The sequence below is a fragment of the Stenotrophomonas sp. GQ19 genome (genome assembly GCF_059758695.1).
The window spans coordinates 458,896-516,566 of the sequence record NZ_JCAXES010000001.1 but is presented as its reverse complement, the minus strand read 5'-3'; the positions used below and the strand labels follow the sequence as shown (position 1 = coordinate 516,566).

Genomic DNA, 57,671 nt, shown 5'->3' with positions numbered 1-57,671 from the left:
CCGGGTCGTCGCGGGTGGGGGCACCGGTGCCGACGCGACCGGCAATGCGGATCAACGGGCGGCCGTCGCGGTAGTCGCGGTTCACCGCGAACATCAGGCTGGCTTCGGTCTGCTTCAGTGCCGCCATGTCCAACAGCCCGGGCACGCGCTCCTCCGGCGGCGCCGGCGGGTAGTCGTCGGCATTGGACGACAGCGCCGAGAACGGCGGTGCGTCGAGGTGCGCCTGGATCATCGCCGGGTACGTCTCCACGATGCTCTCGGTTTCCAGGCGCTGCAGCGGGTCCAGGTCCATCCGCGCCAGGTACATCCGCTGCTCGGTGGCAGGCAGGTCGTCGCGGGGTGCCAGCGTCAGGTGCATCCGCGCTTCGATCGGCATGCCGTCGGCACGCTGCAGCACCTGCCGGCCGTGGCCCTGCACGCCGGTACCGGCCAGCTCCACGCTGACCACTACTTCGGCCGGGGTCAGCGACTGCACCTGCATCTGTGAAGTCAGCTCGCCGAAGTCCCGGGTCTGGGCGCGACGCGTGATGCGCTGGCCAACGTCCAGCTGGGCAGGCAGGGCCAATGGCTGCAGGCCGCCCAGCTGCTGCTCGGCGTTGATCAGGCGCGCGGCCTGCGGCTGCAGGGTCACGGTGTCGCGCCAAGCCTCCTGGTCGACGGCGCGCATGCCCGTGCTGGTGCCGTCAGCGGCCACGGTGAGCTCGAAGCCGCCGTCCAGCAGTGCCAGCATCGCGCGCTCGTCGCCCACCTCCGGATCCAGATCCAGCACCGTCTGTCTGTCGCCGGGGGCCTGCTGCTCGGACCACAGGATGCGCGTGCGCAGCCGAGTGCTGCCATCGCCTGCGGTGTCGATCGCCAGGCTGCTGAGGCTGCGCTGCCGGAAGGTGCCGCGGTCCTGACCGGCCAGGCGGATATCCAGGCCGACGTAGTACACGTTCTCGGCTGCCAGCAGCGGCGCGGCGCCGCACAGCAAGGCAGCGCCCAGCAGCAGGGTGGGGAGGGGTTTCATCGGGACATCCTTTTCGTGGTGCAACACCGGGTGACGGCGCGCGATCACGACGCGCGCGTCAACCGGTGCCAGGCAGCCGAACAGGATACCAGTGCAGGCCAGGGCAGGATCAGCGCCGCGCGGACCGGCCTGACACGTGCGCATGCCCAGGCACGTGCCAGCGCCACGGGAAATCCACCGCCTTGCTGATGCCGATACGCGGACCAACCATCGGTTCGATGGGCGGCGCCATCGCGTCGGACACGATCCGCACGCCGCGGTCGTTGCGCACCAGGTCCGCGCCGTCCAGCGCCTTGGTGATGCCCATCGCCTGCGACAGCCGGCCCGGTCCACTGGCCAGATCGCGGTCGTGGCGGATTGCAGGGCGCGCCTCGCGTATCAGCTCCAGGCCCTGCACCGGCTCCAGCGCCCGCAGCAAGACACCCCAGCCTTGACCTACTTCGCCGCAGACCGCGTTCGATCCCCAATGCATGCCGTAACTGAAGTACACATACAGGTGGCCGGCTTCCCCGAACATGGTGGCCGTACGCGGCGTCTGGCCGCGGAACGAATGCGCCGCCGGATCTTCGCTGCCCGCATAGGCTTCCACCTCGACGATGCGGCCCGCACGGCCATCGTCGCGCACCAGCAGCTTGTTGAGCAGCGCCGGTGCCACCTCGGTGGGGTGGCGTTGGTAGAACGATTGCGGCAGTGTTGCCCAGTCGTGCATGCAGAGACCTCATCAAAGGGGCGCCCGTGGCGCGCGCCGTCGCCTTGGATGGTGAGCCTTGATGCGTGGTGGCGACATCAACGGGCCCGCAGCTACGCCGCTAGTGCGTCCAGTGCACCGCAGCGAGCATGGACGCCAGCGCCGCCTTGGCCTGCTCCGCGGTAAACGGTGGCGTGCGCGGCGGGTCGTACACCTCCGGGCGGGTGCCGGCGATGATCAGGTCGATGGCATAACAGGCGCCGCCCTGGACGACGCGATAGCTGTCGGCCGACAGGTAGTGACTCATCGCCGCGTCGCTGCTGCTGAAGTGGGTGGTACGCACACCGTCTACATCCGCCGTATCCGCCCTGCCTGCCGCATCGGGCGGGGGCGTGGTGCACGCCTTCACGTCTGCGGCGCCGTCGCTGCGCCCGATCCGCATTTCTGCCGATGTGATCTCGTTGGAGCCATCCAGCACCAGCGCCACAAGCGGCCGGCCGGTGCTGCCTTCGGCGGGGTACAGCGTCCACGCATCCATCGCCAGGTAGCTGCGCTTGAAGTCCCGGTGCACGGTGGTGCCTGCCACCGGTCGGACCGCGATGCCCGGCGCAGGTTCGGCGAAGGCATCCGCTGCCTGCGCGGGTGGTGCGGCGCGGCCCGCCACCGACGCGACCGTGTCCGGTGCCGTGGCCGTGGGCGGCACCGAGGCTGCTGGCGCCTGGCGTGCCGCATCGGTATCGGACGCGGTGCAGGCCGTGGCCAACGCCACCATGGCAGCGCCGGCCAGAACGGTTCGAAAGGTGGGGTGCATTGGTGGTCCTGCTTCGCTCAACGTGGTTGCGAGCGTGCACCGCACCCCGTTAACGCTGTGCCATGGACCGACGATGCAGCGCAGCGCCGCGTCGCCCGATGCCTCGGTGTTGCTACTGCATCCGACCGCTTCAGGCGCGGACAGGACCTGCGATGCGGTCGGCGAAGGCGTCGGTGGCCCGTACCAGCGCGTCAGCGGTGGCCGGTTCGGTTGCGCCATGGCCCGACAGCACCATCTCCAGCTGCGCCTCCGGCCAGGCAGACGCGAGGTCCCAGGCGCTGCGCGCGGGGCAGATGATGTCGTAGCGGCCCTGCACGATCACCGCCGGCAGGTGGCGGATGCGATCGACGCCCTGCAGCAGCTGGCTGTGCTCGAGGAATGCGTGATGGCGGAAGTAATGTGCTTCGATGCGCGCCTTGGCCAGCGTCGCCAGGGGATCGGCGTGCGAACGCGCCTCCACGTCATGCACCAGCGTGGCCGCGTGGTCTTCCCAGCCCAGCCATGCTTGCGCCGCGGCGATGGCCACGTCCTGGTCGGGACTGTCGAGGCGCTGCCAGTAAGCGGCGATCAGTTCGCCGCGTTCGGCCTCGGGAATGTGCGCTTCATAGCGCGCCCACCGTTCCGGGAAAATCCAGCGGGCGCCGCCGTCGGCCTCGTTGAACCAGCGGTTCTCTTCGGCACGGCCCAGGTAGACGCCGCGCACGATCACGCCGGTGGCGCGCTCCGGGTGTGCCTGCGCGTAGGCCAGCGCCAGCGTGGACCCCCACGAGCCGCCGAAGACCAGCCAGCGCTCGATGCCCAGATGCGCGCGCACGGCCTCGATGTCGGCCACCAGGTGCGCGGTGGTGTTGTCACGCAACTCGCCGAACGGGGTAGAGCGACCGCTGCCGCGCTGGTCGATCAAAACGATGCGGTAGCGTGCGGGATCGAAGAAACGACGGTGCGTGGGTGACACGCCCGCGCCGGGGCCGCCGTGCAGGAACACCACGGGAATGCCGTCCGCTGCGCCACATTCCTCGACATGCAGCGTGTGCACGGCATCCACCGCCAGACGATGCTCGCGGTAAGGTTCGATGGTGGGATACAACGTGCGCATGGCGGCTGCTCGTGGACGGAGAACACAAGCATAGCCAGCTTGGTCTGAATCCGCAGTATTGCCGCGTGCAAGGCAGTGCTGCGCTGGCGGGCCGCCATTGCCGGTAACATGCCGGCCTACTGAACGCCGAGACACGCATGATGCTTCGCGCCAACTGCCTGTGTGGATGCACCACCCTCACCCTGAAGGGCGCGCCGGTTGCGCGCGCCATCTGCCACTGCAGTACCTGCCGGGATTTCTACGCCACGGCCATGCTCTCGGCCACGGCCTGGAACCCAGACGCGGTCGAGGTGGAACAGGCCACGACCACGGTCTTCCAGCATCCGCACAAGCAGCTGTCAAAAACGTTCTGCAGCGGCTGTGGAGACGTTCTGTTCGGCACCAATCGGCTGGGCATGCGCGTGGTGCCCAATGCGCTGGTGGCCCGCGCCCTGGGCGGCATGCTGACCGAGTCCTTCGCGCCCACCATGCACCTGTTCTACCGTGACCGCATTGTCGACGTCACCGACGCCCTGCCCAAATTCCTGGACGGGTGGGACGGCCCTACCTACGACGCCGCATCGGCCTGACGCACGCCGCCGGCCAACACAGACAGGACCGCGTGGCGGCCCTGTCTGCGTCACCCACTACGGCGCCTGGCGCCTCCCTCAGGGCACCACCAGCACCGCCGCGTCCAAGACCGGGAACGCTTCGGCGGCCTGTCCGGTGGAGGCCATCAGCCTGAACTCCAGCGCTGTGCTGCCGCTGGCGTCGGCCGCGCCCGCCTTGAGCAGGTTGAGCCGTTGCGGCAGCGGTACGGCGAACGTGGTGGGGTGCGTATGGTCCATCCCGGTCATCGGCGGACCGAAGAACGACACCGTGCCCACGTAGTAGGGGCTGTTCGCATCCACCGTCTCAACCCCTGCCGGCGCGTTCACCAGCACGTCGAACTCGCGCGTGTTGTGCAGGCCGCGCGGCCGCTCCACGGTAACTTCGGCGATCAGCGCGGGTGGCACAGTGGCGCCCAGCTGACCCCGGACCGTGCCCGGCAGCGACACGGACACGGCGGCACCGCGGCGCTTGCCGCGCACCAGTGTGGCCGGTCCGGCAGCCTTCACCGCCAGCGCCGCACTCTGCAGCGCGCCAGCCCCTTCGCCCACGTAGTCATAGTCGAAGGCCTGGGTGTTGAAGAAGTCCGCGGCGCGCTTGGTCCCGGCGAACTCCCCGTCGGCCTGGACGAAGAACCGGAACGGCTCGGTCATGAACGCGTCACGGGCTTCCCCCGGCGGCGGCATGATCTGCAGCCCCTGATCCAACTGCTTGCGTGTCCATACGTCCCACAGCCGGTCCATGTTGGCGTGGTGCAGGTAGAAGATCGGGTCCAGCGGCGACAGGAAGTTGGTCATGTTGCCGTAGGGGCCCGGATCGATCGCACCGACGCCCCCGATGCAGTTGTGCACCTTGTTGTGCGGGAAGCCCTCCAGCACCGAGAACTGGGTGTTCTTGTCCGGGGAGTCCACGTGCGAAGCCGTACGCGAGCTGGTGAAGCTGCGGCTGACGTCGCTGTTGTAGAACTCCACCGGCGACAAGCCGGCGTGGATGGTGTCGGGTGATACCGCAGCGGCGGTCTTGGGATCGAGGCGGGCATTCTGGCGCCAGAGGTAGCGCGCCCCACAGGTGATGGCATAGCCCGCGTTGCCGGAAATGCCGGTTTTCGCGTCGGCGTTGTAACCGGTGACATCGTTCCACAAGGCACCGAAGTCCGCATAGCCGCGCGCGGCCAGTTGCTGGCGTTGTTGGGTGTCCAGGCTGTCCCAGTACTCTTCCAACGCAGGCTGGATGAAACTCGTGAACCGTGCGAGGTTGCCAGTGAACGGCGCGTACGCCGGGTCGGTGGGTGAGAGTACGCCGTCGAACATGGTGGCCGGAATCTCCGGCTGCGATGTCCAGTCCCAGTACGGCATGGCGAACTGCGGATCGCCGCTGAGCATCCGGATGGTCTGCTCGAAGTAGCCCACATAGCCGCGATGCCAGACGTAGAACCACCAGTTGCCGTGCGGGCAGTCCATCAGGTGCACGAAGGCGTTGCGGAACCAGTTGTGCGGGTGATCCGCCGGCAGCGCCAACATCTTCTGGATGCCGCGCGCGTAGCTGGCCAGCATGCGCTGGCCCTGCGGCGTGTTGACGTTGTAGCGATGGAAGGTGGCCGCGGCGGCCGCGTCGGTGCCGGTAGCGCCCCCGGCGAATGCAGTACTCGCTGCCCAGGAGGCGACCGAGGCACTGGCGGCGGTGGCAAGGAAATCACGGCGTGTGTAGCGCATGGTGGTACTCCCTGGTGATCGATGGAACCGCATGGGTTACGAATCACTGCGCGGACATGCCACTACACAAAGCCATGCCCGACGGGGCCTCCAGGCCCCGTGCCAACACGCGTCTACGGTCGAAATCCCCGCCTCCGGCGCGGGATGGCGGGGCAGTAGTAGCACGCCGCGCGCACCGGGCGCTGGGAAATCACCGCCCGGTGCTGGGATCAATCTTCGGTTATGAGAAGCGCCGCACATATCCATGGGGAACGGCGGCGCTTCGGCGCGACTCGCTCAGCCCGTGTCGCGCTGCACCCGTGACCGGTACGCCCCGACGTTGTTGCCGGCGATGCTGGTGGTCTGGGTGCCGGTGATTGTGTCGATCTTGCGGTCCGATCCGGTCACCGGCTTGGCCTCGATGGTGGTTTCACGTTCGAACGCATGCGACTTGTCGGTATTCCGGTAGTACCGGTACAACGCCCAGTACAACGCCGACGCACCGGCGGGGCCGGCGGCCAGCAACCACAGTCCACTGTCATCGCTCATGAGGACGCTACCAGGAAGAGAAGCACGAGGGCTTCGATAATAGTGCCGGTGGTCAGCGCGGCCAGCAGCATTTTCCACTGCTGCACCGGCACGCTGCCCATGGTTTCGCCGGTGCGGCCATTGACCGCGATGTAATGCAGCATGCCGCCGTTCTTTCCGGGCTGGTGGTACGAGTACAGCCACACCGGCAGGTACATCGATACCCAGCGCGTGCCATGCACGTCCAGGCGCTCCTGCTCCCAGCGGACGCCGCGGGTGTAACGGCGCACGGAGTCTTCGACCTCGGCGCGGGCGATCGACAACAGCTGGTCTTCAAGCCGTGGGCGCAGCTTCTCGACGTCGAGGTTGCGCTTTTCCGAGGTAAAGCCGGTCAGGAACGAGGCGTTCCACTTCAGCGCATTCTTGGTGTCGAACGGCAGGATGGTATTGATGATGTTGTTGGTGTTGGCCCGAGCATCCAGGTTGCCACGCTCGGCCGAGGATTCGAGCGTCAGGTCATCCACGGTGAAGTCGACATGCCGCTCCACCTGGTAGACGTCGGCATCGTAGTAGGTCTGCTTTTTGTCGCCGGTGCCGCGGGTGTACTCGCGCGTCTTGATTTCACCCCTGCCGGCGACGCTCGCGCTGACATTGCTGTCCACGATCATGTAGGGCAGGTACACGCCGACGACGTTCTCGGGCGTGAACTGGTCCTTGAACGCCTTCAACGCAAACAGCCGGCGCTTGTCCACGAACTGGCGGATACGCGCGACCGCATCGTCCTTGGTAATGCGGAACGGCAGCACCGCATCGGGCACGGCGCCGTTGGCCACCTGCTCATTGACCCCGAATACGTGACGGCACCAGTGGCAGCGGGCCGTCATCGTGCTTTCGGTATTGATCGTGACCTCGGCACCGCAGCCGGTGCATTTGAAACTCATCAGGCTGGCGGTGTCGGCCTGGATGTCCTGTGCTCCGGAGGCGACGACGGTGCCGCGCAACTGGTCCAGGCCGTCACCCAGCCCGAAGGCCTCCTCGGCGCGGGTGCCGTGCCATTCGTTGCGGCAGAACTGGCAGACCAGGACGTCGGTGCCGAGCTTGAGCCGGACATCGGTGCTGCCGCATTTGGGGCAGCGGTTGAGGCCGTCCTTCAGCTCGGCGGCGCGGGTGTCCAGGGCCACCGGATCCGGCGCCTCGATCTCGTCACGGATGGGCTGTGGCAGCGTGGCCGGGTCGACCGGGAAGCTTCCGGGCAGGGGCGGAACCTCCTGCGGCGAGCCGGGGCCGGTCACCGGCTGCGCAGGCAGCGGTGGCGGCGCCGACGGCAGGGGCGGCGGAGTGCGGGAATCGGACATGGTCGTTGGGCGCCTTGCCTGTTACAGGCCCAGCGCCTTGGCCTTCAGGGCGTCATAGTCGTCCTGGGTGATCAGCCCCAGATCCAGCATTTCCTTGGCCTTCTTCAGCTTGGCCACCGGGTCATCGGCGACCGGCGCGGCCGGGGCGACCGGTTGCTGCAGGCTGCCGGCACCGAACATGCCCGAGGCCATGCCCACGCCCACCAGACCGGCCGCGCCGCCGTTCTCACCGGCCGACTGGATGCCCTGGGCAACGCTGGCCTGCAGGTTGGAATTGCCCCGCGCACCGGCCAGCGCGTCGGCGCGCTGCACGGTCTTGAGCAGTTCGCGGGTGTTGGCGTCGTACTCGATGGAGACGATGGCGGTCTTGACGATGGCCAGGCCGCGGTCGGACTTCCACTGGTAGGCCTGCTCGACGGCGTCGGACAGGCTCTTGGCGAAGCCCAGCGAGTCCTGCTGCAGCTTGGTGATGCGGTTGCCCTTGCCGGCATCGTTGGTATACAGGCTGAAGGCCGGCGCCAGGGAGCCCACCACTTCGTTGAACAGCTGGCTGGCCGCGGCGTTGTCCAGGTCGGTGAAGTCGAACACCTGGCCCGGCTGCAGGTAGCTGGCCGGCACGAAGTTCTTCACGAACAGGATGGGATCGACGATCTTCAGCGTGTACGAGCCGCGCGTGACCGCGCCCACCTGCGTGCCCAGGAAACCGTCGTCCCAGTAGATCTCGGACTGGGTGCCGAAGCGGTTGTCGGGCAGCTCCTTGAGCGAGACGAAGTACGCCGCCTGCTGCGCGCCGGGCTGGCCGCCGAACTTGAAGCGCTCCCAGCTCTGCTTGATCAGCGGGGTAACCACGCCATCGCCGGCGAAGATCGACTGCGAATTCAGGTCATCGGAGCGCCATTCGTAGCCACCCGGCTCGGCAACGAAGCCGGTGATGGCCCCGTCCTGGAACAGCAGCAGGCCGTACCCTTCGGGGACGACGATCTTCGACCCGTTGCTGATGATGTTGGACGAGGCGCTGGTGTTGGACCCGCGCCCGGCATTGGTGCCCCGCGGGACCGCCGCAAACAGCGCCGCCGTGGACGGCAGGCCGGCGGGCACGGTGAAGAAATCCTTCCACTGGTCCGCCAGAACGCCGCCAACTGCACCCTTCACCGCCTGTACCAGACCCATGGCCAACTCCGTGTCGTTCGTGGACGGGCAGGGTGCCCGCCGTACCTGCTGGACTATATCAGGCACCGGGAAGAGGGCCACAGGAGCGGGCAACGGCAGGCCAGGGCGGGCTTCGGCATCGGCTCGGCGCCGATCGGTTCGGGCGCGACAGGCGCACCCGGCATGCAAGGCATTGCGAAGCCGACGACGCCGATGCCACGATGGCCGGCCATCAGCAGGGCAGGGGCGGCGCACGGCGCGGCGCGTCTGCGGCACGGAGGCAGCACCGAATGAGTGGCGTGGACATCATCAAGCAGTTCGTCGAAGGCCGGCTCGCACCGCGCGCGTTCGAGCAGTGCCTCCACACCGACGCGGCGCTGCAGGCGCTGCTTGAGGGTGAACGGAACCTGCCGGCCTACGTGGCAGAGCCCGATCTGTACCTGTACCTGATCAGCCAGGATTACCAGAGCCTGGCGTGCATCTACAACGTCCAGACCCTGCTCTCCGAACGGCTCGACAGCCAGGGCATTGCGCATGCCGTGGACGACAGCCACGAGCGCCGCTTCACGCTGGCCCTCAACGCCCAACCGAAATGGCTGTCACTGCCGCCGGCGTACATCGCCCGCTTCATGGCAGATCACGATGCGCTGGATCCGAAGGCCCTGCAGACGGCGTTGAAGGCGGCGATCACGCGTGACTTTCGCTACCTGAAAGCGCCGCCCAAGTGGCTGCAGGAGCCGGAATGGCCGCTGGCCGACGACGTGCCGATGGTGTTCGTCGGGCAACTGGACATCCGCGGGCTGGGCCACGATATCGGCCAGGCCTATCTGTTCTTCGACGCGCAGCAGCAGCGGTTCCATACCGTCAGCCAGCGCTGCTGAGCGGGCCTACCAGTTCCAGCGCATGCCCACCTTGCCGTTCCACGCGGTCTCGTCGCCATCGAAGCTCCAGCTGTAGTCGATGTCGGCGTACAGGTACCCGGTCTGGGTCAGTTGCCATGTCCCGCCGATGCCGATCTCTGCCCAGGAGCCGCCCATGTCGACGGCGAACGGCACGGTGCCGCTGTTGCTGGCGAAGGTGGCCCGGGGCGTGCCGCGGAATTCGTGCCACACGTTGCCACGCAGCCACCCCGTACTGCTCCGCGCTTCGCCTTGTTCCGTGACGCGCAGGTCGTTGCGGCTCAAGCGTGCTCCGACGCGGCCCACCAGCGAATCGCCGTCGCTGAAGCGCACCTGCGCCGTGGCGTCATGCAGGCTGTCCACGTCGACCTGCTGCCAGATCACCTGTGCCTGCGGTTCCAGCCGCCAACGCCCGTCCTCACTGCGGGCGCCATCGCCCTCGTTGAGGATGACCGGCCATCCGCCTTCCAACGACAGCGCCAGACCGTTGGCGTCGAGGAAGCTGTCGGGCATGCGCGGCGACTGCAGGCGCATGTCATACCAGGTGTGCTGCGCCACCGCATCCAGGTAGGCACCCTTGGCGGAGAACGCCGTCCAGTAGGCGCCCACCGACCCGGCCTTGAAGCGATTGGTGCCGGCATGGAACCGGTAGTCCAGGAAGTTGTGCCGCACCTCGCCCTTGCCCTTGCCGTAGGCGAGGTAGAAACCGCCGTGACGCCGGCTGAGATCGTCGGCATCGATGCGGCGGTAGAGATCGGCGCCGATCTGCAGCGCATCGAAACGGTAGTCGAAGTCCGGGCCGCGATCGCCATAGATGCCACGGCGGCCGCCATCGTGCTCGCCATCGTGGCCTACGTAGCGCATCCAGGCGCCATTGAAGCCGCTGCGCGCGGTATCCAGGTCGTCGCGCTGGCGTAGCAGCTGCTCGTCGCCGACGCGCTCGTGCAGGGTGTCGAGCAGGCTGCGACTGTAAGCCTGCGCCATCGCGGGCAGGGCGACCACCAACGACACCTCCTGGCGGTAGGCCGGGGTGGGCGGTGGCGCTGGCATCGGCGGATCCGGTGGCGGGGGATCAGGCGGGGGCGGTGCCGGCGGCGGTGCAGGGCAGGGCGGCGTGGGCGCACCGGGCGCGGCGCAGTCGATCACCGAGCGCAGGTACCAGCTGTTCTCCACGTCGGCGCCGGAAGCGGTCGCGGCACCGCCGCGATACAGGAAGTACTCGTAGGGTCCGGCCACGACGGGTGCGGCCAGCCTGAAGTTGTCTGCCGTGCTGGTGGCGTTGAGGGTCTGTATCACGCGGATGCCGTCGGACACGGTGAGGTCACCGAGGCCGCCACTGCGGTGGATGTCCAGCAGGCCGGGGCCGCTGCTGCTGCCATCCACCACCACCAGCTGGTCCGACGGAGACGCATCGTCGGCAAGCCAGGTGTTCAACGCCAGCGTGCCGTCGCCGCCATAGCGCGACACCGTGAGCGTCTTGTAGCTCGCCGCCAGCGCAGGGTCGCCGCCCGGTGGCGAGAACACGATCCGGCTCGCACCGTTGACCAGCGTGGTGAGGGTCGATGTGCCGGTCAGGTTCCACAGGGTGTCCTGGAGTATCACGTTGGACACGCTGCCGGGCAGGGTGACGGCCGCACCGGTCAGTGTGCTGCCGGTGGCGGTGATAGCCGCGACCGTCGGCGCTTCTGCGGCCGGCAATGGCGCTGCCAGCGCCTGTGGCAGCGGTACCGGCGGGTCGTCGGGGGGCAGGTCGGGCGGCACCACGGGTACAACCGCGTCGAGACCGTCGAAATCGGCGATGGCGCCGACCTTCAACCACAGATCGCGGCCTTGTACCGTGCTGCCGAGCAGGTCGACCTGCGCTGCGCCGATCGCGCCCACGCCGGGGCCGTCTGCACTGACCAGCGACGATCGGCTGATTAGTGCAGACGCCGCCGCCGGATCGCCGCGCACCAGCAATGCCGCCGCGCCGATGCCGGTTGTGGCCAGCACGGAATCGTCGACCTCCACGCGGCCACCGTTCCAGGCCACGGCAGCATGCGCCAGCGCGCCGCCGGTACTCACCCGGCTGCCACCGCCCAGCAGCAGCCGCCCGTTGTCGGCCCAGGCGATCAGGCCGTGCGCCTGCACGCCGCTGGTAGTGATGGCGCTGGCCTGCGCCGTCAGCAGGCTGTCGGCATAGGCCGCCAGCCCATAGCCATGCAGGCCGCGGGTGGTGACGGTCAGGCCGGTGCCGCGGATTTCACCGGCCCCGGCGGCACGCGCACCGATGGAATCGAAGCCGCGTGTGGCAACAGTGACGTTGGCAACCGTTGCCACCGCACCAACGCCCTGGATGTTGAATCCCTCGCTGGTGTCGCCCAGGGTCGTGATGCTGTTGCGCGCGCCAGTGGCCTGGCCGGTTGCCGGATCGACATTCATCCAGACCCGGCCACCGGCCGTGCCGACGTACACGCCGTGACCGGCGATGCCCGAGGCGACGAACGCGGTGGGATCGGTGATGGCGGTGCCGCTGGTGTCCACCGGCCGGCCGAAGGTGGGCAGGGCCAGATCGGTGCCGAGCAGCACGCCGGTGTGGATCGTGTCGCCGCTGGATATCAGGGTGCCGGCGGTGCCGCCGCCGGCATTGAGTGTCATTGCCGGGCGCCCGGCGTTGATGATGGTCAGGCCGGCACTGTCGATGGTGCCGCCCGTGGCGTTCAAGCCGATGCCGCCCGACCCGCCGCCGCCGATGTACAGGTTGCGCGCGGTGATCCGGGTGGCTGCGCCATCGGCACGGATGCCACCCCCACTTCCCGACGTGGTGAGCGCACTGTCGCGGATGTTCACCTGCGCGCCCGCCTGGCCGTATACCCCGTTCGAATTAAGGGCGGTGGTGCGCACGTCCAGTTGCGTGAGCGTGGCCTGCGGCCCGGCGACACCGGCTACGCCCTGCACCAGCACGCCATTGGCGTTGATGCCGTGCGTGACGATCTGGGTGTTGGCCGCCCGCAGCCGCGAAGTGGCCGCCGCCGACTGCGCCACCAGCACGCCGGTACTGTTGTTGCCAAACGTCTCGATCCGCGTTGCCGTGGCCAGGGGCGTGCCGTCGGCCGCCACGTCCAGCCACAGCGTGCCGCCACTGGCGGACACCTGCGCACCGTTCGCGCCGGTGGTGCCAGTGGCGATGTAGGCAGCAGGATCGGTGGTCACGTTGCCACCGGCATCCACCGGCAGACCGTAACTGGCCGACGCAGGGTCGGTGCCGAGCTGGACGCCGGTCAGGATGGCGTTGCCCTGGCTGATCAGGCTGCCGCCGCTGGCCACCTGCAGGCCGACCGCCGCATTGCCCCCTGCGATGCCGGACGTGAATACCTGGCTGCCGCGGAGCGTCAGCGTGCCCGTGTCCAGCGCATGCGCCCCGATTGCGCCGTTGAGCAGGGTGGAGATGCGCAGGCCGTCCGCGGTGAGCGTGCTGCCGGCGCCCTCGGCGCGCAATGCATGGCCGGTTTGTCCGGCGGCGATGACCACGCCGGGCGTGCCGCCCAGCACTACGGTGCTGCCGCCGCTGGCCATCACGCCATGCGCGTTCTGGCCGGCCACGCGCACATCCAGCCCATCGATCTGCAGCTGTGACGCGGCCGTGGCCGACACCCCGTGCGCGGCGATACCGGTCGCGTTGATGGTCAAGCCACTCACCGTGCCCTGCGCATCCGCAAAGGCCAACCCGACCGCACCGGTACCGCTGGTGTCGATGGACAGCTGCGAGGCCTGCAGCTGCGCGCCACCGGCAAAACGCCCGCCGCTGTTGTAATTGCCGCGGGTAATGACATTCACCCCGTGCACGGTGAAGCGGGCCCCGCTGGTGCCATTCAACCCGTGGCTGCCGCTGGCCGCGCCCGCGCCGGTACCGAGGATGTAGATCGAGGTGGTGCCGGCGGTGGGGTTTCCTGCGCCGTCCACGTTCAACCGGACCGTGCCATCGCTGGCGCTGATGCCATGCGCCGCCGTGGCGGCCTTGCCGACGTAGGCGCTGGGATCGGTGACCAGCGCGCCGCCCGCATCGACCGGCAGGCCGTAGGTGGCGGGATTGCCGGATTGCGTGCCCAGCACGATGCCGGTGGCAATGACATCGCCCGTGCCGATGAAACTGCCGCCGGCCACCTGGATACCCTCGCTGTTGGCCAGCGACGTATACAGGCGCGTACCGTTGGAGGTCAGCGTGGTGCCCGCTTCAACGCGCGCCGCCGGGCCGCCGGCACCGAGCCGGCTGACCGTTGAACCGGCCGCCAGGAAGTTGATCGCGCCGCCATTGGTCGAGCAGACCGTGGCGGTGTTGGCGGCACTGGTGATCAGGGCCGCCGCACCGCTGGCGTTGATCACGCCGCCGTTGGCTGCATAGAACGCCGGTGCGCCCGCCACCGTGGGGGCATAGGTGCCACCGGCAACGGCCACGGTGCCGCCGTCTGCGCGCACCTGCTGGGGCGGCACGGTGGCCGGCACCGTGATGCAGGTGGCCGCGTCCACGCTCTGCGCCAGGGCCGTCACCGGGGCGGTCGCCAGCACGCCGAGCAGGATCAATCCTGTCGGTGACGTGCCGTGGAGGTGGCAGGTTTTCACGCGGGGAAAGTGCGCCGCCCGTTGCGTGGGCGTCTGTTCTTTCCTGCCCATGGTCTTTCCCCGCTCAACTGGACCGACCGTGGCATTTACCCACCGGCAACGCGGGCGCGCCACCGTACTAGTTGGGCAATGGCACCAGTATTTCTACCAGTTGCCTGGGCGACGGCGCAGGTGGCGGAAGTCCAGGCACCGCACGGCGGGGGCCTTCACGCCGCCGCATAAATATCCCCTGCGATGGATAATGCGCACTTTCTACTTTTGCGACGTTGAGCACGTAATTCCAAAGAGTTAAGTCCATACTCCGATCCAACTGCAGGAGCGGATGCAACGTCCGCCTACTGGCCCGGATTCGATTATCAGGCACGCTGCAGATGTGGGAAATGTGATTGAAACGGGGTGTGATTTTCAGGCTCATACGAACGTCCACATGCAAGGGGGCAGGGGATGCGTACGCGAACCGTTGGGTTGCTTCTCATCGGCATGATTGCCTTGCTGGGTGCTGCAGGCACGGCCGTGGCGGAGTTGCCGAAAAACATGATCTTCTTCATGTCGGGCACTGCCTGCCCGGCGGGCAGCAGCCGGCTGGTCAATGCAAATGGCCGCATGCTGCTGGTGGCGAACGATCCCGGTGCGATCGGCTCGACCTCGGGCAAGGCCCTCGCAGACCGCGAAGATCGCAAACACAAACACAAGGCGAAGGTGTCGGCCACGCTGAACGAGCACTCGATCTCGGCCGCCAGCAGTTGCTGCAACAGTCAATCGACAGGCAAGGGCGCGCATTCGGCGGATGTGGAAACCGATGAATCCGCCTCGGCGCTTCCCTTCGTCCAGCTGCTGGCCTGCAAGGTCGACTGACCGGCAACGGCATCGCCCGCTTCACCATCCACGTGTTGCCCGGGTGCGTCATGCCCGGCAGGCGCGTGGCTCCGGCTGCATTCGGCTCGCTCTCACTTCACAGGTGCGACATGGCTATCACGCGTCGGTTCCATCGGCCTCTCCTGGCCCCGTTTTCCATCGCGCTTCTCCTGTCCGCGCTGGCTCCGCAGATCGCCGCGGCGGCTGACGCCATGCCATTCTTCACCGAGGCGTACTTCGCCGGCGCCTGTCCGGAAGGCTGGACATCGGTCGACGGGGCCAAGGGCCGCTTCGTGGTGCCCGCGCCGCTGGGGGCCGGCGTTGGCGGCTTCGCAGGCGATGCGCTGGACGGCAAGAACGCCCCCAAGCACCTGCACGAGCGCATCAGCGGCAAGGTGTCGCTGCCATCGAAGAATTTCGTGCTGATCGGCGGCTGCTGCAACGGCAACCTGGGCGACTCCGGTGAGTACCCGGTCAGCGGGGCATCGGAGGCGGCCAGCGGCGATCTGCCCTACGCGCAGTACGGGCTCTGCATCAAAACCTCGAATCCGGATGGGTCAACGGTGCCCTCGGGCGTGATGACCTTCATGGCGCAGACCCTGTGCCCGGCAACATGGGAAGCGGAGAACTCGGTGGCCGGGCGTTACATCGTGGCGCTTCCCGACAACGGCACGCCTTACTACCAGTTCGGCGGCAAGCCGCTGGAGCCCAGCGAAGTCCGCAACCACGTGCACGGCGTGCAGGGAAAAATCGCGTTCAGCGGTCACGACATCGCAGGCGCCAGCGGATGCTGCGCCAGCGGCTATGCGTCCAAGGGCGACTTCAGCATCGTGGACGGCAAGACCGTTCCCGTGGCCACGCAGCCGTCCGACAGCGCCGTCCAGGCGCCGTACTACACGGCGCTGATGTGCAAAAAGCAGTGATGCCCATCCACCAGGCGCAGGGAGAGCAGCATGACCAGGGGATACCAAGGCACGGGCGATGAAGAGGCGCTGCCCGACCCGGCGCTTCGTGCCGCAGGGTGCGCACTCTGGCGCCGCATGCGCGGCCGCGTCTGTCATGGCATGGTCTGCGCCGTCACCGCGATCTGCCTGGCTGCCACCGCCAGCGCCGAGGTGCGCCCCGGTGAAGTGGATCCGATCGACAACCCGAAGAAGCTGACGCTGTTCCCGGTGGCTACCCTGGGGCTGCTGGCCAGCCAGAACTCCTCGTTCTACAGCGATCTGTTCGACTACGCCGCCGCCGACGCGCAGCTCACACAATGGACGGTGTCGGCGCAGAAGCTCCAATCCGGGGATTCCTGCCAGCAGTCGCAGCGCCGGCGTCTTGGCCATGGCCGTGTGTCGACGCCGGATTTCGAGCAGGCGGTGTGCATGACCAACTTCGGCATCACCGTGTACACCAGCCCGCTCAACATCAACAACGGGAGCCGTGCAACGCTGGCCTTCCCCAACCCGTCCACCAGCACGGTCGGCCGCAATTTTGATCTTGCCGTCGGGGAACTGCTGCGCCGGCCCAGCCAGGACGAACAGCCGCACCAGGCCATCGTCGCGGCCTACGCCAACCTGCAGCATCGGCTGCAGATCGACGTGATCATCTGGGTGCCCAAGGAAGGTACGGGCACGTCGAAGGAGGGCGCGGCGGGGGAGCTGAAGGTCGCCGCCTCCTATATCGGCCCGGCCGATGAAGCGCCTACGGGCGACGTCGCCGTCACCCTCGGCGACTTCATGGGCGACGGCACGCTGCAGATCATCAGTGCCGCCGATGCCGCGGCCGGTACCGGCGCCGGGCGCATCCGCCTGGCGGCCTATCGCTATGCCAGTAACGGCACCACGCACACGCTGAAGCGCGTGGGCACGTCCTACGCGCTTGACGTGGCCAATGGCCGGTCGACGTCACTGGCGCTGGCCTCGGCCGATTTCGTGGGCCGTGGCCACGAGCAGTTCATCATGAGCTACCTGGTGCCGCAGGATGCCGGCGCCGACCAGATGGCGCTGGCGTACTTCGACCCGGCAACACTGGAGCAGATCGGCCCACCCAGGGCGAAGACCACGATCGGGCCGGTGGCGAAAAACACCTACGTCGATATGGCCACCGGCCTGTTCAAGTTCGATCCGAAGGCAACCCCCGTGCCAAGTGATCCGTTCTTCCGGCGGCAGCTGACGATCGTTCATACCTCGCCAGACGCACGGGTGATGGGCCGCGTGCTGCAGGTGCGTGATGGCGATCCGCCGGTCATCCAGGCAGGCCCGGCGGCACAGCTTTCGTCGGACCGATCGCCGGTTGTCACCACGGCGCTGGGGCCCTCGGTGGCCGCGGGGAACTTCATCGGTTTCAAGAATGACGGCGTTGATCCGCGTCACCAGGTGGCCGTGGCGCTGCCCGGGCGCGGCGACCAGGCCGGCCGCACCGTGCCGGAGATCGTGGTCGCCCGCGTCAACGGCGACACCCTGGCGCTTGACCCGGTATACCGCCACCGCATGCCCAACTATGAGGCCGGCGGGCTGGTGTTCGGGGTGCCGATCGTGGCCTATGATCGCGGCGGCGAGTCCTTGTATCTCGGCAATCCTGCGCACATCACCATCCAGGACATGATCGACCCGCAGTACGTGGTGGGCATGCCGCCGCGCCACGTCGACGCACTGCCTACGCCCGGGCAGGACCCGCCGTACGAGATCGTCAACCTGCTCGGCGTCTCCGGGCCGTCCGCCTTCAACGTCACCCTGCGCGACAGTACCGACAGTACGCTCACCGAGACCTCGACCAATGCCAGCTCCGCCCGCTTCGGCGGCGGCCTGACGCAGACCGTGGGCAGCACGGTCGGTGGCGGCTTCATGAACATCGCCACCTTCGAGACATCGCTCTCGGTCAGAACGGCGGTCTCGTACGAGACCAACAGCATGGAACGCAGCCTCAACAACGCCTACCAATCGGTCACCACGCAGAAGGCGGCGACCACCACCCAGGACGACCACCTGGTGTTCAACATGCGCCTGGTGGATATCTGGCGCTATCCGGTCTACGGGGTGAACCGGGAGCGGTCCAGCCGGTTTCCGTTCTACGACATCGTCATTCCCGGGCAGCTGATGGAGTACAGCGGCGGCGGGCTGAACTACGACTGGTACAACCCCTCGCACCAGAACTACAACGCCACCAGTTATCCCGAGATCCCGGCGCAGGGCCTGTTTGCCAAGGATATCGGCTCCTTCAGCTATCAGAATGAGGCCGGCAAGACCGTTGAGGTGGCGGGCAAGCCGCTCAACAGCCCGATCGAGCGTGCCTTCGATGGCAACGCCCAGACCTTCAGCCTGGAATACACCAAGGAGTCGGGATCCAGCAGCGAGAAGTCTTATTCCTACACGCTCAGCAACAGCGTGGACATCACCGCCGGCTTCCGGGCCTCGGCGGACGTGCGCATGTTCAACGGCAGCGCGAACTACGAAGGCGCCGTCAACCTGTCCGATGCGTCCAACTGGGAAAGCAGCGTGGTCGCGCAGCGCACCATGCGCAACTCGCGCGGCATCACCCTCGATCAGCCGGATGTGTCTGGCATCGCATCCAAGGCCTACCACTACGAAACGCTGGTCTATGTCACCGGGAACGGCGGCATCAAGGTCGCGCACGGCACCGACTTCCTGCGCTCCACCGGCGGCGCCACGTGGTGGAAGAAGATGTATGGCGGTCGGCCCGACCCGGCGCTCAACCTGCCGTGGCGCATTGTCTTCGATGCGATGCAGGGCACCTGGACACTGGCCCCGGAGGACACGTACTTCCGGCTGCGCGGCCTGAAGCTCACCGAGGCCGTACCCAACGAGGTGACGGGCGAGTACGCGCCGTTGTTGGGCGGGGTGGAGGAGGGCACCAAGGTCAGGGTGGTGGTACCGGTGCACAACTACTCGATCGACACCGCCGCCCGGAATGTCGTGGTCGCCTTCGCCTATCACGCACGTGGCCCGGAGGCCGACAGCGTGGCTCGCGGTAATGGGGCGCGGCCGCGCGAGGACACCTTCATCGAGTTCGCGCGTTCCAAACCCATCACCATCGCGCCGCGCGGCCAGGCCGATGTCGATGTGCTCTGGGACACCGCGAACCTGGGCGGCAGTGACGCGGGCACTGCCTACGACCTCAAGGTCACGGTGGATCCGGACGATGCGATTCCAGACAAGCTGCACGGATCGGACCCGGCAGCCGGGGCACAGACCATCGGACGCTGGCCGTGGAGCGGGGGTTTCTGGGTGTTCAACAGGCGCAGATCCACCGTGGCCAATGCCGGTAACGACGGGCAGGGCGCTGCGCAGGCGGTGGGATTGTCGTTGCGCCTTCCCGTGGGCAAGGCGACGACACAGCCCCCTGGCGTTGTCACGGTCACGATCGACATGCCGGCAGCAGACCGCTCGTTACGCCGATTGATCATCAGCGGTGTCGATGCCGACGGCAAGCGCGTCGCGCTGGCGTCGCGTTCGCTGTATGGGCTGGGGCCGGGCCAGCATCGTCTGGACATCCGGCTGGGTACGCCCGATGCCCTCGTGGGGCTGACATCGGTGCAGGCATGGATCGCATCGGGTGCATTGCGCGGCGAGCCCCGCGGCGGCATCACCACGGGGCGCATAGGCGCTACCGGCGCCAGTGCAAGCAACTCCACTCCAACACAGGGGAACGAGGCAGGGCGGGGCGCAGACGTCGCCCCCGGCAGTCCATGAAGGCCGGTTGCCGCACGCAGCGGCGTCACCGGACATCCGACATCAACGCATAGCGAGGTGTATCCATGAAAACGACCCTTCTGGTCGCGGCCCTCCTGGTGGGCGCAATCCCGGCGGCGCACGCCGCGCAGTGTTACCAGGGCAAGGCAACAGTGAAACAGTCTGCGCCGGCGGCCATGTGCACGCAGGCGGAAAAGGGCTACGCGAACACGGGGAAAGGTCCGCAAACGCACCCGGGCTGCACGGCCGCCAAGGCGCAAGCCGCCAACAAACTCAGGCCACGCCTGCAGCAGTCGTGCCGGGCCTATGTGCAGACCAACGACCCGTGTACCAAGATCGAACTTCCGGCGTGCAACTGACGCGGGGCGGGCTGGTTCGGCGCGTTGCATGGAGCGCCTTCCCTCGAAGGCGCTCCTCATCCATCCACGAAAGATAAGGAGAGCGTGATGACGGACTGCAGGACGTTCAACGGTGTCACCGAGGCGATCTTCACCTGCGTCAAGAAGAAGAGCCTGGAAGAGCACGGCACGGTCTACGACCCGCCGGGGGCGCACCAGGGCAAGGCCACCACAAAGGTGCCCGTTGTTGGCACGGTGGTGGTCAGCTTCAACTTCGATCCCGGGTCCGGCACGATCCAGTACTGCATCCTGTCCAAGCCCTGGATTGTGACATCCGGACAGGTCTTCGATGGGATCGGCGACACCATCAACTCCTGTCGGAGGCAGTAGCCGCCTTGGAGAGGGCGCGCATCCAGAGCGGGCGGCATCGCACCGCCATCTGCGTCAAACCGCCCGGAAGTACGCCCTGTATGTGCAAGCCAGCCAAAGGAGGCTGCAGGCAGCTTCGACCGTGACAAACACCAGCAGGCTCCGATGCACCCATGGACCTCACCGTCCTACCGCGGGATGCCGTCTCTTCGACGGGTGTGCACAGCACCGGGGGTATAGTCGTCCCACACGACGCTCTTCCCCATGGCACAGAACTCTCTGTAGTTCATCACCGCAAGGATCGAAGCAATGCCCAAGGGCTCAGACCTCCTGGTCGCCGCACTCGAAAACGAGGGCGTAGACCGTATCTTCGGGGTTCCAGGCGAGGAAAACCTCGATTTCCTGGAATCCCTGCGAAATTCCAGCATCGAACTGGTCCTCACCCGTCATGAACAAGCGGCCGCCTTCATGGCCGCCACCCACGGCCGTCTCACCGGCAAGCCCGGGGTTTGCCTGGCCACCCTCGGGCCGGGGGCGCTGAACTTCTCCACCGGCGCGGCCTATGCCCATCTCGGGGCATGGCCGATGATCCTGATCACCGGCCAGAAGGCCGTGATGAGCGCTAGGCAGGCGCGCTTCCAGATCGTGGACATCGTGGCCTCGATGAAGCCGCTCACGAAAATGACGCGCCAGATCGTCAGCCCCGCGGCCATACCGGCCATGGTGCGCGATGCCTTCCGCGTGGCCATGGAGGAGCGTCCAGGCCCGGTACATCTGGAGCTTCCGGAGGATATCGCCGGGGAAGAGGTGGACGCGGTGCCGGTGATTCCGGTGCATCCCCTGGACCGGCCCGTTGCCCCGGTCGCCGCGCTCGACCGGGCCGCCGCTGCGATCCTGGCCGCCAAACGCCCCCTGGTGATGATCGGTGCGGCCTGCAGCCGTCCCTCGTTGACCGAGGCGCTCTCCTCATTCGTGGCGCGCACGCGCCTGCCGTTCTTCAATACCCAGATGGGCAAGGGCGCCGTTACCGGCGGTTCCAACCTGTACATGGGCACGGCCGCGCTCTCCGAAGGCGACTACGTGCACGAAGCCGTAGCACGTGCCGACCTCATCATTGCCATCGGCCATGACACGATCGAAAAGCCGCCATTCCTGATGAAGGACAACGGCGGGCCCAAGGTCATCCATGTGGGCTTCCAGTCCGCCACGGTTGAACAGGTCTACCACCCCGATATCGAAGTGATCGGCGACATCGGCGCCAGCGCCACCGCGCTTGCCGAACGGCTGGAGGGCAGGGTGGTCGAAGACGCGGGCACCAGTGAGCTGCGCCAGAAGATCCTGTCCCGCCTCAACGACCGCGCCGAGGAAGACCGCTTCCCGGTGACGCCCCAGCGCCTGGTCCATGACGTGCGGCAGGCGATGCCCGAAGACGGCATCGTCTGCCTCGACAACGGCATGTACAAGATCTGGTTTGCCCGCAACTACCGCACGCATGTGGCCAACACACTGCTGCTCGACAACGCGCTGGCCACGATGGGCGCCGGCCTGCCGTCGGCCATGATGGCGTCGATGCTGTTTCCGCAGCGACGCGTGCTGGCCGTGTGCGGCGACGGCGGCTTCATGATGAACTCGCAGGAGATGGAGACCGCCGTCAGGCTGGGTCTGAACCTGGTCGTCATCGTCCTCAACGACAGCGCCTACGGCATGATCCGCTGGAAGCAGGCGGTGGACGGCTTCGAGGATTTCGGCATGCGCTTTGGCAACCCTGATTTCGTGCGCTACGCCGAAGCCTATGGCGCGAAAGGCAGCCGGATCACGGCGGTGGAGCAGCTGGTGCCCGCGATCGAGGCCGCCTTTGCTGGCGGTGGCGTCCACCTGCTGGATGTGCCCATCGACTACTCCGAGAACACCCGCGTCCTGGTCGACGAACTGCGCAACCGTACGCCCGACGTGGGCTGTGCGTAGCCGGTCGCGTTGACGCCCAATACAAGGAATCCCCGATGTTGACCGTCGTACAAGCCTTCGACCGCGCGCCCATCGCCGACATCCCGTTCGACGACGCGGCAGCACTGGAACGCAAACTCAGCGCCGCGCAGCGGGCGTTCAAGAACCGCGACGGCTGGCTGCAGCCGCACCAGCGCATCGCGATCCTGCGCAAGCTGGCCGCGCTGATGGAGGCCAAACGTGACCATCTGGCCCTGCAGATCGCGCGCGAGGGCGGCAAGCCACTGCCCGACGCCATCGTCGAGACCACCCGTGCCATCGATGGCGTCCACAATGCTGCCGATGAGCTGCGCAACTTTGCCGGCCGGGAAATACCGATGGGTCTTTCAGCCGCGGCCGAGAACCGTTGGGCGTTCACCACCCGCGAGCCGATCGGCGTCGTCGCGGCGATCTCGGCGTTCAATCACCCGTTGAACCTGATCGTCCACCAGGTGGCGCCGGCCATCGCGGTGGGCTGCCCGGTCATCATCAAACCGGCCTCCACCACACCGTTGTCCTGCCTGGAATTCGTGGCGATGGTCCACGAAGCGGGCCTGCCGGAGCCGTGGTGCCAGAGCTTCCTGCCAGATGGCAACGCGCTGGCCGAGGCGCTTGTCACCGACCCGCGCGTCGCCTTCCTCAGTTTCATCGGCTCGGCCCGGGTCGGCTGGTCGTTGCATGCCAAGCTGGCACACGGGGCGCGCTCGGCGCTGGAGCATGGCGGCGCCGCGCCGGCCATCGTGGATCGAAGCGCGGATCTGGCCAAGATCATCGAACCCATCGTCAAGGGCGGCTATTACCACGCCGGCCAGGTCTGCGTATCCACCCAGCGCATCTTCGTACACAACGCCATCGCCGACGACTTCACCCAGGCGCTGATCGCGCGCGTCAAGACACTGCGTACCGGCGACCCTACGTTGAAAGACACCGAGGTGGGCCCGCTGATCCAGCCCCGCGAGGCCGACCGGGTGGCTGAGTGGATCGAGGAGGCAGTGAAGGGCGGGGCGCAGTGTGCAACCGGCGGCAAACGCCTTTCCGAGACGACACTGCAGCCCACCGTGCTGCTCGATCCCGCCAGCGATGCCCGGGTGACCACGCAGGAAGTCTTCGGCCCGGTGGTGGCGGTGTACCGCTATGGGGAACTTGACGAGGCCATCGCGCGGGCCAACTCCCTGCCTACCGCATTCCAGGCAAGCGTCTTCGCGCAGGACATCGACATCGCGATGCGCGCGGCCAACCGGCTGGATGCCTCGGCCGTGATGATCAACGACCCCACCGCGTTCCGCACCGACTGGATGCCGTTTGCAGGGCGAAGGGAGTCCGGTTATGGCACTGGGGGTATTCCTTACACGATGCGGGATATGTCGCAGGAGAAGATGATTCTGATGCGGAGGAGTTGAGCGGGGAGGGTGGGGCCGGGGCCTCGCCGTGATGCGTCACATTAATGCCCTCTGCAGCGCAAGGTCGTTTCGCCTGCAGCGCCGTTTCGCATGTCAGCATTGAGCGTATATCAGCACCGCATGGAGGCGAACGAGTGAAGCGCGTACAGAAGGAACTGTCCCTCGCCGACGTGGCGGGCTGGGGATCGGCATGTGTGACCTTTGGTCTGATTCAAGGCGCGCTGTATCTGCAGGCGTATTGGAGTCAATTTGGGGGCTGGGTGGAGGGCAAGCTTACGGGCATCAACACAGCGCGCAATCGGTTTACCTGGCTCGCGCCGGTCCTTTTCTTCACTGGTTTGGGCGCGATCATCTGGTGGGCCAGCGCGTGGGTTCTGCTGATTGGCATGCTGTTGACGGTTGCGTGCCTGCTTGTGTTGACGCTGTCGCCGGTCGTGCCCGGCGTCGTCAAGGAGTCACCGTGGCTGGCGTACATCGTAGCGATGCTGGTTTACGTCTCGATCGCGTCGCATTGGCTAGGAAGCGAGCGTGCGCGGGCCATCATCGATGGCAATGGCAAACACCTGGCAACCGTGATCATCGAGACTGAGACTCTCAGTGATCTCAATCTGGTTGGCCGCCTGGGTGATACGTATGCGCTTTGGGACCCCGCGCGGAAGACCACCGTTCTGGTACCGGCTGGCGACGTCAGAAAGTTGGAGACAGCGCGGAAGCAGTCGGCGGCGACATCAAGAGCGCGCTAGCTGGCACAGCCTCGGATCATGCAGGCGACCGTCGTGCACAAGCTGGTGCATGGGTTCTCTGCGAATTCTGACGCTCTCAAGGTCCTATACGGCAGTGAAATCAACCAGCTCACGGCCGTTGCCATGACTGTCCTTGAATCAATGGGCTGACGGGCTGCAATCTGGTCTTTATGCGGCGGTCGGGAGGGGAAGCGAGAGCCGATCCAGAGCTTGCGCCTGCGCCGGCCGGTGCCCGCGAACCGGGAGACGGACAGATAAGCCAGTTCGCATAATGTATATTATGTTAAATGCTGGCCGGTACTACCTGGGCCTGCTCAAGCTGGTGCTGGCATCGATCTTGCCTCTCCGTGGTTCCAAGGACAAAGCGAGCATTGATGCATGTCTCAGTACCTAAGCGGCCCCTTCGCAGGCTGGAGCATCCGCGGCAACTACCTAGTAAGCCCTGACGGCGACCGGATGACCCCGGAGCGCCTTGTCGGCCTCGCATGGCGGGACAAGATGGAACTTAGGCTGGCCGGTTACGCGTCTAGACGCAAGGCGGAGGCCGGTAAGGCAATCGCGGGTCGGCGTCAGATGGTCAAGGTCGTCGTCGTGGACCTGGGCGATTTCCGGGAACGTCACTTCGGGAAGTCGGCCGGCTGAGAGCGCCACCGTAGGGGCGCAGCCCCTACACCCCCGCTAGAATGCGCGCAGGACGATCACAGGGGCGCACATGGACAAGGGTGGATGGCAGGTGGCGAGCGGCATACTGGCAATGGCGCTGATAGGCTCAGGGTTCGCTCTGATGGCTACTCGCGGCGTACTGGCCCAAGAACGAAACGATCGCGTTCCGTGTGCAGCAGTCGAACCCGAAACCGTGGTGATCCGCGAATCCGCGGAACCTGTGCCTGTACACCGAGCAGGCATGCCGGTGCCCGACAGTGTCAGCTGCCGGGGCGGCGTGTACCTGATCCGGACCGAGCAGGGTATCGAATCATTGACTCAGAATGGCCGCGCCATAGCCTGCAAAGAACGATAGCAGCGCCAGCGCGCCGAGCGAAGGATGCCACTAGCCCGCTCACCGTTGCACCAACGCCCCTTGCACAGCAACGGTGGCCCCGGGCTGCGGCAGGTGGCCACCCTGCCCCTCCCCGCTATGCTCGGCGGGCTTTGAATTGGACTGAGCATAGACGGCCTGCTGCGGCTCCTTGAAAGGGTTGTAAGACTCACCCCAGCGCGCAATGTCGCGGCAAACATCATCACGAACGGGCACCACCGGGCGCGTATTTTGCTCCGTCACACACCTGCAGCTGTTCTCCGTCGACATGCAGAAGAGGTGCGGATCGCTGCGGAACTCACGCCCCGAATACCCCGGTGCAGACCACATCACGTCGGACACCTGCGGAGTGATGGCCTGGACGTATTCTTCTGCGGTTCGGCTCTCGGACCTGCCACCGGCGTTACGCGACGGCCGACCGGCCGAGTCAGTCGGCGGCGCCGCAGCCGCCGCCTCCTTCAACCCGGCCGCTTCGTCCTTCTTTTTCAGCCCCGTGTAGGCCATGTAGCCGAACGGCACTGCGAATAGGACCAGCGCAATCGGGGCGATGATGAGTGCCTTTTTCAGCAGCGCAGGCATTCGGTATTTGACCGTGTGTATCTCCGCGCTCTTGTAGTACTGGAAGTACCTCGCCGGAAGCGTCCACATCTCGTGGTCATACAGGGCTTTGATGCGCTTAAGGCCCTGACGGACCTCATCCATCACCTGATGATTCCGGAAAATGAAGGTCTTTTCCTTGCCCGACTGCCGCAGCAGATGCTCATGAAAGCCAACGAGGCCGCGCAAGTGCGTGTCCAGGTAGTTGGGCTGCTGAGTCGCCAGCACTAACCGAACGCCGCTATGCCGGATGGTTTCCATGGCACTGATGCACTCGGGCGGATCACCGCCCCGGCGGGCGCGAAAATACTGCTGCGCCTCATCAACAAAAAGCACAGCTCCAGCAGGCAGGGAGCGCCAATCAGTCGGGTCAGCCCACGGCGTGATTCCCGGCACGCTGATACCGTTGATGTTGGTCGTGAATACGTGCTGCCCCTGCTCCACCAAGTCGGCAATGCGCTGGACCATGCGCAGAGATTTACCGGAACCCGGCAGGCCCGTAAGCAAAGAGATGGAGGCAGTATCACCAATCATGTCGGGCTCTCATACTTGCGCGAAAGGAAGATGCGAGACGCTCCTTGGATGCCATATGCACTCAGGCACAGCGAAATGAACACATCGATCCCAAGGGCATGTATCCAGTTTGCGATGTAGCCGGGAACGGAATTCCACGCCGTTATGGCCTGCTGGATGATCGGCTCATAGATAAATTCCTGCGCCGCAAAGCCCAAGCCCAGCGTGGACAGTATTTTGGCGACCCACAGCCCAGCACGAAGCTTGATGAGCTTGTTGAGCATCCCGGCCAAGCCGCCGAGCATGGGACTATCGAATGAAAGCCAAGCCATAGGGATCACTTCTTAAAGAGGATGTACATGGACGCGAGCGCACCAGCCGCTATCACAAGCTGGCGGATCATCGCGAGAACGGAATACAGCTGCGCGGGCGGTGCCCAGGCGGTTCCCATAATGTCGATGGAGGGAAAAAGCTCGCCCCCACCCAAGGTCAATTTGTTGCGGTCAAGCCCCTGCCCGTCCTGACCCGGCCCCTTCTTCCATAGGTCGGAAACCGCATCCGACTCACTGTCACCAGCTGCGTCCGCAGCACCAGAGGCGGCGTCCCGCCCAAGCTTGGCGCGGTCATCTTCTGCGGCACACCGGCCTCGCCACTGCTGCAAAAGGGATGCATATTCCTGCGCCTTGCAACCCTTCCCGATGCACACCGGAATGCTCCCCGGCGAACAATCACCACCGCCCGTTACCTCATCTTTCGTGGTGTTGCACTGGCCTTTCCACGTGTACTTCAGATGCAGACACTTGAGGGTATCGCCCGTACAGGCCGGGGGCATGTCGCAGCTACCGCTATCCGTAGCGGAATCGGGATCGCCATCCTGTCCACCGCTTCCGCTTCCGCTGCCCTTTCCTGGAGTGCCATTGCCGCTGGTGTTGCTGCTGCCATCAGGGCTGTTGTCCCCGCTGCTGTTCTTAGCGGTGCCTGCGCCAGTCTGATTGAAATTCGTCACGTTATACGTGGTGCAAGTGTTGTTGACGCACACCGTGCTCTGGTGACCTTCGGTGCGTTGATACTCCTTCGTCGGATCGGTCGAGGGAGGCGGATTGACAGGCTTTCCCGTTGGCTCTTTCGTCTGCGCGTCGGGTCCAGACTTCTGCTCCCCTGTCTGGTTTGGCTTCCAGCAGAACGTCTTGCCGGTCGAGGACGTCGCACAGTGATCGCCATTAGGCTTGACGCACGCCGTCTGGCCCGAGCCGAGAGCGTTGCATTCATCCGGCTTGGGCTTGTTTCCGTCCTCCTTCTCATTGTCGAGCGGGCCGATCTCATTTCCCAGCCGGGGTGGCGTGCAAATATCGCCCGTGTAGGACCGATCGCGCATGCCGTAGACCTTCACCCCGCCATTGCTCTGGCTGAACGCAGTGCCTTGAACTTTGCAGCCGCTGATGCACGTACTGGGCTCGCTGTACCACGGCGCAGCATCCGCAAGCTTGTTTCTGTTGCGATCCTGACAAGACTCGTTCGCAGGCCACTCCATGCGGACAGATGCACAGTTCGCACCATTGTTGGCAGCGACCAGCATCACCTGGACAATTCGACTGGCAGAATAGACGTTGGTCGCACCCACTGATACGCGGCCAGGCGAAAGGCCGCATGCGCCGCGACTCGCGTTATACGCAGCAGACGACTGCGCCATAGCTGCCGCAATGCCCTGATCTGGGCAGAGATACGCGCCCCCCTCTGAGACCGGGGCGGTTGGAACGCACATCATGTAATCAGCTGCGAATACCCTGCCGCCTAGACATGCGAAAACCGCCGCAACCAGCAGCACCACAACACGGCGAACTAGCGTTCGCGCGAACATGCGCAGCAACCAACGCATTAGCGCATCCCGTCTGAAAGGACTTTTGCGCCAAGGATCCACACCACCAGCAGAATTAGCCCTTCCATACGATCCCCCAAAGAAAAGGGGGAGTTTCCTCCCCCTGCCCGCTCCAATGCGGACTTACTTCACGATGCCGAAGGCCTTCAGCGCCCACTTCGCCGCCACCCAGGCGGTGTAGATCAGGATGCCGGCCGCCAGCATTGCAGCGATGCCAGCCAGCACCGATGCCGGATCGAAGGTGGCCGTCTGCTGTGCGAAGGCAAAGCCCGGCAGGGCCGCGGCACCGGCAACACCGGCAACGACTGCGGACTTGATGGACGAAGCCTTGTGCTTGGCACGCAGCATCAGGGATTCACGGTTGCGCTTGTTCATACGTCGTCACTCTCTCTAGGGTTGATTAGGCGAAATGCTGCCAGCACTGCAACCGCGCAGAAGATGGCAAAACCGACCGTGTTCGCCTGTTCCACGGTTGGCAAAAAATCGATCCACGTTGCTTGGTCCAGCCACGCGGACTGGGCGCAAGAGCCGTCGCTTGCGGGCGTCGGATCAATGCAGGTGAGAACACGGGCCATGCTCAGCGTTCCCCGCGCGCCTTCATCGACACGCCCATTGCGACGATGCCGGTGACAACGCCGATGCAGAAACCAACCACGAGCACTAGATACGGGTCTGTGGTGTAGATGAGCACGCCCATGGGTTAGGCCTTAACCGGCGCGGCCGGCGCGGGCGAAGGCGTCAGCAGGCGGATGCGGCGACCGAATTCCAAGCCGCCGAATTTATTGTTTTGCAACGACGTTGCGCACAGGTCGTAGGTACCGATCTTGTACGGCTGCTGGTCTTCGTCCAGGCCGATGGTGAAAGGCAGCGGGAAGTCGTTCTCGCGCACCACGGCAGCTTTCTGCTCGCGGAAGACTGTTGCAGCTTTGCCCTCGCGCGCGGGGAACGAACGAACGGCGATGTTTTCGCTGATGATCTGAACTTTCATATTGGGATTACCTTCCAAGCGATGGTCCGGCCGAATGCGAAGGTCACTCTCCATGGGGATGGCCAGAACTCCCCTGTGAGCTTGTCGAAATAGCCGCCATTACACTTGCGAATGTCGGCCTCGCCGCCCAGCACTTCGCGTGCGGATATGGGGGCTTTCCACCACCGCAGTTCGCGGCGAGATTCTTCATTGAGGCCGCCGCAACCGTGCGTGCGGAACCCCTTCGGAAATGAAGCGGCCATGAGGCTGCTGAACTTGGATGCGTACTTGGCGAGATACCCGACAGCGTTGCGGGCCTTCTCAAACTTGCTTGAGCCGTGCGGCCACCATTTGCGGTGATCGACGCGGCCAAACCACATGCCCTGGGGAACCCAAACTAGGAGGTGGTAATGGGGTCGTCCGCGCTGGGTGAGTTCCCCGACCCACAGGTAACGGAACACCTGACCCGCGAGCCGTCGGAGCCGAGCGACAGTTCGATTGAAGTGGCCGCGCATGCGCTTAAGTAGCCCGCTAACGTCACGAGGGCCGCTACGGCTTCCGTCTCGGTAGGTGAGCGTGAGCATGTACCACGCGCCGCGGCGTGATCCCTTCTTCGCTTCTTGGTCATGGAGTCGTGCACTCGTGATTACGGCTTTACGCAGCCGTTGCGCCCGCTGCTGCAGCGGATCGATTTCGATGGAAAGACGACCGGTCTTCGACTCGGTGTCACTTGTTTTGTAATGGACAAGCCCAAGGGCCAGCGCTTCGCGCTGGCCCTCCGGGGTCAACGCGAGCGGTGCCGCCGCGAGGTACGACTTGAGAGAAGCGCCGGACGTGCGCTTATGGCGCGCGACGGTTTCTGAGGCTTGCTCAGTGCGGCGCGCAGCAGCCTGCATGAGGCCAATGGAGTCATCGAACGCGACAAGCTCTGCGCGCTGCGCAGGGGCCATAGCGTCGAGCTTGATGCGGGCGTTCTTGCCCGTGCAGCCTGCGCACAGGCCACCGGGGAAGAAGTAGGACGTGGGGTCGCCGCAGAAGGCGCACGTACTGCGCGCGGAGCGAGAGCCGTCAGCCACGGGCAACCTCACGGCGCTGCATACGCGCAAGGCGACGGCTGGCGCGGTGCCAGTACCACAGCTCACGGATGATGGTGCCCAGCACTCCGGGCAGACCTGCGCCGAACGCCGCGCCTGCGAAGCACATCCAGAACATGCCGGTGGCGAAGGCGTTGATATCCGCTTGCGAGACGGTGATGACGAAATCAGCCACGGCGCACCTCGGCCGATGCCTGGGCGACGAATGCGGCGTCACGAATGGCGCGGGTGCTGGCTTCTTCGCGGCGGTCCAGTACCCACGCCACGAAACGAGCAGATCCGATCAGTACGCAGGCCGCTCCGAGCGCCCCACACGCGAGCATGTATCCGTGCATCCCCTACCCCTGCCCCTAGCCCCTAGATCCCCGCCAGCGGCCTAGGGGGACCGGCTGGCGGGCGCACTACATGGTCCATGTAGTGCGGGGGTGATTAAATACCCCTTGTACTGTCAATACAAGGGGCTAATAGTCCAATGGACATAAATGTTTTGCTTGACAAGGCAAAGGAAGAGTGCGGGGTCCAGATGGAAAAGGACCTTGCAAAGCGCCTTGGCGTGAGCCCGCAGGCGGTATCGAACTACCGGAAGGGGAGAGCGCTGCCCGACCCGGTGGTGGCAGCAACCCTTGCTGGCCTGACGGGCGTTCCGCTCGCACGAGTGTTGGGAATCGTCGGCGAGGCCCGAGCAATAAGCCGGGAAGAGAAAGCTGTTTGGAGGAAGCTGGCCGCGAGCGCCATGCTACTGGCAATCTGCGTCGGAATGAGCGCAACGCCTACTGCCGCAACGGCTTCGCCGGGTTCGGACAAGGCCGGAATGTATATTATGTAAGGCAGTTGATGGCTTGGCTGGCCCGGATCTTGCCTGCCATATCGTCTCCCCAGCTGAGACGGAACCTCACCCATGCGTGATCGCAAGCTGACCGGCCCTTGGGCCGGTTTTTCGTTCAAGAGTGGCCGATTGGTCACCCCCGAGGGCCGCGAGCTCCTGCCGGAGGATCTGGCCTGGCTGTCGCTGACTGCCTGCATTGCACAGGAATGGCGAGCCATGATGGATGACACGCGCCGCGGCTATGAGTCGAAGGACCGGCACGGAAAGCCTTGCAGCAGTAGGAGTTCAAGAGGAGCGCGTATGGCCACTCGCGTTGCAACCGTGGTCAACCTGCGGGACTACGTGCGCCGGGCATACGAACAGCGGTTGACCGTGGGTGATCCCGGTGCCGGTGCCGGTGCAATTTTAGCTGGCCAGCTGGAACCGGGGCGGAACTCTGGCCGGCGCGTGTGAGGCGTTATCCGTAGGGGCGAAGCCCCTACACCCCTTGGAACCGCCTGAATCGAGCCGTAGACGCATTGGCGACGACCCTGCGCACCAGTGCAAGGCCTTCAGGGGCCAGGTAGGCGTACGAGCCGTACCACATGCAGAAGCTGGTGACGCAGATAAGCCCGGCAGATCGCAGCGCCCAATAGGGCTCAACGCGCCGGTTGCTGCAGCGGTGAGCGGTCTCGATCGACACGGCACTTACCTGCAGGAGCTGACGCAGGATCGATCGCTGGGGCTTGGACAGGTCGCCGTAGATGCTCATGGATTCCTCATGCCGGCATGGTGCCGTGTGGAGTGATGCGTCACGTTAACTGCCCAAGTAGCGATTCTGAGGCGACTCGGGGAACGCCCCCATGGCCCGCTCACTGGCCTGAATGGTCCCGCCGTTGATGGGTGCACCGCCCTGCTCCACACGGGGCCGTGCGGGCTGCTGCTGCGCCTTGGCGGGGTCCGCCTGCTGGTCCCGCTGCTGCTGCGCTTGGTTGGCCGCAGGCGGCTTGAACGGGTTGTAGGGTTCGCCCCGCGGTGCTGGTGTGTACTGAGCACATTGCTTGGAGTGGAAAAGCACACCGGGTGATGCCGGTGGCGCAGACCACGCATTGAGAAAGGTCTGTTGCACCAAGTCATTGGGCATGTGGTCGGACAAACTGCAGCCCAGGACTTGCCTCGTTTGCAAGCTGATGACGGTTGCCAGATACAACCAGCCTTCCCGCCTGGCCGGGTTTTACGCAGATTTCATGGACGCCCTTTCGAATGAGGGCGGATGCACAGGCGGCACCGTGCGCGCCCTCGGTGAGCACAGGCCAGCCCCCCTCTGGTCGAGCGTCAGTCGCCGCAAGCACCGTTGCGGGTTCGTAGCAGCGGCAAGCCGGCGTCGGCGACTGGGAAACCTGGCGGCTGATCCAGCCCCGGTCGTCGCTTCCGTGCACAAGCATTAGTTACGCGCATTCGTCGGTGATATCAATAGCTGGGACATTATCCAATCAGTAGCTCTCAAGCGGTCATCGTCGATACCAAGCCTCTTCTGAAGCGTCGTCATCGCGCCCGCAGAAAAAGCTGTCGGTGTACCGGCCAGGACACCTTGTACCCAGAACAATGGCGTGCAGCTGTCCGGCACAACATTTCTCGATTCAAGAACCTCATTAAAGGCGAACGATCGATCCACATCCGTACCTGCGGCAACTTGCCTTCTCCAAACCTCCCGGATAAGTGAAGCAAACACGCTAACCTTATCGCCCGCGATCATCGCCCGGTTCGCCTCGATGTCTTCCGTTAGGCTGCCGCCGCTTTCAATCCAGTCATCCACAATGTTTTGCCAGGAGGCGGCGCACATCCTGTTCTCTTCAAAATGAGCAGATAGTACGCCATGCGAATACTCTGCCGAACTTCGAACTCCCGCCGACGAACACCCGACGGCGAAGGATAGAATGACGGTAAATAAAATCAACCTCATAGCTCGTCTCCCGAAATGCCGCCTTTGTATTCGGATTGAAGCGCCTTTAACCCCATATGCCTTTTATTTATCGGCATCCTTCTGAATGCCCCCATGAGGTGATCATTCGTCAGAACCCTGACCTCGCCTTCTCTATTAACCAAAAATGTCTCCAATTTTGTTCCCCACACTAAGGTGAAATCCGTAGCCGAAAAATCCAACTGTGAATCAAAATGCCCATGCATCCACGCCGCTACCGTTAGTCCTGCATCCTGATAAGCCTGAAAAAGAGGTCCGGGATCAACCCGGGACTCACCCACCCCACCCCATCCAGGCGTGAGATACCCCCATTCTCCCTTGCCCAAATTAGTGATGCCAATTTGAAGCTCCTGTCTGTTGTCCACACCTTGTTGTCCGTAGGCCTTCCCGACAGCCTTTGCGGCAGATCGCAGAGAATCGTAACCTCTTGATTCCACGACAACCTTGTTTGGAACTATTACAGAAGTAGCTGTTGCGCCACGGCTTCCGCTTGCTGTGACGGAAGCGGTAGCTTCGACATCCCTCCCGATCCCTTGAATACTGCTCTGGGCGATACCCGGATGATCCACCATCGACGACATCCTGCCGTCTGGATCCACAAACCGATATGGATTGCTGTCTCCGTACCTGTACCGATTAAACTGCCCAATCGGGTTGTTGTACGCTGCCACCGGATCAACAGACAAGAAACGCCCAACCTCCGACTCGTAGTAGCGCTGCTGCATATAGCTCAGCCCGGTCTCGGCATCCTCCACATGTCCTGTATACCCCGGCGCTCCACTCAACGGGCGGTTGATCACCTCACCGTACGCACCATAGATCGTGCGCTCAATCACTGCGCCACTTGCATTGGTCACAGCCACGGGCGACCCCAGTGCGTCCGTGTGGATGTACTCCACCACCTCGGCTGCGTCTACGCGTGGCACCACGCCAAAAGCCGTCAACACTGCGCCCATCAAGGATGCCACCAACGTCCCTGCGTCAAAGGTTCGGTTCATGGCATCGGCTCCGCAACGAACGGATCGGACCAGGCAGAACAGCCTGCCGCATTGCAGGCCCTGACCCGGAAGGGGGCGGTGCTCGACATCTTGTTGACCTCCATGACGCAACTCATTCCCGAGGTCATGCAGGTGGCCGGACCGTCCAGCTCAAAGCCGAGCGAGTTGCCGTCGTCACCCCAAAAAGCGCTGTAGCGAGTCTTAAGTCCCGAGATGCGTTCGTACCACACCCATAATCCGAATGGCACCGGCGGCGGCATCTGCACCTGCACCTGCATCGTGCCGGACCAATCCGAGCAGCCTGCCTCGTTACAGGCGGCCACCCGGTATTGGTGCGTGCCTTCCGGTCGCCCATACAACGCACGCTGGGTCGCGCCCTCATCGTGAATGGTTGCCCAGCCTGCGCCTTGCAGTGCCTCCTGCAATCGATACGTGGTCGTCCAGCCAACGCCGCTCCAGCTCACCGTGTAGTTGCCGGAGTTGTTGATGCCGATGCCAACCAACTGTGGCGCATTGTCCGGTCGCAGGATCATCGTGGTGCTTGCCACCGGTGAATAGCCGCTGCAGCCGGCCGCGTTGCAGGCTTGTAGACGATACGCATAGCTTCCGCGACCCAGCGCTGTGATCGTTGCCTGACCGTTAGCCAGTCCTCCCTGTAAAGCCCAGCCACCACCACCGGCACTCTGTTCCAGGCTGTAGTCGGTAGCCCCGGACACCAATGGCCAGGTCACGGTCACCGTGCCCCCGAGACTTACCGAGGGAACAGCCAGGCTGGGCGCAGGTGGCGCGTAGAACACGTTCACCACCGCTTCTGCCGAGAGGGGGCCGCACGCGGAGCCATTGCAGGCCTGCGCCGTGTACCGATACTGGCCTGCAGGACGCCCGGTGTAGCTCCGGCTGGTCTGCGCAGCGTCCACGACGACCTGATATGCGCCGCCGTTTGTGCTTTCGCGCAGCACGTAGCGCGTTGAACCACTGACAGCAGACCAGGTTACCGAGTAGCTCCCATTGGGCGCTTGCGCAGGCGCTGCAACCGTCGGTGCAGAACCCGGCGGATTGGGTACATCCACCGATGCAGTGGTCGACCAGACCCCGCAGCCGCCGTCGTTGCATGCGCGAACGCGGTAACGGTAAACGCCGGGGGTGCGGCCAGTCACGCTGAAGGTGGTGGCGTTGGCATTCAGCAGCTGATTCCATGCCGAGCGAAACTCCTCCAGTTCGTAACGAGTGGCGCGGGTAACTGCCGTCCAACTGACGGCATAGCTCGCCGCGCCGCTCGCAGGCACGCTCAGACTGGGCACGTTGATCGGCGCTGTATCCCGTTTGACACGCGCAACCAGACTACCGGCCAGGCTCACATACGATGTTGCAACGCCAGTGCGGTTGTCCTCCTGGTAGCGCAGCTGACCGTCCTGACCGTACATCGAGACAATCATGCCTTTGCCCGGTGCATCGGACAGCACCCGTCGCCCCTGCCAGTCGTATCGATAGGCTTCGGTTCCCGTTGCTCCGCGCAGACGGTTGCCGAAGTCGAACACGAAGGGCTGGCCATTCTTGACGCTCACATTGCCCTGTGCGTCGTAGCCAAGGCCCATCACCGTGGCGCCCCCCGTCATGACGTTGGTCAGGCGATTTGATGCATCGTAGTAGTACGAGGTCTGTTCCACACCGGCACCAGTGGTGCGGGTTAGCGAGGTGCGGTTATCGAGCGCGTCCAGACCGAAAGCTTCCTGACGCAAGTTGATCAGGTTGGCATGGGTCAGCCGGTCAAGCCCGTCGTACTGCATGTCACGGTTGCCGCGATACTCACCCGGGGTTGTGTACGCATCACGGATGGCAGTCGTATTCCCATTCGCGTCGTAGGTGAACGTCTGGTCGATGACGCCGGCATCCGTGGACCGGGCGGGCGTCTGCCGCAGGTTTTGTTGCAGTACGTGCGTTACACCGTTTCCGTAGGTGAATGACTTCATGCCCCCGTTCGGGAAATAGCTGACCTGCGTGGCATAGGTACCTGCCCGGCTCGGCTGACCCAATGCGTTTGGCGCGAAGGGGACGTTCAACCCATTGGGGTACTGCAACGTAGAGAGCGATCCATTGGCGTCGTAGCCGTAGCCCAGCGACAACGTGGCGATACCCGGCTGCAGCTGGGTTTCGGCGGTCATCATGCGACGCTTGTTGTACGTGAAGCTGTTGACCACGTAGTTGGCGCGCGCATCGTTGTACGTGGTTACCGTGCTGGCCAGACCGTCTGCGGTGTAGGTCCAGTCCTGATCGCCATTGCCGTCGGGGAAGCGCAGGGTCAACAGACGATTGCGGTTGTCATAGCTGCGATCCACCCGGCGGCCGGAGCTGTTGGCCAAAGCGGTATCGCACGACGCGGTGGATACCAGGCTCAGGCCTGCGGCCGTCCAGGCAAGGTTGCCTGCGGCATCGAAGCTACTCACCGTCGCCCCGGTCTCCGGCTCGACCACCTTGCACAACTGCTGGTTGCCGTCATAGACGTAGCGCCGGGTCAGCGACGTGTTGCCGGCCTGGTTGCGACGGGTAATGGCCAGAGGCTTACCCAGCACGTCCCGCTCAACCTGGGTGATCACGCCTTCCGGCTGCTGGACTTCCAGTGGCGCGCCCATGTCTGGCGCATCGAAGGTCTGGAACGTGGTGATGGTCGCTTGGCCACGGGGGTTGACCACTCGCTGGCGATATCCAGGCAAGTAGTCGGTCAGGGTGACCAGATCGCCCAGTTCGCTGTCCTGCACCACACCGGTGACACGCCCGATCACGTCAAAGCTTGTCGAGATACCGACAGTCCCCTGGTCAGCCGAGGAAGGATAGGACGTGAAGATCTGCTGGCCGCGGTGGTTGTACACCTGGCGCTTGAATCGCTGCGTCGCTACCTCGTTGGCTGCGTCGTACTCACGGGTGACGATTGGGCGCCAAAGTGCATCGTAGTAGGTGATCGTGCGTGCGTTACCGGTTGCCGCCGTACGCCGCCAGTGCCCTGGAGGGAGCCCGTATTCAGCCGCAGGTATTGCCTCGTATACCTGCGTGGTCGCATGCCACGCAACGGTGTCGTCACCCGGGTGGTCAATCTGGGTGATCCTGCCCATGGCGTCGTAGCCGTACTGCGTGGTGAACCCATTTTGATCGCTCGTGGAGCGTATCCAACCCGCATCATCGACCGTAGCCGACTGCTGGGTAGCGTCGGGGAATCCTACCGTCTGCGGGATGCCACGCTTCCAGTTGGCAAGCGTGATCGTGTTGCCGCGCCCGTCCTTCACCGACGCCAGCGTGCCATCGGCGTGGTAGCCGAGATCGTGCTTGAGCTTGCCGAACTGGTACTCGGCCGTCGTCCGTGCCAATGAGTCGTATTGCGTGCTGGTGGTGCTGATGCCGTTGACGGACGAGGAGGAAACCTGGCCCAGCACCCAATGCATCGGAAAGTCCGCATAGACCGTGGTCGTCTGCCTGCTGCTGCCACCTGTCGCGGTACTGGACTGGTTGACCGCGGTCCGGCGCGCCAAGGCGTCCAGGCAAAGCGTCACCCCACAGGCAGCCACTTCGGAAACGAAGTTGGCCCCATCCCGTGTGGTGACACTGCGTTTAAGTGGGCGCAACAAGGCGGTATTCCATTGATTGCCCATACCCACTAGGTCAAGGCCCACCGCCACCGGGAACTGCTGCTGGCTTGCTTCGGCGGCGGATACGTAGGTGTTGGTCTGCGTCTCCAGAACGGCGCCCGCGGTATCGCCTCGCTGCACGGCCAGCAGCTGGCCTTCGTTCAACTCGATGCCCGTGCCGTACTGGTAGCGGGTGAGGCTGCCTTCTGGCCCTCGAACGATATTGAATTTGGTGTTTTCATTCTCATCCCAAGAAGGCTGTCCCCACTCGTAAGACCAGCTCATCGTCGGAAGGCCGGGGCCACTGACGACCTTACCAGCAAGGGTGAACGACCAGTTGTAGTCCGGCACCCGCTTGTACCAGTAGGTTGGCGACTCCACCACGCAGGACTCAGGCACATTGCTGCGATAGTGCTGCCTGACCTCAAGCGTGTAGCTCGCTTGGGCACCCGAAGGCGCGACAATTGACAACCCGTAGTTGCCGCTCGGGTCGGCCAGGGATTCCGGACAGCCCGACGGATCGCCTTCGAGAGGCGGTGTCCATGCGGGCGGATTGATGATCAGCGCCCCCGTGGAAGCGTAGCTCCATGCGCTGCCATCTGGCTGGCGGACCGAGGCAAGCTTGGTCCCGGCGTAAGCGTAAGTCCATGAACCGACGCTGCTATTGGCCGTTACGATGTTGGCGCCGGAGTATCCCAGCGTAATCTGGCGACCGTCGTTTGCGGTAATGGCGGTGAGCTTTTCACCGCTATAGGTGAAGTTGACCCAGTTCCCGAAGCGGTCCTCGACGCGCGTGGCCAGAAGGTAGATGACCTGCCGGGCAACGTTGGTGCCGTTGCCGCGCCGGAGGCTTGCGTGCGGCTTACTGATACCCCAATCGAACTGGTAGCGTATGCCGTCCGGTGAGATGGCGATAAACCCTTGGCCCGGATAGCCATTGGCCGTTGCAGGCTTGCACTGGAAGCGCCAGAAATCTTTGGTGATCCACCCAACGGTGCCTGCAGGCCCAGCCGGCACCTTTTCGCTGGGATTGATCAACAGGGTGCGGCTGCCTCTACCGGGCACACTCACCTCATAGCCGTTCCAGTAGTCCTCTGGACCGGTGAAGCCGGCCAGCGCCGGCTCCTGTGGCAGGCTGCAGCGCTGATCGACGGTACCACCGGTTGGTCGCCATCCGCCGGCCGCGGCGGCAAAAACACCCGACATGAAAGGCACATCGACGTCCCATTCGCCAAAGCCAAGCAGGTGCTGGCCGTTGAGGCGCGACCGATCATCCACATTGAGCTTGCGTCGCAATTCCACCGGCAGGGCGCTGTTTCCCGGAATGCTGATGTCCACGTTCTCAAACGTGGTGCTGCCGTTGAACAGGCTGACCTGCTCGCCAAACAGTGTGTCGGCGGACAGTACGCCCAAGTCTTTTGCACCGTTGATGCGCTCGATGGAACGCTCGTGCAGGCCGTAGGAGCCGGGTGTCTGTGCGTGGGCGAATCCGAAAGACAAAGCGAGGCCGAGCCCGGCCAAATACCGTGCGACGTGCTGCATCCAGCTTTCCCCTGAGCCATTCCCTGCCGCCCCGGTTGCCAGGGCAGCTAGCGACGAACGTTGTATCAATGAAACTGAATCGCTGTCAAACAAGTCACGGAAACAGGAGGCTCCGGTCCGCGCTGCAGTCACGCATGGGGTGGCACTACCGAATCAAACGGGTTGGCGCGCAGTGGTGAATACGACCCTGCGCGCCCCTTTGGCTCAGGCCGCATCGGCTTAGAGCCACCGACCAGCTCGAACGCTAGGACCCGCTGGCAGCAAGCGTCGGCAGATTCCGCTGCTAGGCAGTTCATTGGGAGTACGCCCTTTGGACAAATGCGGACCGTCTTGGTCAAGCGCCGTGGCCACCGCTACAGCCTAGACCAAGCACACCATCCCAGACATCGTGAACGTTCTGCTCGAAGAGCTGGTGCACCACCGCTATGAACTTCCCGGCTTTCCGGGCGTCAATCCGTGGATATGAGGAAACGGCACGGTTGTCAGACGGGGCTGGAAGCTTTTGCGCGTTATCCCCCGATAAACATCCCTAATCACCCTCCCCATCCGGTGCCCCACTCGGACGAAAAGCGGGTAATCGGGGAAGGCAGCTCTCCCAACCGGCCGCTGATCGGCCACTTCGCCCCGATCACCCCGCTTCACCGCCCAGGTCTCGATCCAGCATGCAGTCGATGAAGGCCCGCAACGCCGGCAGCATATGCCGTCGGCTCGAGTAGTACAGGTAAAGGCCAGGGACCTTGGGCGACCAGTCCGCCAGCACGCGCCGCAGTCGGCCATCGCGCAGTGCCTCGGCGATGTCATCATCGTTATAGGCGTACAGGATTCCAAGTCCCTGCAACGCTGCGGGCACGATGATGTCCTGGTGGTTGGAGATCACGTTTCCTTCCCCAAAGAACTCTATCGTTTCCCCCGCTTTACTGAATTCCCAGCCCGCAATCCTGCCGCTGCCGGGGAAGCGCCAGAGGATGCGGGCGTGTTGGCTCAGGTCCTCGGGCGTTCTGGGTTCGCCGTGGCGGGCAAGGTAGTCCGGCGATGCGACGGCAAGCAGTTCGACATCCGGCGTCATTCGGACCGCAACCATGTCCTTCTGCACGCGATTGCCCACGCGGATGCCGGCATCAAAGCCTTCGCCGGCGATGTCGCTCAGGGCGTCATTGATCACGATGTCCAAGACCACATCGGGATGGGCACCTGCGAAACGCCCAAGCCGAGGCGCGATCAGTCGCTTGGCAGCCATGCTGAGCGTGTTGATGCGCAGCGTTCCCGAGGCACGTGTCCGTGTGTCTACCGCCTCCGCCACGGCCGCGTCCATTTCCCGCAGCATGGGCGCCATGCGTTCGTGCAGCCGCCTGCCCGGCTCGGTGGGAGAAACGCTGCGCGTGGTCCGGTTCAACAGGCGCACACCCAGTCGCGCCTCCAGCTGGCGGATGGTCTGACTGAGGGCGGACCGGGAGAGTCCCAGGTGATCGGCCGCCTTGGCGAAGCTTGACCTGTCCACGATGGCGACGAACGCCTTCAGTTCTGCGAATTCAGCGCCGCGCATTGTGCACTCGTTTCTACATAGCCTGCTCAGATAGTAGGTGATTCAGTTACCACAAAGAACGAGTCAATCTGGCGCCGTCCACCACAACGGAGACCTGACATGCAAAGACTCGATCTTCCCGAACCAATAGCGGCCTATTTTGTCGCCGACCAGCACGACGGCCGGGCGGTTGCCCGCTGCTTCACGCCCAACGGGCGCGTGCTGGATGAAAGGACTACCCATTCAGGTACAGCTGCGATCAAAGCATGGAAAGACGCGTCCTCGGCGAAATACACCTATGTCGCCCTCCCCCGAGCGGTGGAGACGCTGGATGGCAGCTATATCGTGACCAGCGAAGTGTCGGGCAACTTCCAGGGCAGCCCGGTTGACCTGCGCTACATCTTCATTCTGGAACGCGGCAAGATCGCCTCGCTGGAGATTGCCCCATGACCTTCGATCTTCAACTGACAGGCAAGCGTGTCCTGGTGACAGGCGGTGCCCGCGGTGTGGGCGCTGCCGTCGTCGATCTGTTGTCCAGGCTGGGGGCTCGAGTCGTGGCGGTCGCGCTGTCGGCGCCGAAGCGCCCTGTCGATGGCGTGCATTATGTAGCTGCGGATCTCGCTACCGCCGAAGGCGTACGCCAGGCATCGGAGGCAGCCCTAGGCCATCTCAGCACCCTCGACATCCTGATCAACGTGGTGGGCGGGTCATCGGCGCCGGCCGGCGGGTTCGCTCGGCTGGACGATGTGGAGTGGGCAAACGCACTCGATCTGAACTTGATGTCGGCGGTGCGGATGGATCGCACCTGCTTGCCCGCCATGATCGCCCAAGGCGCGGGGGTCATCCTGCATGTGACGTCGATCCAGCGGCTACTGCCGCTGCATGACGCCACGATTGCCTATGCCGCAGCGAAGGCGGCATTGTCCACCTACAGCAAGGCACTCTCCAAGGAAGTCACCCCAAAGGGGGTGCGCGTGGTCCGCGTGTCGCCGGGTTGGATCGAGACAGACGCTGCGATCGCATTCGTCGAGCGGATTGCGTCCAATGCAGGCACAGATTATGAGGGCGCCAAACAGCAAGTCATGCAGGGGCTAGGCGGCATCCCGCTGGGCCGCCCGGCCAAGCCCGCCGAGGTAGCCGATCTGATTGCGTTCCTGGTCTCGCCGCGGGCGGCGTCCATCTCCGGGGCCGAGTACACGATCGATGGCGGCACGGTGCCGACCGCCTGAGGTTGCGCCGCGACCATTCGGGCCGCTCTCACTGGCGGCCTTCACAGTTACCACGGCACCCGCAATGCAACTATGCAAGGACGCGACCTCCCCCCTCGGTAAACCATGCCCCACTTTCGTCGTCTTTTTGGTCGTTGGCTCCGCCTGCGTCGGCTTGTCCGTTGGCGCTGGCGTGAGCGCCAGGCCTCGGTCCCGGCCATCGAAGCCACCGAGGTCCCACTGCGTGCCGCGCTGTACAGCGTTGAACAGATGGAGGTGTACGGCCGCGCGCTTGCGCGCCAGCATCGGGTGCGGATGCGACCTGGCGCAGAGCGCCTGCTCGATCGCCTGCAAGCCAACGAACGTGTCCTGGAAGACGCCAATACGCTGCTCAGCAACGTAGTGCGCGAACAGCGGCCGGTGACCCCGGCCGGGGAATGGCTGCTCGACAACTACTACCTGATCCAGGAACAGATCCAGACCGCGCGCCGCCACCTGCCGCGCGGCTACAGCCGGCAGCTGCCGTCGCTTGCCGCCGGCCCCTCGGCCGGGTTGCCGCGCGTGTACGAATTGTCGATGCAAGCCATCGCGCACGGCGATGGCCGTATTGATGGCGATACCTTGAGCCGCTTCATCGCCTCGTACCAGTCGCTCGCGCCGCTGAGCCTGGGCGAATTGTGGGCCGTTCCGATCATGCTGCGCCTGGCCCTGCTGGAGAATCTGCGGCGCATGGCCGCGCGGGTGATGCGCGACGGCACGGACCGCGGCCTGGCGGCCCAATGGGCGGACAACCTCAATCGCGCCGCCTCCGACACCCCGACCGATGTGGTCCTGGTGGTAGCCGACATGGCACGCTCCGAGCCGCCCTTGACCGGCGCGTTCATCGCCGAGCTTACCCGCTCGCTGCAAGGGCGCGGCGGCGCGTGGGCCATGCCCGTCGCCTGGTTGGAACAGTGGGCGGCCGCGGCTGGGCAGCGCATCGACGAGCTGGTCGCCGCCGAGGGGCAGCAGCAAGCGGCCGATCAGGTCTCCATCGGCAACAGCATCGGCAGCCTGCGTTTTCTGTCCACCATGGATTGGCGTACCTTTGTCGAAGATATGAGCGTGGTCGAGCAGCGGCTGCAGGAGGACCCCATGGGCGTCTATCCGCAGATGGATTTCGGCACCCGCGACGCCTATCGCCATGTCGTAGAGAAGATTGCGCGCGGTAGCCGCGTCGCCGAAGAGCGCGTTGCGACCATCGCGCTGGACCTGGCACGGGCAGCTGAGCCGCTCGATGGGCCACGTGCGCACGTAGGCTACTGGCTCGTCGGCGAAGGCGTGGACGCCACCGTGGACGCAGTGGCCGAGGCAGCACCGCGCCACCGCAAGGCCCGGCTACGCGCGCATCGCGTGCCACTTGCCCTGTACCTGCTGCCGATCGCCCTGCTGGCGGTGGTGGCCACCGCTGGCCTGCTGGCCTCGGGCAGTGGCGCGGTGCCCGTGTGGCTGGCCGCGCTGTTCGCGCTGCTGGTGTTCAGCGAGCTGGGCATCGTCCTGGTGAACTGGACGGCGACGGTACTGGTCACCCCCAGGCCGCTGCCCAAGCTCGATTTCAGCGAAGGTATCCCGGCCGCCTGCTCCACCGTGGTCGCAGTCCCCTCGATGCTGTCCAGCATCGACGGCATCGATGTCCTGACCGAAGCGCTGGAGGTCCGCTTCCTGGCCAACCGCGATCCCCAGCTGCGCTTCGTGCTGTTGACGGACTACCTGGACGCCGCGGCCGCCGAGACGCCGACGGACGACACCCTGCTCGCGCACGCCGTGGAGCGCATCGAGGAACTGAACAGCCGCTACGCAGCCGAGCGCGGCGACCGCTTCTACCTGCTGCACCGCCCCAGGCAATGGAACCCGGGCGAAGGGGTGTGGATGGGACACGAGCGCAAGCGCGGCAAGCTGGCAGCGCTCAATGCCCTGCTCCGCCAAGGCGATGCGGCCGCGTTCATGCGCACCGTCGGTGACACGGCTGCCCTGGTCGGCGTCCGCTACGTCATCACCCTGGATTCGGACACGCAGCTTCCGCGGGATGCCGCACGCGCCTTCGTCGCCACCTTGGCGCACCCGCTCAACCGCCCGCGCTTCGATGCGACGCTACAACGCGTGGTGGAGGGCTACGGCATCCTGCAGCCCAGCGTCGGCACCAGTCTGGGCACGCGCCGCACCTCGCGGTTTGCCCGGATGTTCGGCAGCGAGCCCGGCATCGATCCGTACTCGCGCATGGTCTCGGATGTCTACCAGGACCTGTTCGACGAAGGCTCGTTCGTGGGCAAAGGCATCTATGACGTCGAGGCCTTCGAGCATGCGCTGGAAGGTCGGCTGCCCGAGAACCGCATCCTCAGCCACGACCTGCTGGAAGGCTGCTATGCACGCGCCGGCCTGGTCAGCGATGTGCGCCTGTACGAGGACTATCCCGAACGCTACGTCGCCGATGCCAAGCGCCGTGCGCGCTGGATCCGCGGCGACTGGCAGCTGCTGCCCTGGTTGATGCCGTGGACACCGCGCCCGGGATCGGGATGGGAACGGAACCGGCTCAGCCTGCTGTCGCGTGGCAAGTTGCTGGACAACCTGCGCCGGAGCGTGGTGCCGATTGCTGCCTTGGCCTTGCTGGTGGCGGGCTGGCTGCATGCCGAAAGCCCGGTTGCGTGGACGGCGTGGGTGCTGGCGCTGTGGTTTGCGCCGCCGCTGATCGGTATGTTGCGCGATGCGCTGAGCGTTCCGGACGACACCCCGCTGGAAGCGCACTACATCATGGTCGGGCGCGGTACGCTGCAGTCGTTGCTGCGCGCCGCCACCCAGGTCGCGTGTCTGCCCTACGAAGCGTTGCTGGCCGGTGGCGCGGTGCTGCGCACGCTCTGGCGCATGACCGTCACCCGCCGCCATCTGCTGCAATGGAACCCCTCCAGCGAAGTCGAGCGCCGCCTCGGTAGCGACCGCGGCGCGGAATGGCGGGTGATGGCGCCGGCGTCGGTGCTGGCGGTTGCGCTGGCGGCGGTCGTGGCCAGCGTGGCTCCGCACGCACTGCCTGTCGCCCTGCCCCTGCTGTTGGCGTGGACCTTCGCGCCCGCGTTGATGGCGTGGCTGGGCCGGCCGCCGGCCGCGAGCGTGGCCGAACTGTCCGTGACCCAGCGGGCGTTCCTGGGCCGGCTGGCGCGGCGCACCTGGTCGTTCTTCCAGGCGTGGGTGCGCGAGCAGGATCATTGGCTGCCGCCGGACAATATCCAGGAGCACCCGACCCTGGTGGTGGCGCGGCGCACCTCGCCGACCAACATCGGCCTGTCCCTGCTGGCCAATCTGTCCGCGTGGGATTTCGGCTGGCTCCAGCTGGGCGCGGTCGCGGAACGTACCGCGCTCACGTTCGATACGCTGGACCAGCTGCCGCGCCACCGCGGCCACTTCCTGAACTGGTACGACACCGAAACCCTGGCGCCGCTGCAGCCGCGCTACGTCTCCACCGTGGACAGCGGCAACCTGGCCGGCCACCTGCTGACGCTGCGCCAAGGCCTGCTCGCGCTGGTAGACGCGCCGGTGCTGGCGCCGCACACCTTCGACGGCCTGGCCGATACGCTCGGCGTGCTGGAAGAGGAACGGCAACGCCATCGCCCCGCTGACGCGCCATTGGGCGATGCGCTCAACCATCTTCGCCAGCGCCTGGCATCAGCGCGTACCGACCGCCCCCGTGGGACGGCGCAGCTGCTCGCCCGGTTGCAGGAGCTCGCCGGTCTGGCCGACGCCGTGCTGGCGCAGTGGCCGGCACCGGAGTCGCCCGAAGAAGGTGCGCTGCACTGGCCGGCCCTGTTCGCTGCCGAATGCCATGCCGCCCACGCGACACTCGCCGACCTCCCTGCCGATGCCGGCGCGGACGACGAGGCGCCGGTACCCAGCCTGCGCCACCTGGCCGCCCTGCCCGGTTCCGCCGGTGCGGACGCGCGCGTGCGCATCGAGCAGCTGCAGGCACTGGCGCACCGCGCCGGGCAGTTCTCGCTGATGGAGTACGGGTTCCTGTTCTACCGTACCCGCAACCTGCTCTCGATCGGCTACAACGTCGACGACCACCGCCTCGACAACAGCTTCTACGACCTGCTCGCTTCCGAAGCGCGGCTGTGCGCCTTCGTCGCCATTGCCCAGGGGCAGTTGGCGCAGGAGAGCTGGTTCGCACTTGGCCGGATGCTCACCGAGGTCAACGGCACGCCGACACTGTTGTCATGGAGTGGCTCGATGTTCGAGTACCTCATGCCGCAGCTGGTGATGCCCAGCTATCCCGACACGCTGCTCGACCAGACCGCGCGGCATGCGGTCGAGGCGCAGATCGTCTACGGCCGTAGCTTGAACCTGCCATGGGGCGTATCCGAATCCGGCTATAACGCCGTCGATGCCCGTCTGAACTACCAGTACCGTGCGTTCGGCGTGCCGGGGTTGGGTCTGAAGCGCGGCCTGGGCCAGGATCGGGTGATCGCGCCCTATGCCAGCATGATGGCGCTGATGGTGGCGCCGGAGGCGGCGTGCCAGAACCTCCAGGCACTCGAAGGCCTCGGGTTCTCCGGGCGCTTTGGCATGTACGAAGCAATCGACTACACCCCCGCCCGGGTGCCGCCGGGGCAGGATCACGTGCTGTTGCGTTCGTTCATGGCCCACCACCAGGGCATGGGCCTGCTGTCGCTCGATTACCTGTTGCGCGACCAGCCGATGCAGCGCCGTTTCGTTGCCGATACCGAGTTCCAGGCCACCTTGCTGCTGCTGCAGGAACGCATCCCGCGCATCGGTGTATTCCATCCGCATGAGGTCGAAGCCCTGGGCGAGCACTCGGCCATGGCCGAGCACGAAACCTCCCTGCGCGTCCTGCGCGACCCGGCGGGCCCGCGCCCGGAAGTGCAGTTGCTTTCCAACGGGCGCTACCACGGCATGCTGACCCATGCCGGCGGCGGCTACAGCCGCCACGGCGATCTGTCGCTCACCCGCTGGCGCGAGGACGGCACCACCGATGCTTGGGGGTCGTTCTGCTACCTGCGTGACGTGGACAGCGGCGAGTTCTGGTCTGCCGCCTACCAGCCCACCTGCGTGGCGCTGGACCATTACGAGGCGATCTTCTCCGACGCCAAGGCGGAGTTCCGGGGTGCCCGCCGCGGCTGCGAGAGCCATCTGCAGGTCGCCATCTCGGCCGAGGACGACATTGAGCTCAGGCGCCTGCGCCTGACCAACCGCGGCCGTCGCCAGCGCACGGTGGAAATCACCACTTATGCCGAAGTGGTGCTGGCACCTGCAGCGTCCGACGATGCGCATCCGGCGTTCAGCAACCTCTTCGTGCAGAGCGAGATCCTGGCCGCCAAGCAGGCCGTGCTCTGTACGCGCCGGCCCCGTTCGCACGATGAGGTACCACCGTGGATGTTCCATCTGGTCGCGGTGCATGACGCCGAGGTCGTGTCGATCTCCTACGAAACCGACCGTGCGCGCTTCCTGGGCCGTGGCAACACGCCGCGGACGCCGCAGGCGTTGACCACCGATATCGACCTATCCGGCACGGACGGCTCGGTGCTCGACCCGATCGTCGCCATCCGCGTGCGGGTGGTGCTGGAACCCGAGCAGACCGTGCAACTGGACATGGTGTTTGGCATCGGTGCCGACCGCACCGGTTGCGAGGCGATGGTCGACAAGTACCGTGATCGCCGCCTGGCAGACCGCGTCTTCGACCTGTCCTGGACACACAGCCAGGTGGTACGCCGGCAGATCAATGCCAGCCAGGCCGAAGCCTCGCTGTACGAGCGCCTGGCCAGCCACGTGCTGTATGCCAATCCGCTGCTGCGCGCGGGCGACGCGGTCCTGCAGCAGAACCAGCGGGGGCAATCCGGGCTGTGGGGCCATGCCATCTCGGGCGACCTGCCCATTGTCCTGCTCAAGGTCACCGACGCGGAGAACGTGGAACTGGTCAGGCAACTGGTGCAGGCGCATGCGTATTGGCGCCAGAAGGGACTCAACACCGATCTGGTCATCTGGAACGACAGCAAGGCCGGCTATCGGCAGGAACTGCAGGACCAGATCCTGGGGATGGTGGCCGCCAGTTCGGAGACGGGCCTGCTGGATCGCCCCGGCGGCATTTTCGTGCGGCCGGTGCAGAACATGAGCCACGAGGACCGCGTTCTGCTGCAGGCCGTGGCACGGGTGGTGCTCAGCGACGAGGACGGCACGCTGGCCGCCCAGGTGGGGCGCCAGCCGCTGCCTGTACGACGCATTCCGGCCCTGGTGCCGCAGGCGGAGCAGCAGGAGCTGGCACTGGCGATGGACGCGACGCCCGGGCTGCCCGTCGTCGCCGACCCGGGACCCGAACCCGGACTGCCCCCGGGCGTTGAGCACGACGAAGAGGTGGACGACCCGTGGCCGTTCCTTCCGTACCGCGGCGCCGGCCGATTCGACAACGGCACCGGCAGTTTCAGCGAGGACGGCCGCGAGTACGTTGTGGTCGTGCGCGAAGGCGCCCCGACCCCGGCGCCGTGGGCCAACGTGATCGCGAACGCCCGCCTGGGTACGGTCGTCAGCGAGAGTGCACCGGGCTATACCTGGTTTGAAAACGCACACGAATTCCGCTTGACGCCCTGGCTCAACGATCCGGTATCCGATACCGGCGGCGAAGCCTTCTACGTGCGCGATGAGGACACCGGTCGTGTCTGGTCGCCGATGCCGCTGCCATGCCGGGGCACCGGTGCCTACCGTACCCGCCACGGCTTTGGCTACACGGTCTACGAGCACATCGAAGACGGCATCGCCAGCGAGTTGTGGGTCTTCGTCGATGTCACCGCACCACTGAAGTTCTCGGTCCTGCGCTTGCACAACCTGTCGGGCCGGCCACGGCGGCTGTCGGCCATCGGCTATGTGGAGTGGGTCATGGGTGACCTGCGCCCGAAGTCGCGCATGCACGTGGTTACCGAACGCGACCCGCAGACCGGGGCGCTGCTGGCGCGCAACAGCTACAGCACCGAGTTCGGCGGCCGGATGGCCTTCTTCGACACCGATGCCGAGGGCTGCGGCTGGACCTGTGACCGCCTGGAGTTCATCGGCCGCAACGGCGGATTGCACGCACCGGCGGCGTTGCGTCGCGAGCGTCTGGATGCACGGGCCGGTGCGGGCATGGATCCCTGCGCGGCGATCCAGGTGCCGCTGGAGCTGGCGCCGGGCGACCGCAGTGAAACCACGTTCCGCCTTGGCGCGGGGCGCGACCGCGAGGAAACGCTGGCGTTGGCACGAAGCCGCCAGGGCAATCAGGAAGCCATCGATGCGCTGGACGCCGTGCGCATCCACTGGCGCAATGTGCTGGCCACGGTGCAGGTACGCACGCCGGACCCGGCATTCGACGCACTGGCCAATGGCTGGCTGGTCTACCAGACCCTGGGCTGTCGCTACCTGGCACGCAGTGGCTACTATCAGTCCGGCGGCGCGTTCGGCTTCCGCGACCAGCTGCAGGACGCGCTCGCCCTCGTACACGCGCGCCCGGACCTGACCCGCGAACACCTGCTGCTCTGCGCGGCACACCAGTTCACCGAAGGCGATGTGATGCACTGGTGGCACCCGCCGCAAGGTCGCGGCGTGCGCACCCGCTGCTCGGACGACTATCTGTGGCTGCCCCAGGGCGCATGCCGCTACCTGGAGGTCACCGGCGACGCCAGCGTGCTGGACGAAGTGGTCGGCTTCATCGAGGGGCGCGCGGTGACCCCGGAGGAGGAAGGCTACTACGACATGCCCACCCTTTCGGCACAGCGCGGCACGTTGTATGCACACTGCGTCGTCGCGCTGGAACGCGGGTGCCGGTTGCTCGGCGAACGCGGGCTTCCGTTGATGGGCAGCGGCGATTGGAACGATGGCATGAACCGCGTCGGCGACCAGCAGCGCGGTGAAAGTGTGTGGCTCGGGTTCTTCCTGCATGACACGCTTCGCCGCTTCATCGGGCTGGCCAACGCGCGTGGCGATGCCTCCCGTGCGCAATGGTGCGAAGAACAGGCCGAACGCCTGCGCCAGAACCTGGAACAGCATGCTTGGGACGGCGCGTGGTATCGCCGTGCCTGGTTCGACAACGGCGCCATGTTGGGCTCGTCACAGAATCAGGAGTGCCGCATCGATTCGATCTCCCAGAGCTGGTCGGTGCTGTCGGGCGTGGCCGCGCCTGAGCGTGCCACGCAGGCCCTGGATTCGCTGTACACGCATCTGGTGCGAAAGGACGCCAAGCTGATCCAGCTCCTCGACCCGCCCTTCGACCAGACCACGGAGGACCCCGGCTACATTCGGGGTTACGTACCGGGCGTGCGCGAGAATGGCGGCCAGTACACCCACGCGGCGGTGTGGGCAGCGATGGCATTCGCACAGCAGGGCGATGCGGTGCGTGCCTGGGAGCTGGCCGGCATGATCAACCCCCTGAACCACACGCTGGACGCCGAGGCGGTCCAGACCTACCGCGTCGAACCCTATGTGTTGGCCGCCGATGTCTACGCCGTGTCGCCGCACGTCGGGCGAGGCGGCTGGACGTGGTACACCGGGTCGGCCGGGTGGATGTATCGCCTGCTGGTGGAATCCCTGCTCGGCATCCGTCGCGACGGTGATCGACTTTCGCTTGAACCTTGCCTGCCCGATCACTGGCCGTCGTTCGAACTGAGCTACCGCTTCGGGCGCAGCCTGTACGAGTTCGTGGTGACCCGCACCGCGGAAGGTCAGCCGACCCTGCATGTGGATGACGTCCTGCAGCCGGACCTCACCGTCCTGCTCCGCGACGACGGCCATTACTACCGTGTCGCGCTGGATCTGGGTGCCGCTCCGGGATGAACAAGCGCCCCGACATACAGGCGCAGCTTGATGGGCTGGCCGAAATGCTGGTCCACTGGTTGGCAGAGGTGCGCCACCCGGCGCAGTTCTGGCCGCAGTTTGAGGCGCTGGCTGGAGAGATTCTTGATCAATGCGCGCATACGGAGAGGGATGCGGTGCATGCGCGCATCCTAGCCATGCTCAAAGCCCATGCGCTGGCGCTCCCGCCCTGGCACGAACGTGACAACAGCGTGCCGACGGGGAGGCCGGGGGCGTGATGGCCCGTTATTCGCTGATCGCCGACACGCTACCGGCAGCCACGCGCCACACACCCTCTTTCTGCACCCAGGTGCGCAGATAACGGAACCGGCCCGAGAATGACTCTCCCATGAGCGTGCCAGACAGCGCCGCAGTTACCACGGTGACGCATGTCGTACCGTACCAACGCACTTCCACAGCATGCCAGTCCGCTTGAGACATGCGTTGCGCCCCCGAGCGATGCAGCTGCAGGTCATCCGCCTTCGTATAGATGCCGCCCCCTGGCCCGACGAACACCAGGTCGTCATCAATCAGGACGTCCAGCTCCGCCACATCGCTGTGCAGCATGGCAACGCGAAGCCGCTCTTCGTATTCTTCAATCTGCATGTGCGTCAGTTCTCCAGATAGCGCTTCAACCCCAAGTGCCGTGTAACACCCTTACCCTGCTTCAGCGCTGGATCTACTGCGCCTTAGCCAGCTCCGCTTCCGCCTCTGGCGCCAGGGTGTGAATGACTTCCCCTTGTGCGTTGAGGAACTCGATGGCGCCGTAGCCTTCTTCGGTTACCGTCAGCCGCAGGCGTGTCTTGTCGGCCTTGTCGTTCAACGCGATCGCAGGGGTTCCGCCTGCATCCACCAGCATGCGGATGCGCGTGGACGTCTTGACCCCGGGAACCAAGCGATTGCCGAGGGCCGGTTCGCGCAGCAGTGGCGGCGCCTGGTTGATCGAGAACGCCACCTCGCCGTCCGGCGAGACGCGCCAGCCGATGGCATCCATCGCCGGGTGATCCAGGGCCAGAACGGCCATCCCCCCGTCCACATCGGCGGTGCCGAAGCCGCCGCGCTCGCTGCCCTTGTCATCGTAAAGCACCAGCCCGGCGACGTTGAACGCCCGGCGGTATTGGATACCGTCGATGATCGGGGCCGGGGTGCGGCCTGAAAGGGTCATGCGGATCACCCCGTTCTCGTCGACGATATCGATGCGTTGGGCGGTGATCCGATCATGGTCAGGCGTGGCGACCGTCGTCTCCGGACTGCGGGACTCGATGATGCGCTGCAGCGCACCCAGCGAGGGCCGCGACGGCCCTGAATCCTCCGTCGCATGGGACAGGGGACTGACAACGATCGAGGCAATGAAAGCAGCGAGGGCAAGGTTCTTCATGCAGGTTCCCGTGGCGGTGAGTGGCTTTTGGCTGGGCGCGTCGACGTTGCAGCAGGACTTCAACGCCACGCCACCCACGCTCCCGGCTGCACTGATTGGACCCCGATGGCCGTCCCCTGCGCCACCCGGATCAGGGCACCAAGAGGATCGTCCACTTCCTGATACGCATCAACGCCCGAGATGCCGTAGTGAATCGGCACCACAGTACGCGCGCCCAGCACGGTGGCAGCGGCGATGGCCTGCTCGGGCGTCAGGACGCCCGGCTGCCCGCTGACGGGCGTGCGCCATCCGAACCTGGCGCCGTTGATCGGCAGGAACGCCACGTCGAAGGGGCCGAGCTGGCGGCCGATCTTCCACCAGTGGCCATGCCACATCGTGTCTCCTCCATGGAATATCCGCCGGCCGGCCGCCGACACCACCCAGGAGACTTGAGTGTCGCCGTATCCGTCCGAGGCGGGTACCGCCGTGGCGGTGAAGTCACCCAGCAACTGCGGCTCCCAAAGCGTTGCGGGCCGTGCCCGGGCGCCCGCAGGCACGGGAAGCGGATGGGTCCCCTCGGGGTAGATCAAGCGCCCGCCGTTCCGCAGCGCCTGCGCCACCGCCCCGGCGTCGAAGTGGTCCGAGTGGACGTGCGTCAGCAATACCGTCGTGTCGCCGATTCCGCCCTCAACGGGAACCAGGACATCGGGCAGCGCCCTGCCCCACTCTGCGGCGTTGGTCAGGGGATCGATGAACAAGGTTGCGCCTGGCAGCTGCAGGCGAATGCCCGCCCACGCAAGCCGCTGAATCCGCAGGTCGTCCAACGCTGGCCGTGCGGCGGCGCGGGAGACCGGCAACAGCGCGGCCGTGGCGCCAGCGGCGAGACCGGAAAGAAAGACGCGGCGGCCCATGCGTGCGCCCTCTGGCACGTCGCCGCTCATGCGACATCCGCCGAACGGGCCAGGTAGGTGTCCAGCTCAAAGATGCCCTGGGATTCGATGGCCTCCAGATTGCGCAGATGCCACGCCGTTTCGAACGCGTTTGCCTCGACGCCGGGCGCCAGGCAGTCCCCGATCCGAAGGGTGGCCAACCGGGACGCCAGCGATTCACCCTCGCCTTGCGCGCGTATCGCCACCACGTTCTGGCGGATCCGGTCGAGGTAGTGCACTGCGTTGTCGAGCACGGCAGCGTCAAAGCGCCCCATGTGTCCGCCGACGACAGTGCCGCGCCCGAACTGCTTCACCCGACCAATGGCCGTTCGAATCTGGACCGGGTCGGCATTTGAGAGGTAGACGATGTTGCCCACGATGTTGTCGCCGACGCAGACCAGGTCGGCGGTGGGAACATCCACGCTGATGTGATCCATCGTCTTGCCGGGATTGTGCAGCAGGCGAAGCTCATGGCGGCCCCAGCGGATACGCATCGCACTGTCGAACACCACCTGCGGCTCGCGGTAAAACGCGTCGACACGGCGGTTCTGTGAGAGGAAGGTGTGGCGGTAATTGCGGTGCGCGATGACCATGGCATCGGGGAAGGCCGAGAGCCCCGCGATGTGGTCGCTCATGAAATGGGTGGCGACGATGACGCGCACCGTTTTCCCTAGCTCGTCGCAGATCAGCACGCGCAACGCAGCCGCGTCCGCTGCGCTTCCCAGTGCATCCACCAGCAGCGCGTCATTGCCATCGAGGAACACGGTTGCAACGGAGTGGTGGTCCTCGCCAACGCACAAGAACACGTCCGGACCCAGCGGTTTCAGATGCACAGCGGCTTCCCGTTGAATGGAGGCCGCCATGATTGACGGGTGTGCAGACGCCGACAAACGAGAAGATTTGACCTTCAAGTTACTAAAACTAACCTGATAAGATCGGTCACCCGTGCTGGTAGGAACGCCTGATGAAGCCGCGCCACGCCCCTCCCTTGAATGCGTTGAGAGCGTTTGAGGCCGCAGCACGATCCCTCAGCTTCCAGAAGGCCGCTACCCAGCTGTTCGTCACACCGGCGGCGGTGAGTCACCAGGTCAAACGACTCGAAGCCTACCTGGGTACCGAGCTCTTCGAGCGCGGCCACCGGGCCGTGACGCTCACCGCGCAGGGCGCCACTCTTGCGGCGTCGCTCGCCGAGATTTTCGGAATGCTCGATCTCGCACTGGACCGAGCCGCACCGGCCGAACCCGGCCATCTGCGTGTCAGCACCATGGAGTCGTTCGCCGCGAAGTGGCTGGCGCCCCGGCTTCACCGGTTCCACGAGGCGCACCCGGATATCCACGTGCGGGTGCTGACCACCGATCAGCTGGTCGACGTTGGCCAGGAGCAGGTCGATGTCGCGATCCGGTACGGCCTGGGGACATACCCGGGCGTGCAGGTTGAGAAATTGATGGACGCCCCGGTGTTGCCGGTATGCGCCCCGGGCACGTCACGGAAGGATGGAAGGCCGATTGCATCGCCCGCCGATCTCGCCCATGTCGCGTTCATCCACGATCAAAGCGCTGAGGGGCGACCGGGCGTTCCCGATTGGGCGGCATGGCTTCAGGCGGCTGGCCTGCAGGGCGTACACGCTGACGCCGGCCCCGTGTTTCCCAGTCTCTATCTGGCCCAGGAGGCAGCGATCCACGGGCACGGCGTTGCGTTGGGGTTGGCGCCCTTGGTAGAGGACGATCTGCATCGGGGACGCCTTGTGAGGCCCGTTGAGAACCATCTTCCCAATGCCTATGCGTTCTGGATCATCCGGCCGTCAAAGGGCCACCGCCAGGCAGCGACGGACGCGTTTTGCAGCTGGATACACGCCGAGGCCTCAGCCTCCCTTGCCCTGGGTCTGGATGCCGGCGATCCCCCCTGAGACATCGGGGGCGACGGTTCCGGTGCTACCCCAGGTCGTCGCCTTCCCACTCAAGCTCGAACCTCAGCTGCAGCTGCTGCCCCGGCTCCAGTCGATTCGGCGCCAGCGTAAAACCATCCGGCGGTCCGGTCTGTGGCTCGACACACGTTGCGTGCGGCGCACCGTCGTAGACCACCCAGTGATCGGTGTCCGCCCGCAGCCGCAGCCGCTGGCCCGCCGACACCAGGGTCACGTCGCCCTGGTTGATGAAGCAGTCATCCCAAGGCCCGGACGCGGGGCTGCCGCAGGGTAACGTGGCAATGCCCTCACCATCCCGCGGATACATCGCCCTGGGGGCGAACAGCAGTTGCTCCGGCTTCCGGAACCATGGGTGCCAGCCGAGTACGGCGGGCATGGCCTGGTCACCGGCCTGCACAGCGAGCAGTAGCTCCAGGCGGTTGGACCGGACATGGATGGCCTGCGTCGCAACGCCGCCGAAGGGCCAGTAACCATCCTCTGGAAGCGCGAGCGTCAGCGTGGCGCTGTCCGCACCAACGCTGTCGATACGCCAGGACCGGGAGAACCCTACCCCATGGATGGCGTGCCCACCGAAGTTCACCGGCAGCCCGAAACGCCGGCCATCGAAGCGGAAGCGCCCCTGCCGGATCCGTCCGGCCCAGGGCACCATCGGGTAGCACCCCCACGCGATGGTTGCCTGCCCCACCTCGTCCGGGCCCACCAGCCAATCCACGCCGTCGTAGCGGAGCTGGGCAATACGTCCACCGGCTTCCGGGGCGAGTGCGACCTCCAACTTGCCCGACCGCAACCAGTGCAGGCGGCCGGCAGGCATCGGGGCCTGCGCATCGTCCTTGGGCACTGCTGTTTCAGGCGCCATAGGGATTGATCGTCCGGATACTGCCGTCCACGTTCATGTGCAACGGTGTGCACTTGACCGAGCGCAGGTGGGTCACCCCGCCGGACAACACGGCGTCATGGTAGAACAGGTACCACTGCCCCTCGAAGGCGCAGATGGAGTGATGCGTGGTCCAGCCCACCACCGGCGTGAGGATCACGCCGCCATAGGTGAACGGTCCGTACGGGCTGTCGCCCACGGCATAGCAGAGCAGATGGGTGTCACCCGTGGAGTACGACAGGTAATAGCGCCCCTGGTATTTGTGCAGCCACGGTCCCTCGAAGAACCGGCGCGCGTGGTCGTCGGCGCGCAGCGGCTGCCCGTGCTCGTCCAGGATGACGATCTCGCGCGTGGGTTCGGCAAGGCGGGTCATACCGGCATCGAGTCGGCCGACCCGCGGGCCGAGTGCAGGCGCGTCTCCGGGCGGCTCTTCGTGCGCCGCGTCGTAACGGTTGTCCCGGTACTTCTGCAGCTGACCGCCCCAGATGCCGCCGAAATAAAGGTAATGCGTGCCGTCGTCGTCCTCGTACACCGCAGGATCGATCGAGTACGTTCCCTCCATCGGCTCGGGTTCGGGGGTGAACGGACCCTCCGGGCGATGTGACGCGGCTACACCGATGCGGAACACACCCTGCCTGTCCTTGGCCGGAAAATACAGGTAATAGCGCCCGTCCCGGCTGGCCGCGTCGGGCGCCCACATCTGCTGTGCGGCCCACGGCACGTCGCGGACATGCAGCGCCACGCCGCAGTCGGTGGTCTCGCCGTCGGGCGTGTCCATCCGCAATACGTGGTAGTCCTCCATGCCGAAGTGACCGCCCTCATCGTCGAAGGGCGCGCCGCTGTCGATATCGTGCGACGGGTAGATGTACAGGCGCCCCTCGAACACATGGGCGGACGGATCGGCCGTGTAGATGTGGGTCACCAGCGGCTGGGAGATGGCGCGTGCCGTGAGGTGATCCACGTTGCCCGCCTGCCGGCGCGCATGCAGGTCCTGCTCGATGCGGGCCTCCATCTTCTTGTCGATCTCATAGAGCAGGAGCAGCACGACCGCGAGCAGGAACGGAAGGGAGCAGTACACGCTCACGGTCAGACGGATGCCGTCCACCACGGCCTGGGGTTGCTGTTCCGCGCCCGCCAGGTAGCCGTGGTGCGCCAGAATGCCGGCGACCAGTGC

The 57,671-nt window shown here is 65.4% G+C and carries 45 protein-coding genes and 2 pseudogenes (2 of these 47 only partly in view); 19 read left to right on the top strand and 28 right to left on the bottom strand.

Annotation, left to right across the window (positions count from 1 at the left end; translation table 11 throughout):
- The 4 genes from AC6CHL_RS02110 to pip all read right to left on the bottom strand — a co-directional run.
- On the bottom strand, positions 1 to 1,009 hold the 5' portion of the coding sequence (locus tag AC6CHL_RS02110) for a hypothetical protein (RefSeq protein WP_498293104.1). It extends 659 nt beyond the left edge of the window; the window shows 1,009 of its 1,668 coding nt (coding positions 1-1,009); it begins with the start codon at positions 1,007 to 1,009; its stop codon lies off the left edge, out of view.
- Positions 1,010 to 1,118: 109 nt separating this feature from the next.
- The gene (locus tag AC6CHL_RS02105) at positions 1,119 to 1,718 is read right to left on the bottom strand and encodes a DNA-3-methyladenine glycosylase (protein WP_498293102.1); all 600 of its coding nucleotides are present in this window, start codon (positions 1,716 to 1,718) and stop codon (positions 1,119 to 1,121) included.
- Positions 1,719 to 1,818: 100 nt separating this feature from the next.
- On the bottom strand, positions 1,819 to 2,508 hold the full coding sequence (locus AC6CHL_RS02100) for a hypothetical protein (protein WP_498293101.1): 690 nt from the start codon (positions 2,506 to 2,508) through the stop codon (positions 1,819 to 1,821).
- Positions 2,509 to 2,638: 130 nt separating this feature from the next.
- Positions 2,639 to 3,604: a prolyl aminopeptidase gene (pip, locus tag AC6CHL_RS02095; RefSeq protein WP_498293099.1), complete on the bottom strand. Its 966-nt coding sequence runs from the start codon at positions 3,602 to 3,604 to the stop codon at positions 2,639 to 2,641.
- Positions 3,605 to 3,741: 137 nt separating this feature from the next.
- Between pip and AC6CHL_RS02090 the strand changes: the two genes are divergently transcribed.
- Positions 3,742 to 4,173, top strand: coding sequence for a GFA family protein (locus AC6CHL_RS02090; RefSeq protein WP_498293097.1), 432 nt, complete (start codon positions 3,742 to 3,744; stop codon positions 4,171 to 4,173).
- A 78-nt stretch (positions 4,174 to 4,251) separates the two neighbouring features.
- On the opposite strand, the gene AC6CHL_RS02085 is transcribed toward AC6CHL_RS02090, so the two are convergent.
- From AC6CHL_RS02085 to AC6CHL_RS02070, 4 genes are all read right to left on the bottom strand, one after another.
- A complete protein-coding gene (locus tag AC6CHL_RS02085; protein ID WP_498293095.1) occupies positions 4,252 to 5,904 on the bottom strand; it encodes a tyrosinase family protein in 1,653 nt (550 codons plus the stop codon).
- Positions 5,905 to 6,180: 276 nt separating this feature from the next.
- Complete coding sequence (locus AC6CHL_RS02080) at positions 6,181 to 6,432, bottom strand: hypothetical protein (RefSeq protein ID WP_038688229.1); 252 nt, start codon at positions 6,430 to 6,432, stop codon at positions 6,181 to 6,183.
- Complete coding sequence (locus AC6CHL_RS02075; RefSeq protein ID WP_498293094.1) at positions 6,429 to 7,766, bottom strand: TFIIB-type zinc ribbon-containing protein; 1,338 nt, start codon at positions 7,764 to 7,766, stop codon at positions 6,429 to 6,431. The genes AC6CHL_RS02080 and AC6CHL_RS02075 overlap by 4 nt, the downstream gene beginning before the upstream one ends.
- Positions 7,767 to 7,787: 21 nt before the next feature.
- Positions 7,788 to 8,936 (bottom strand): SPFH domain-containing protein, encoded by a 1,149-nt coding sequence (locus tag AC6CHL_RS02070; RefSeq protein WP_498293092.1) that lies wholly within the window; start codon positions 8,934 to 8,936, stop codon positions 7,788 to 7,790.
- Between the two features lie 269 nt (positions 8,937 to 9,205).
- On the opposite strand from AC6CHL_RS02070, the gene AC6CHL_RS02065 reads away from it, so the two are divergent.
- The gene (locus AC6CHL_RS02065) at positions 9,206 to 9,796 is read left to right on the top strand and encodes a hypothetical protein (protein WP_498293091.1); all 591 of its coding nucleotides are present in this window, start codon (positions 9,206 to 9,208) and stop codon (positions 9,794 to 9,796) included.
- Between the two features lie 6 nt (positions 9,797 to 9,802).
- On the opposite strand, the gene AC6CHL_RS02060 is transcribed toward AC6CHL_RS02065, so the two are convergent.
- Entirely contained in the window at positions 9,803 to 14,464 is a 4,662-nt protein-coding gene (locus tag AC6CHL_RS02060) for an autotransporter outer membrane beta-barrel domain-containing protein (protein WP_498293089.1), read from the bottom strand.
- Positions 14,465 to 14,857: 393 nt separating this feature from the next.
- Between AC6CHL_RS02060 and AC6CHL_RS02055 the strand changes: the two genes are divergently transcribed.
- The 9 genes from AC6CHL_RS02055 to AC6CHL_RS02015 all read left to right on the top strand — a co-directional run bounded on the left by AC6CHL_RS02055 (position 14,858) and on the right by AC6CHL_RS02015 (position 25,443).
- Positions 14,858 to 15,268: a hypothetical protein gene (locus AC6CHL_RS02055; RefSeq protein ID WP_498293088.1), complete on the top strand. Its 411-nt coding sequence runs from the start codon at positions 14,858 to 14,860 to the stop codon at positions 15,266 to 15,268.
- Positions 15,269 to 15,378: 110 nt separating this feature from the next.
- Positions 15,379 to 16,191, top strand: coding sequence for a hypothetical protein (locus tag AC6CHL_RS02050; RefSeq protein ID WP_498293086.1), 813 nt, complete (start codon positions 15,379 to 15,381; stop codon positions 16,189 to 16,191).
- 30 nt (positions 16,192 to 16,221) lie between these two features.
- Entirely contained in the window at positions 16,222 to 19,968 is a 3,747-nt protein-coding gene (locus tag AC6CHL_RS02045) for a hypothetical protein (protein ID WP_498293084.1), read from the top strand.
- Positions 19,969 to 20,033: 65 nt separating this feature from the next.
- Positions 20,034 to 20,327 (top strand): hypothetical protein, encoded by a 294-nt coding sequence (locus AC6CHL_RS02040; RefSeq protein ID WP_038688243.1) that lies wholly within the window; start codon positions 20,034 to 20,036, stop codon positions 20,325 to 20,327.
- An 87-nt stretch (positions 20,328 to 20,414) separates the two neighbouring features.
- Positions 20,415 to 20,696, top strand: coding sequence for a hypothetical protein (locus AC6CHL_RS02035; RefSeq protein WP_448133695.1), 282 nt, complete (start codon positions 20,415 to 20,417; stop codon positions 20,694 to 20,696).
- A gap of 288 nt (positions 20,697 to 20,984) precedes the next feature.
- On the top strand, positions 20,985 to 22,640 hold the full coding sequence (locus tag AC6CHL_RS02030; protein ID WP_463601008.1) for an acetolactate synthase large subunit: 1,656 nt from the start codon (positions 20,985 to 20,987) through the stop codon (positions 22,638 to 22,640).
- 35 nt (positions 22,641 to 22,675) lie between these two features.
- Positions 22,676 to 24,058, top strand: coding sequence for an aldehyde dehydrogenase family protein (locus AC6CHL_RS02025; protein WP_498293082.1), 1,383 nt, complete (start codon positions 22,676 to 22,678; stop codon positions 24,056 to 24,058).
- Between the two features lie 134 nt (positions 24,059 to 24,192).
- On the top strand, positions 24,193 to 24,801 hold the full coding sequence (locus tag AC6CHL_RS02020) for a hypothetical protein (protein ID WP_498293081.1): 609 nt from the start codon (positions 24,193 to 24,195) through the stop codon (positions 24,799 to 24,801).
- 378 nt (positions 24,802 to 25,179) lie between these two features.
- On the top strand, positions 25,180 to 25,443 hold the full coding sequence (locus AC6CHL_RS02015; protein WP_448133691.1) for a DUF3653 domain-containing protein: 264 nt from the start codon (positions 25,180 to 25,182) through the stop codon (positions 25,441 to 25,443).
- 415 nt (positions 25,444 to 25,858) lie between these two features.
- Here AC6CHL_RS02015 and AC6CHL_RS02010 read toward each other — a convergent pair whose 3' ends face one another.
- The 7 genes from AC6CHL_RS02010 to AC6CHL_RS01980 all read right to left on the bottom strand — a co-directional run bounded on the left by AC6CHL_RS02010 (position 25,859) and on the right by AC6CHL_RS01980 (position 31,059).
- On the bottom strand, positions 25,859 to 26,968 hold the full coding sequence (locus AC6CHL_RS02010) for a zonular occludens toxin domain-containing protein (RefSeq protein WP_498293080.1): 1,110 nt from the start codon (positions 26,966 to 26,968) through the stop codon (positions 25,859 to 25,861).
- The gene (locus AC6CHL_RS02005) at positions 26,965 to 27,252 is read right to left on the bottom strand and encodes a hypothetical protein (protein WP_498293079.1); all 288 of its coding nucleotides are present in this window, start codon (positions 27,250 to 27,252) and stop codon (positions 26,965 to 26,967) included. The genes AC6CHL_RS02010 and AC6CHL_RS02005 overlap by 4 nt, the downstream gene beginning before the upstream one ends.
- A gap of 32 nt (positions 27,253 to 27,284) precedes the next feature.
- Positions 27,285 to 28,823: an A coat protein gene (locus AC6CHL_RS02000; protein ID WP_498293077.1), complete on the bottom strand. Its 1,539-nt coding sequence runs from the start codon at positions 28,821 to 28,823 to the stop codon at positions 27,285 to 27,287.
- Between the two features lie 123 nt (positions 28,824 to 28,946).
- Positions 28,947 to 29,198 carry a hypothetical protein gene (locus AC6CHL_RS01995; protein WP_498293076.1) on the bottom strand — a complete coding sequence of 84 codons (252 nt, stop codon included), beginning with the start codon at positions 29,196 to 29,198 and terminating at the stop codon, positions 28,947 to 28,949.
- Positions 29,199 to 29,523: 325 nt separating this feature from the next.
- A complete protein-coding gene (locus tag AC6CHL_RS01990; RefSeq protein ID WP_498293075.1) occupies positions 29,524 to 29,811 on the bottom strand; it encodes a single-stranded DNA-binding protein in 288 nt (95 codons plus the stop codon).
- On the bottom strand, positions 29,808 to 30,740 hold the full coding sequence (locus tag AC6CHL_RS01985; protein ID WP_463600996.1) for a rolling circle replication-associated protein: 933 nt from the start codon (positions 30,738 to 30,740) through the stop codon (positions 29,808 to 29,810). The genes AC6CHL_RS01990 and AC6CHL_RS01985 overlap by 4 nt, the downstream gene beginning before the upstream one ends.
- A gap of 118 nt (positions 30,741 to 30,858) precedes the next feature.
- Positions 30,859 to 31,059 carry a hypothetical protein gene (locus AC6CHL_RS01980; protein ID WP_498293074.1) on the bottom strand — a complete coding sequence of 67 codons (201 nt, stop codon included), beginning with the start codon at positions 31,057 to 31,059 and terminating at the stop codon, positions 30,859 to 30,861.
- 312 nt (positions 31,060 to 31,371) lie between these two features.
- Here AC6CHL_RS01980 and AC6CHL_RS01975 point away from each other — a divergent pair, with 312 nt between their 5' ends.
- Together AC6CHL_RS01975 and AC6CHL_RS01970 are read left to right on the top strand one after the other, a co-directional pair.
- On the top strand, positions 31,372 to 31,710 hold the full coding sequence (locus AC6CHL_RS01975) for a helix-turn-helix domain-containing protein (protein WP_498293072.1): 339 nt from the start codon (positions 31,372 to 31,374) through the stop codon (positions 31,708 to 31,710).
- Positions 31,711 to 31,782: 72 nt separating this feature from the next.
- Complete coding sequence (locus AC6CHL_RS01970; RefSeq protein ID WP_498293071.1) at positions 31,783 to 32,163, top strand: DUF3653 domain-containing protein; 381 nt, start codon at positions 31,783 to 31,785, stop codon at positions 32,161 to 32,163.
- Positions 32,164 to 32,188: 25 nt separating this feature from the next.
- Here AC6CHL_RS01970 and AC6CHL_RS01965 read toward each other — a convergent pair whose 3' ends face one another.
- The 4 genes from AC6CHL_RS01965 to AC6CHL_RS01950 all read right to left on the bottom strand — a co-directional run bounded on the left by AC6CHL_RS01965 (position 32,189) and on the right by AC6CHL_RS01950 (position 39,827).
- A complete protein-coding gene (locus AC6CHL_RS01965; RefSeq protein ID WP_498293069.1) occupies positions 32,189 to 32,461 on the bottom strand; it encodes a hypothetical protein in 273 nt (90 codons plus the stop codon).
- Positions 32,462 to 33,133: 672 nt separating this feature from the next.
- Positions 33,134 to 33,652, bottom strand: a complete 519-nt coding sequence (locus AC6CHL_RS01960; protein ID WP_498293068.1) for a hypothetical protein — start codon at positions 33,650 to 33,652, stop codon at positions 33,134 to 33,136.
- Positions 33,649 to 34,668, bottom strand: a complete 1,020-nt coding sequence (locus AC6CHL_RS01955; protein WP_498293066.1) for an RHS repeat-associated core domain-containing protein — start codon at positions 34,666 to 34,668, stop codon at positions 33,649 to 33,651. Before AC6CHL_RS01955 ends, AC6CHL_RS01960 begins: the two co-directional genes overlap by 4 nt.
- Positions 34,665 to 39,827, bottom strand: coding sequence for an RHS repeat protein (locus AC6CHL_RS01950; protein WP_498293065.1), 5,163 nt, complete (start codon positions 39,825 to 39,827; stop codon positions 34,665 to 34,667). Before AC6CHL_RS01950 ends, AC6CHL_RS01955 begins: the two co-directional genes overlap by 4 nt.
- A gap of 227 nt (positions 39,828 to 40,054) precedes the next feature.
- Between AC6CHL_RS01950 and AC6CHL_RS01945 the strand changes: the two are divergent.
- Positions 40,055 to 40,269: pseudogene (locus AC6CHL_RS01945) on the top strand (hypothetical protein); the annotation flags it as partial.
- A 186-nt stretch (positions 40,270 to 40,455) separates the two neighbouring features.
- Here the strand turns inward: AC6CHL_RS01945 and AC6CHL_RS01940 are convergent.
- Positions 40,456 to 41,370, bottom strand: a complete 915-nt coding sequence (locus AC6CHL_RS01940) for a LysR family transcriptional regulator (protein WP_498293063.1) — start codon at positions 41,368 to 41,370, stop codon at positions 40,456 to 40,458.
- 99 nt (positions 41,371 to 41,469) lie between these two features.
- Between AC6CHL_RS01940 and AC6CHL_RS01935 the strand changes: the two genes are divergently transcribed.
- The 4 genes from AC6CHL_RS01935 (at position 41,470) to AC6CHL_RS01920 (ending at position 51,652) form a co-directional block, all read left to right on the top strand.
- Positions 41,470 to 41,799, top strand: coding sequence for a nuclear transport factor 2 family protein (locus tag AC6CHL_RS01935; protein WP_498293062.1), 330 nt, complete (start codon positions 41,470 to 41,472; stop codon positions 41,797 to 41,799).
- Entirely contained in the window at positions 41,796 to 42,578 is a 783-nt protein-coding gene (locus AC6CHL_RS01930) for an SDR family oxidoreductase (protein ID WP_498293061.1), read from the top strand. The genes AC6CHL_RS01935 and AC6CHL_RS01930 overlap by 4 nt, the downstream gene beginning before the upstream one ends.
- Positions 42,579 to 42,683: 105 nt before the next feature.
- Complete coding sequence (locus AC6CHL_RS01925) at positions 42,684 to 51,395, top strand: glycoside hydrolase family 94 protein (RefSeq protein WP_498293059.1); 8,712 nt, start codon at positions 42,684 to 42,686, stop codon at positions 51,393 to 51,395.
- Complete coding sequence (locus AC6CHL_RS01920; protein ID WP_498293057.1) at positions 51,392 to 51,652, top strand: hypothetical protein; 261 nt, start codon at positions 51,392 to 51,394, stop codon at positions 51,650 to 51,652. Before AC6CHL_RS01925 ends, AC6CHL_RS01920 begins: the two co-directional genes overlap by 4 nt.
- Positions 51,653 to 51,659: 7 nt before the next feature.
- On the opposite strand, the gene AC6CHL_RS01915 is transcribed toward AC6CHL_RS01920, so the two are convergent.
- The 4 genes from AC6CHL_RS01915 to AC6CHL_RS01900 all read right to left on the bottom strand — a co-directional run bounded on the left by AC6CHL_RS01915 (position 51,660) and on the right by AC6CHL_RS01900 (position 54,562).
- Positions 51,660 to 52,019: a nuclear transport factor 2 family protein gene (locus tag AC6CHL_RS01915; RefSeq protein ID WP_498293055.1), complete on the bottom strand. Its 360-nt coding sequence runs from the start codon at positions 52,017 to 52,019 to the stop codon at positions 51,660 to 51,662.
- 73 nt (positions 52,020 to 52,092) lie between these two features.
- Entirely contained in the window at positions 52,093 to 52,791 is a 699-nt protein-coding gene (locus tag AC6CHL_RS01910) for a hypothetical protein (RefSeq protein WP_498293053.1), read from the bottom strand.
- Between the two features lie 59 nt (positions 52,792 to 52,850).
- Positions 52,851 to 53,711: an MBL fold metallo-hydrolase gene (locus AC6CHL_RS01905; protein ID WP_498293051.1), complete on the bottom strand. Its 861-nt coding sequence runs from the start codon at positions 53,709 to 53,711 to the stop codon at positions 52,851 to 52,853.
- A complete protein-coding gene (locus tag AC6CHL_RS01900) occupies positions 53,708 to 54,562 on the bottom strand; it encodes an MBL fold metallo-hydrolase (RefSeq protein WP_498293049.1) in 855 nt (284 codons plus the stop codon). The genes AC6CHL_RS01905 and AC6CHL_RS01900 overlap by 4 nt, the downstream gene beginning before the upstream one ends.
- Before the next feature lie 101 nt (positions 54,563 to 54,663).
- Between AC6CHL_RS01900 and gcvA the strand changes: the two genes are divergently transcribed.
- The gene (gene gcvA, locus AC6CHL_RS01895; RefSeq protein WP_498293047.1) at positions 54,664 to 55,605 is read left to right on the top strand and encodes a transcriptional regulator GcvA; all 942 of its coding nucleotides are present in this window, start codon (positions 54,664 to 54,666) and stop codon (positions 55,603 to 55,605) included.
- A gap of 25 nt (positions 55,606 to 55,630) precedes the next feature.
- On the opposite strand, the gene AC6CHL_RS01890 is transcribed toward gcvA, so the two are convergent.
- The 3 genes and pseudogenes from AC6CHL_RS01890 to AC6CHL_RS01880 form a co-directional block, all read right to left on the bottom strand.
- On the bottom strand, positions 55,631 to 56,479 hold the full coding sequence (locus AC6CHL_RS01890) for an aldose epimerase family protein (protein ID WP_498293045.1): 849 nt from the start codon (positions 56,477 to 56,479) through the stop codon (positions 55,631 to 55,633).
- Positions 56,469 to 57,485 carry a glycoside hydrolase family 43 protein gene (locus AC6CHL_RS01885; RefSeq protein WP_498293495.1) on the bottom strand — a complete coding sequence of 339 codons (1,017 nt, stop codon included), beginning with the start codon at positions 57,483 to 57,485 and terminating at the stop codon, positions 56,469 to 56,471. The genes AC6CHL_RS01890 and AC6CHL_RS01885 overlap by 11 nt, the downstream gene beginning before the upstream one ends.
- Positions 57,465 to 57,671, bottom strand: a pseudogene (locus AC6CHL_RS01880) (MFS transporter); its annotated part runs 1,260 nt beyond the window's last position; the annotation flags it as partial. The gene AC6CHL_RS01885 and the pseudogene AC6CHL_RS01880, both read right to left, overlap by 21 nt.

Bases quoted from the DNA above. Each gene is read 5' to 3' on its own strand.
- AC6CHL_RS02100 (WP_498293101.1), bottom strand. From the start codon at position 2,508: ATGCACCCCACCTTTCGAACCGTTCTGGCCGGCGCTGCCATGGTGGCG.
- AC6CHL_RS01965 (WP_498293069.1), bottom strand. From the start codon at position 32,461: ATGAGCATCTACGGCGACCTGTCCAAGCCCCAGCGATCGATCCTGCGT.
- AC6CHL_RS02035 (WP_448133695.1), top strand. From the start codon at position 20,415: ATGACGGACTGCAGGACGTTCAACGGTGTCACCGAGGCGATCTTCACC.
- AC6CHL_RS01935 (WP_498293062.1), top strand. From the start codon at position 41,470: ATGCAAAGACTCGATCTTCCCGAACCAATAGCGGCCTATTTTGTCGCC.
- AC6CHL_RS01890 (WP_498293045.1), bottom strand. From the start codon at position 56,479: ATGGCGCCTGAAACAGCAGTGCCCAAGGACGATGCGCAGGCCCCGATG.
- AC6CHL_RS02010 (WP_498293080.1), bottom strand. From the start codon at position 26,968: ATGATTGGTGATACTGCCTCCATCTCTTTGCTTACGGGCCTGCCGGGT.
- AC6CHL_RS02080 (WP_038688229.1), bottom strand. From the start codon at position 6,432: ATGAGCGATGACAGTGGACTGTGGTTGCTGGCCGCCGGCCCCGCCGGT.
- AC6CHL_RS02055 (WP_498293088.1), top strand. From the start codon at position 14,858: ATGCGTACGCGAACCGTTGGGTTGCTTCTCATCGGCATGATTGCCTTG.
- AC6CHL_RS02090 (WP_498293097.1), top strand. From the start codon at position 3,742: ATGATGCTTCGCGCCAACTGCCTGTGTGGATGCACCACCCTCACCCTG.
- AC6CHL_RS02065 (WP_498293091.1), top strand. From the start codon at position 9,206: ATGAGTGGCGTGGACATCATCAAGCAGTTCGTCGAAGGCCGGCTCGCA.
- AC6CHL_RS01930 (WP_498293061.1), top strand. From the start codon at position 41,796: ATGACCTTCGATCTTCAACTGACAGGCAAGCGTGTCCTGGTGACAGGC.
- AC6CHL_RS01900 (WP_498293049.1), bottom strand. From the start codon at position 54,562: ATGGCGGCCTCCATTCAACGGGAAGCCGCTGTGCATCTGAAACCGCTG.
- AC6CHL_RS01915 (WP_498293055.1), bottom strand. From the start codon at position 52,019: ATGCAGATTGAAGAATACGAAGAGCGGCTTCGCGTTGCCATGCTGCAC.
- AC6CHL_RS01955 (WP_498293066.1), bottom strand. From the start codon at position 34,668: ATGAACCGAACCTTTGACGCAGGGACGTTGGTGGCATCCTTGATGGGC.
- AC6CHL_RS01920 (WP_498293057.1), top strand. From the start codon at position 51,392: ATGAACAAGCGCCCCGACATACAGGCGCAGCTTGATGGGCTGGCCGAA.
- AC6CHL_RS01960 (WP_498293068.1), bottom strand. From the start codon at position 33,652: ATGAGGTTGATTTTATTTACCGTCATTCTATCCTTCGCCGTCGGGTGT.
- pip (WP_498293099.1), bottom strand. From the start codon at position 3,604: ATGCGCACGTTGTATCCCACCATCGAACCTTACCGCGAGCATCGTCTG.
- AC6CHL_RS01950 (WP_498293065.1), bottom strand. From the start codon at position 39,827: ATGCAGCACGTCGCACGGTATTTGGCCGGGCTCGGCCTCGCTTTGTCT.
- AC6CHL_RS02085 (WP_498293095.1), bottom strand. From the start codon at position 5,904: ATGCGCTACACACGCCGTGATTTCCTTGCCACCGCCGCCAGTGCCTCG.
- AC6CHL_RS01985 (WP_463600996.1), bottom strand. From the start codon at position 30,740: ATGGCCCCTGCGCAGCGCGCAGAGCTTGTCGCGTTCGATGACTCCATT.
- AC6CHL_RS02005 (WP_498293079.1), bottom strand. From the start codon at position 27,252: ATGCTCGGCGGCTTGGCCGGGATGCTCAACAAGCTCATCAAGCTTCGT.
- AC6CHL_RS02000 (WP_498293077.1), bottom strand. From the start codon at position 28,823: ATGCGTTGGTTGCTGCGCATGTTCGCGCGAACGCTAGTTCGCCGTGTT.
- AC6CHL_RS02060 (WP_498293089.1), bottom strand. From the start codon at position 14,464: ATGGGCAGGAAAGAACAGACGCCCACGCAACGGGCGGCGCACTTTCCC.
- AC6CHL_RS01940 (WP_498293063.1), bottom strand. From the start codon at position 41,370: ATGCGCGGCGCTGAATTCGCAGAACTGAAGGCGTTCGTCGCCATCGTG.
- AC6CHL_RS01990 (WP_498293075.1), bottom strand. From the start codon at position 29,811: ATGAAAGTTCAGATCATCAGCGAAAACATCGCCGTTCGTTCGTTCCCC.
- AC6CHL_RS02045 (WP_498293084.1), top strand. From the start codon at position 16,222: ATGACCAGGGGATACCAAGGCACGGGCGATGAAGAGGCGCTGCCCGAC.
- AC6CHL_RS02015 (WP_448133691.1), top strand. From the start codon at position 25,180: ATGTCTCAGTACCTAAGCGGCCCCTTCGCAGGCTGGAGCATCCGCGGC.
- AC6CHL_RS02040 (WP_038688243.1), top strand. From the start codon at position 20,034: ATGAAAACGACCCTTCTGGTCGCGGCCCTCCTGGTGGGCGCAATCCCG.
- AC6CHL_RS02025 (WP_498293082.1), top strand. From the start codon at position 22,676: ATGTTGACCGTCGTACAAGCCTTCGACCGCGCGCCCATCGCCGACATC.
- AC6CHL_RS01970 (WP_498293071.1), top strand. From the start codon at position 31,783: ATGCGTGATCGCAAGCTGACCGGCCCTTGGGCCGGTTTTTCGTTCAAG.
- AC6CHL_RS02075 (WP_498293094.1), bottom strand. From the start codon at position 7,766: ATGTCCGATTCCCGCACTCCGCCGCCCCTGCCGTCGGCGCCGCCACCG.
- AC6CHL_RS02105 (WP_498293102.1), bottom strand. From the start codon at position 1,718: ATGCACGACTGGGCAACACTGCCGCAATCGTTCTACCAACGCCACCCC.
- AC6CHL_RS01910 (WP_498293053.1), bottom strand. From the start codon at position 52,791: ATGAAGAACCTTGCCCTCGCTGCTTTCATTGCCTCGATCGTTGTCAGT.
- AC6CHL_RS02030 (WP_463601008.1), top strand. From the start codon at position 20,985: ATGCCCAAGGGCTCAGACCTCCTGGTCGCCGCACTCGAAAACGAGGGC.
- AC6CHL_RS01905 (WP_498293051.1), bottom strand. From the start codon at position 53,711: ATGAGCGGCGACGTGCCAGAGGGCGCACGCATGGGCCGCCGCGTCTTT.
- gcvA (WP_498293047.1), top strand. From the start codon at position 54,664: ATGAAGCCGCGCCACGCCCCTCCCTTGAATGCGTTGAGAGCGTTTGAG.
- AC6CHL_RS02070 (WP_498293092.1), bottom strand. From the start codon at position 8,936: ATGGGTCTGGTACAGGCGGTGAAGGGTGCAGTTGGCGGCGTTCTGGCG.
- AC6CHL_RS01925 (WP_498293059.1), top strand. From the start codon at position 42,684: ATGCCCCACTTTCGTCGTCTTTTTGGTCGTTGGCTCCGCCTGCGTCGG.
- AC6CHL_RS02050 (WP_498293086.1), top strand. From the start codon at position 15,379: ATGGCTATCACGCGTCGGTTCCATCGGCCTCTCCTGGCCCCGTTTTCC.
- AC6CHL_RS01995 (WP_498293076.1), bottom strand. From the start codon at position 29,198: ATGAACAAGCGCAACCGTGAATCCCTGATGCTGCGTGCCAAGCACAAG.